The organism is Terrilactibacillus tamarindi, assembly GCF_009718825.1.
GTDB lineage: Bacteria > Bacillota > Bacilli > Bacillales > Sporolactobacillaceae > Terrilactibacillus > Terrilactibacillus tamarindi.
On the sequence record NZ_WNHB01000019.1, the window covers coordinates 1 to 57,671 of the forward strand.

Here is a 57,671-nt window from a genome sequence, read left to right on the forward strand (position 1 = left end):
GATTGAAAATTAGAAAATATAAGAGTTACCTTACTATCTTACTGTATATGACTCTATCCCTCGGAGCCTTTTCGTTATTATTATATCATTACGGTTTCTATATAATTATTGGATCAATAAATATAGTGTCCTTTTATTTTTATATAGTTTTTGCTGTCTCTTTGCTTTTTATAGTATTTTTACGAAATCAAAAGACGCTTGTTAAGTTTCTATATTATTCTTTTTTGATTGTTATTTTCTTAGTTGCTTTTCTATTTTGGCAAGTTAAATATGAATCTTTCAAAATAGATGATCCTCAATTAGAGAAAAATTATGTCATTGAAAACCTAACTACAATTTACTTTAGACCAGGTGATCTTCATATAAGAGTATATAAAGAAGTATTTCCTTTTGTTTATAAAATTAAAGAAAAAGATATTAATACAAAAGGAGAAACATCAATTTACAATTCTGTTCTGAACAAAGACTATGATATTAAAAATAATCACATTTACATTGATCAAGCTGAGATACCTGTAAAATAATAGGTAAGAGAGGAAAATATCCTCTTTTTTTATTACCCATTCTCTCTATTATTTCTTTGAATACTGATGCAATGTCTTTTCCACGATCTTCACTCCAGCTATAACTCGTATCTCCGACGTATTTCTGAACCAGTTATCGTGGTGTCATAAAAATTGAAGCCCTTTGAGACGAACTATTTAGATAGTAATTGTTAAATTCTGTTTTTATATCAACTTTGTGACCACTTGCCAATATAACTTCGGATATATTGTAACCATCTAGGTCCTCAAGAAGGTCAAACTTAGAAAAACTGAGATTTATCTATTTCTTGACCTACTCATGAAGACATTGGTATTTGACGATAAGTTAGCTAAGGTTTTGTCAAAAGAAGGTTTTACTTTAAGAAAAATTGATGAGTTTGATCTTGATTTGAATTAAATAAATTCAATTTGTGAAAAATCATTTACTTTTAACGCCCTGGATTATTATCTGGGGTTATTATATTTTAAATGTTAAGTATTTAACATGAGATAAGAAATGATATAATAAACTCAAGAAAATTGAATTTTGATGCAGTTCATACATAGAGCAAAAGTGGTCGTATGAGATGGTACTCCTGTTCTAATTTCGAGCGTTGGTGAGACTTTACAAAATCAAACGATTCATTCTTATAGCGTTGAGTGATTAATTCGGTAAAGTTAAAGAAAGGAAACGTGTATGAAAGTATTAGTTATGACACTAAAGAAACGAATTGAAAGATTTTCTGATTTCTCAATTATCCCCAAAGATTGGCAACTTGTTTTTGCAGAATTTGAGACAGATACACAAAGATTGTTGGAACTAGGGGGCGATGCAGACGTTATTTTTGTCGATGCCATGCAGCCCGTTAAGAAAGAATTGATTGACGCGATGCCTAATTTAAAAATGATTCACTCTGAAGGCGTTGGTTTTGATTGGATCGATGTTGAGGCCGCTACTAACAAAGGGGTATTTGTTTGCAATAATGCAGCAGCGAACAGCAAGGCGGTTGCAGAACAAGCAATTTTACTCATGCTAGCTGTTTTACGGCGGACAGTTGAAGGCGATAGGATGGTGCGGGACGCAAGACAGATCGAAGCCAAGAGCAATTGGAGTTTAGAGGGGATTAGAGAACTTTGGAATTGCCACGTTGGCATCATTGGTATGGGGGCTATTGGACAAGAGACAGCCAAACGCTTAAAGGGATTTGAAAGCAAGGTCAGTTATTATAGTAGAAGTCCACTTCCTAAAGAATTAGAAACAGAACTGAGTGTTGATTACTTGCCTTTGGAAGAGATTTTAAAGGAATGTGATATTATCAGTCTTCATTTACCGTCTAATGATAAAACGAAGAATTTTATGAATTTAAATCGCTTTCGCATGATGAAAAAGTCTTCTATTCTCATTAACACAGCGCGCGGAGAAGTGGTTAATCAACATGATTTAATGGTTGCCTTAAAAGAAGGTCTTATATCGGGAGCTGGTCTGGATACGATTTCGCCAGAACCGGTACGACCTGACAACCTTCTTTTGCAGTTACCTACAGAGATAAAAGATAAAATTACGTTTTCACCTCATATAGGCGGAGTCACTGAACAAGCCTTTGTCCAGATGCATCGGTTTGTATGGGAAAATATTAGACGAGTTGAACAAGGAGAAAGACCTAAAAATATTGTAAACGGATAACATAAGGAAGGAAGATAAATGTGATTGCAGAAGAATATAAGAAAATGTTAGGACAAAAATCAGTCATAAGAGAGATAGCTGAATATGGTTCAGAAAGAGCCAAAGATATCGGGTATGAAAATGTATTTGATTATAGTTTAGGGAACCCGTCAGTTCCTGTCCCTCAGGAATTTACGACTAAATTAGTGGAACTTGCGACAAGCAGTGAGCCAGGAGCCATTCATGGATACAGCCCAAGCCTTGGTATTGAATCTGTGAGGGAAAAAGTGGCTCAGTCATTAAGTAGACGTTTTGACATGAATTATAAAAAAGAGCATATTTTTATGGCATCTGGAGCTGCCGGAGCTCTTGCCCATGCACTTAGAGCCGTGACAACCAAAGGTGATGAGGTCGTTACCTTTGCTCCATTTTTTCCGGAATACACGCCCTATGTTAATAAATCAGGAGCGATTTTAAGAGTTGTGCCAGCGAAAACGGATGATTTTCAAATTAATTTTGCTGAATTCGAAAAAATGGTAACACCAAAAGTCATGGCTGTACTCATCAATACACCTAACAATCCATCGGGAGTTGTATACTCTACTGAAACAATCAAAAAGTTGGCATCATTTTTGCAGGAAAAAGAACGTGAATTTGGACATGAGATCTTCCTTATCTCCGATGAACCATATCGAGAAATTGTATTTGAAAATGTTGATGCACCTTTTGTTGCCAAATATTATCCTAATACGATAACATGTTATTCTTTCAGTAAATCCTTATCTCTTGCTGGCGAAAGAATCGGCTATATTGCTGTGAATCCAGAATGTAAAGAGGCGGAACTGATCATTAATATGTGCGGGCAAATATCAAGGGGAATCGGTCACAATTGTCCACCGTCGATCATTCAATTGGCAGTGGCTGAAGTTATTGATATGACGGCGGATTTATCCGTCTATGAAACGAACATGACTATTTTATACAATGAACTCACAAATCTTGGATTTACCTGTGCTAAGCCGGGAGGAACTTTCTATATGTTTCCGAAAGCATTAGAAGAGGATGCCGTCGCTTTTTGTAAAAGGGCTTTGAAGTATGATTTATTATTAGTACCGGCAGATAGTTTTGGCTGCCCTGGATACTTCAGAATGGCGTACTGCATCCCAACGGAAAAGGTCAAACGCTCACTTGTGGCCTTTAGAAAATTGGCTAAAGACTATCAATTAGAATGTAAGTCATGAAGTTTCTTTAATTAAATAATGATATTTTAAAAAACTGCCATCAGCAATATACCACTTTGATGGCAGTTTTATTTTTTTCTAGTTTATTATATGAGGTTCATATTCCCTTAAGTAGTGAAGTCAACTTTAGGTAAAATGTGCAGGTGAAAGGCCCTCACTTTTAACCTGCCACTTGTTTATTTTGGACTTCTTTCTCGGTTAATTTAAAGAAAGCTATAGATCCAATAAAAGAGGTAATAAATAAGATTGCTCCCATTGGGACAGCAGTTGATTCATCAATTCCAACGAAAGGAGAAACAATGGATCCAATCAATAACGGAAACATGCCTAATAAAGCACTTGCACTTCCAGCTTGGTTGGCTTGATTTTCCATTGCCAAAGAAAACGTACTTGTTGTAATCATTCCCATTGTCGTCATATAGATGAAAATTAATATGACAAGAGAAGCGAGTGGGCCTCTGATGATGGTCATGATGAGAAGTAATGCCGTAGCACTTACAGCTACAATAACGGCAATTTTGAGCAAGTTTTTTACATGAATGACTCGACTAAAACGTCCGATAATATAACTCCCTGTAATAATGGCGAGACCATTAATACCAAATAAAACACTATAGACTTGCGGTGAAACATGATAGATGCCTTGGTATACAAAAGGCGTTCCGGATACATAAGCAAAACTCCCTCCGTGTATGAACCCGACAATCAGGACGTAACCGATAAATGAACGATCCTTCAACAAGTAGCCCATCGTACGAATAGAATGTCCAATCGAACTCGGTAATCTTTTCTCCTTTGGTAATGTTTCCTTTAACCAGATAGCCGCAATAAAAATAATAATAAGTCCAATGACACTTAAAAAGAAAAAAATAGTATGCCAGTTTCCAAAGGGTAAAAGGAGGATGGCTCCGCCAGTCATTGGGGCAATCATTGGTGCAGCTGCATTTATGATCATTAATAAGGCAAAGAATTCCGTAAGTGCTTTGCCGCTAAACACGTCACGAACAATTGCACGAGATAAGACAAGCCCTGCTGAAGCCGTTAATCCTTGTAAAAATCGAGCAAGTACTAATGACGTGATATTTGGCGAAAGAGCACAGAAAAGTGAAGCTAGTGAAAATAAGAAAATGGAGATGAGTAAGGGTTTCTTTCGACCCTTTGTATCACTAATCGGACCAACGATGATTTGTCCGATCGCAAAACCAATCAAACAAGCGGTTAAACTCAGTTGAACAAATGAAGCACGAGCTCCCATGCTACTCGCAATATCTGGAAAACTCGGTAAATACATATCAATATTAAGTGACCCTAATATTCCAAGCATGCTGAGAAGAAAAACCAACCCTATACGCTCTTTTCCTGTTGGATTATGTCGCATATCTGATAAACACCTTCCTACCTATTCTTGTCTTCGATATTATTCAGTCTATGGCAGATGATACAGTCTGTCTACTAGTTAATTTTATTTAATGACGGTATCGGGCAGTAAGACCCCCTCAAGATTCTGAGTATTCAAGAAGATAGGTGGGGGGATCAACTGCCCGTAAAGGTCCGATTGGTTCAGCTAACCATCAGTGGGGGATGAAGAAAACCCCCACTGATGGAGTTATTTAATGACGGTATGCTAACTTTTTATTTTTTAAAAATACTCATTATTTTGTTCAATGACCGATGGCTCTATATAATTCATTTGAAAAAACTTTAAAGCTTTGGGCGCCTATCTAGACTTTTATCCCGCCTTAACGGGGCAGTAAGACCCCTTCAAGATTTTGAGTATTCAAGAAGATAGGTGGGGGATCAACTGCCCGTAAAGGTCCGATTGGTTCAGCTAACCATCAGTGGGGGATGAAGAAAACCCCCACTGATGGAAGTTTCACTTTATTCTTCTACTTTATGAATTAGCACATAGTGTGCCAACATCTCATTCTTTTAAAGAATATGGATGAGAAGATATTTTGCTTGAAATAATAAAAGGAACAGAGTAAAATCTCTATTATGGATAAAAGATATCCACTATCTATATTGAAAGGAGGGGGACCTTTGAAGTTGACTTCTGGTGTTGAACAGGCAGCCTGCATTATCGTCATGCTTTCCACTCAAGCAGCTGATATACCAGTCACAAGTGATGTCATTAGCGAAAGGCTAGGCGTCTCTCCTTCTTATCTTAAAAAAATCATGCGAAAGCTGGTTGTTGGCGGATTAATTAAATCAGTTCCCGGAGTCAATGGAGGATTTATCTTGGCAAAAACACCTGCGAGCATCCCAATTATTGATCTCGTTGATGCCATTGAAGGTAATGAACCTATTTTTCAATCTACGGGATTGGTTAGGAAAGCCTTTGGTGATATTGATGTGGCGGAAAAAGGAGTTTTAAAGTTTGAAAACATCGTGAATGAAGCTCAAGAAGCCTTTCGTGCGAAACTTTCAAACATGACAGTTGAGAAGTTTTTACAAGAGACCATTGATACGAATGAGATACAGGTGAAAGACTGGAATCAAATATCTGATGAAGATAATGATTAATTTTTTTATGAAAGAAGTGAGAAGAAACAAGTATGAATATGTTGACAAAAGAGTGGAAGAAAATTTTTCACAATACATGGACGATGATCATCCTCTCTGCTCTCTTAATTATTCCCATTCTCTATGCGGGGGTTTTTCTGAAAGCCATGTGGGATCCCTATGGAAAAACGGATAAATTACCTGTTGCGGTTGTTAATGAAGATCAAACGGCAACTTATAAGGGCAAGAACTTAAAAATCGGTCAAGAACTTGTCGATAAGCTCAAGAAAAATGATGCTCTTGATTGGTCATTTACAACAAAAGCTAAAGCGATGAAAGGGCTTGAGGATGGCACGTACTATATGGTCGTTGAAATTCCGAAAAACTTTTCAAAAGATGCCTCCACGGTCCTGGATAAAAATCCTCACAAGATGAAATTGAACTATTATTCGAATCCTGGTCAAAACTATATTGCTGGTAAAGTCACAGATTCTGCAGCTAAAGATATTAATCGAGAAATTGCGGAAAATGTGACACAAGAATATGCCGAGAGTGTCTTTGACCAGCTGAAAGATATTGGAGATGGAATGGAGAAAGCATCTAACGGGGCTGGAGATTTAGATCATGGCGCTAAAAAATTAAATAAGGGTAGTAAGACCCTTTCCGATAATCTTAAGACATTAGTAAATAGTACGCTTACATTCGAGAATGGAGCTAAGTCAGCAAGTAACGGGGCTAAACAATTGAGTGTCGGAGTAAGTCAGTTGTTTACTGGTAGTCAAGCATTAAATAAGGGAGCCTCTGATTTAAATAATGGTATTCGGCAGTATACATCAGGTGTAGGTCAATTAAATAATGGATCAATGGCCCTGCACTCAGGTCTCGTCGATGCTCAGGCAGGATCTAACCAATTAAACACAGGTTTGAATCAGCTTAATAGTCAAGCAAGCGGGTTAACTGATCCAACTTCAGGAATACCTAAATTGGCGCAAGGGCAAAGCGATTTAAACGAGGGAATTAAACGTTTAAATACAGGAAGCCAGCAGTTAGAAGCTGGTTTGAAGAAGCTATCGACAAGTCTCCCATCTCAGGATAATATGAACCAATTAACAAACGGATTATCACAGATAAAAGATGGGTTAAATTCATTAAATCAGAATGTATCATCAACAAATGGACCTCTTTCAGGTTCGATGAAGTCCATTCAATCTGATATGACAAGTATTGCAGGAGCTCTTCAAGATTTATCGACGCATTCGAATGATACGGCAACCGCAACAGTTAATGATGTTAAGAATACAGAAACATTTAAACATCTCACACCTGATCAACAAAAAGAGATATTAGGTGCCATGCAAAATGGACTGAAAGAAGGTTCATCCGAGCAAGCGGAAATCATGAAAACCATGAGTGATAAATTAACTGATTTATCATCACAGCTTAAGCAATTGCAAACGGCTTCTGAAAGCTTAAGTAAACTACCAAATGCCGTAAAAGCATTAAATGACGGGGCAAATCTTGTTATACCAAAGGCTAATCAAGCTCTAAATGGTTACACAACAGTTCAATCCGTCCTTAATCAACAAATCATTCCTGGTGCTGAAAGCCTAACTTCAGGATTAGCAGATGCCGAGACAGGAAGCACACAACTTGTAAATGGTGTCAATCAGTTAAATGAAAAAGCACCGTTACTTGTAAATGGCGTGAATCAATTAACGGTAGGTAGTAACCAATTAAATCAAGGGTTAGGTCAACTTGTAAATGGATCGAATCAGCTTGTTTCGGGATCAAAAGAACTTGATAGCAAATCAGGTCAATTAACAAGCGGATCGGCGCAATTAGCAAATGGATTAGGGCAACTTACCAGTAAGCTACCTACAATGCAAAATGGCGCATCCAAACTTGCAAGTGGTGTAAACAAGTTAGCAGATGGATCTAGCCAATTACATCATGGCTCAACTCAGTTATCTGACGGTTCAACTAAACTAACGAATGGTCTTGGCGACTTGGAAAATGGAGCAGAAGACCTCTCTAGTCAACTTGGAGATGGAGCTCATAAGATTAACGATACAAAAACAGATCAAGATACGTATAAAATGTTTGCTAATCCAACCCAATTAAAAAATCTAGAATTATCAAAGGTTAATAACTATGGACATGGCTTAGCACCTTATATGATGTCTGTTGCTCTTTTTGTAGGCGCACTCGTCTTTGGCGTCATGTTCCCAATTAGTGAACCAAGTATGAAACCAACATCAGGATTTGCATGGTGGCTCAGTAAGTTTTCTGTTCTTGCCTTTGCTTCACTTGCCCAATCCATTATCTTAGTTGTCATTATGGTTTGGGGAGTCGGACTCGATCCATTGAGCATACCGAAGCTTTTCCTTTTAGCGTTTATTATTTCGCTTAGCTTTATGTCACTTATTATGTTCTTCTGCATAACATTTGGAAATGTTGGACGGTTTATCTCGATGGTTTTACTTGTTTTGCAACTTGGTGGTTCAGCGGGAACGTTTCCAATTCAATTATCGAATGGATTTTTCCAAGCGATTTATCCGTATCTGCCAATGACATATTCCATTAAGGGTTACCGAGAAGTTATTTCAATAGGAGGTAGCATGTGGCCAGCAGCGTTTGTATTACTTGGTATTTTTGTTGTCTTCCATGTGTTAACGGTTGTTTACCTCACATTTAAGACAAAAAGTAATGTTAGCAAAAGTATTAAACAAGAAGAAGCCATGTAACGAAGAATTATCTTAAACGAGTACTACTTAAAAAGAGTTAGTGCTCGTTTTTATTTTGAATTTAATAAACAAGAACAAACCTATAATCCCGTTCGAAACACAAACACCAAGCATCGAAAACCATTTCATGATAAAAAGGAAAACATGACATCTCATCCCACTAAGTTAGAATGAGATTGTCATGTTTTTTGTTATAACCCATTCATAATGTGAAAGATCGGAATCAGGATGGAGCTAAATAAAGAAAGCAAGAGGATTCCTATGAAAACGAGGGTTGCGGGTTGAACGATGGCAAGCCATGTCTGAGTCATCTCTTCTAATTTTCTCAGGAGAGTATCACTATAGAGCATTAAAGTAGACCCCAATCTCCCGTTATTTTGACCATGCCTGATGACTTCAATAAATTCACGTAAATAATAAGATCGTTCAGCTAGAATATGGTCTAGTTTTTCCCCTTTGATGATGGCTTGTCTGATATGCAATGCCTCTTGATAGGAAAAGGCTGTCATGTGTTGCTTTGTCATGGTGTCTAAGGCTTGATTGATGGATAAACCTGATCGCAGGAGACTGCCAAGATGGAAAGCGAAAGCTCGTGTGAAATAAAGTTTGATATAACGAGACAGAAGGGGAATTTGACTCATCACGCTAATCTTTTTAATAATCGGGATTTTTTTAAAATAGATAAAACAAACGCTCCCACATAAGGTAATGACCAAAATACCAATCCCAATAGATACCATATTGTGATTAAGAGACAACACGATTCTCGTTACTAAAGGAAGTTCGAGATTCAAGGAATGATAGAGTTTCATGAAATTTGGGATTAAGAAGGTACTTATAATAAAAATCATGATGATAAACATCCAAATTAAAAATAGAGGATATCGAAGAAGCTTACGTAATTTGGACCGATGCTCTTCACGTTTCAACATTAATTGACCACTCTCAATAAATCCATGAGCCAATTCACCACTTTGTTCAGAAAAGTAGAGGGTGATGCAACATTCATTAGGAAATTTCATGACAGTTAATACTTCGGTTAATGTTTCACCTTCAGAAAGCAAACGAAGCATCGTCGTCATTTTTTCTTGAATGATGTTTTTCTGATGCAAAGATTGTAATTGAATAGCATCTTGAAGAGTATAGCCTTGAAGGAGAGATTCACCCATACGAATAAGAAATGTACCTTGAGAACGTCTATCCCATTTACGGTTGAACATAACGCCTTATCTGTCCTTTCGGGGCTTCTTGAGGAATGTAACCAGCTGCAATTCCTTGGAGAATAAAATCTTCAATGGTTTTGTATGAACGAGAATGTTGACGAGAACCATGAGTTAACGTGTCGTGAAGAGGAATGCCAACTAAAATTTCAAAAATGCCTGTTTGTTTTGGTTGGTGGCGATGGGGACATTGTTTTGTACAGGAGGCTCCACATGTAGGACATTGTATTCTCACTAAGCGCTGAGAAATAACGCCTACTAAAGTTTCTTTTAGGTCAAACGTGGGAATGCCAAGTTCAGTTAACCGCTGCACAGTTCCGGGTGCATCGAAGGCATGAACAGTGCTAAGAACGAGGTGTCCTGTTAGTGCGGCTCTGACGGCAATCTTAGCTGTTTCGATATCTCGAATTTCACCTATCATCAGGATATCCGGGTCATGTCTGAGGAGGGCTCTAAAACCATCAGCATATGAGAAATTAGCTTTTTCATTGATTTGCATTTGTACAAAGGCATCATTTGGCCGCTCGATAGGGTCTTCAAGTGTAATAATTCTAGCATTATATCGCTTCTTTGCTGCTTGAAGGAGAGTATACAAGGTCGTTGTCTTGCCTGAACCTGTTGGACCGGAGACGAGTATAAGTCCACTTTCATATTTCAATAATGAAGATAGTTGATTTGTAGATTCTTGGAAAATAGAGAGATCGGAAATTCGAATGGATTGTTTCTGGGGTTGCAGGCGAATGACGAGACTTTCTTGATAAGGCGTTGGTAAAGTGGATAATCTTAAGTGGACTTCTTGATGGGAGACTTTAGAGATCATGGCACCACTTTGGGGACGACGTTTTTCACCAATATCCATACCTGCAAGAAATTTAAAATGTGAGATCATCCTTTCTGCTTGTTCAATGGGAATCATGTCTAATTCATATAGATAGCCATGAATTCGGAGTTCAATTAAAACATCGTGTTTACGTGGAAGGAAGTGGATATCAGAGGCTTCGGTCTCAATGGCATGTTTAAGGATTTGCTGACTTTTTAATTCAATTTCACTTATTTCACGCAATAAATCACCCTCTTTCACTAATTTAATATCTATATTCCACAAAAGAATGATTAGTCCTTCTTTTTTAAAATAAAAATTCCAAATACGATTTGGCATTTGGAATTTTAATACACATCTTGCTTAGTAAAAATAGCAAAGGAAAAAATAATGGATATGACGAGCCAAATGAGTAGGACAATAAGGGAAAACCCAAGAGTCATTCCTGTAATTGGCGGGTTTGTGCCATGTATATAATGGGTTAATTGTAAATTCAACATAAACAAATATTTTGCTGAATGCCATGAAGATACCATGTTCACTAAGATAGCGCCGGCAATCAGCGAAGCAAGCATGATGCCCATAACGGCGGCCGTGCTTCGGATCAATACGGAAAGTAGTAAAGTTAGCGCACCTACTACAACACCTACAAACCAAGCTAGCCCATATTCAATCACGACATACTTCCAGAGAGGGATAGTATAAGCGCCTGTAGTATTAAGCGTGTTTCCATCGGCTTTAAAGCCTGTGATCATTGGAAGACTCCAGCCATTATATCCAAATATTAGCCCAGAAATGAGATATGAAAATAACGCCATACAAAACAGGATGAGAGATATGGATAGTAATAATGCAAAGTATTTACTCATTAATATCTTCCACCGCTTAACAGGTCTCGTTAAAAGTAATTTGATGGTACCATTACTATACTCCGATGAGACAAGATCACTTGCGATAACGAGAACTAATAAAGGTAGAAGTAAACTAATGGCATTTTCAATAAAGATGCGCATAAAAGTGGGGGCACCTGGAGCAGCGGGATCAATATTATGATCAAGATAATACTGTTGTTGGCTAACTTGTATCTTCAAGGTTTGCTTAAAGTCATTCGGGATATTTGTTGAATTAAGCCGATTTTGGGTATCAACAATTTTTTGCTGTAACTGAACGCGCCAATTGACATGTCCCATTTTTTCAATGAGCTCATTTGTTTGCTTATATTGTGCATAAGTAAAAAGGGAAACAAGAATAAAAATCATCACCATAATGACATATAAACGTTTTTTTCGGAGGAGTTTTAGTTGTTCGTTATAAATAAGATTAATCACTCTTTTTCCCTCCAGTAAGTTCAAGAAATAAATCTTCAAGTGCAGGTTTCATTTTTTTTATTTCGTTGACTTGAACACCCTTATTGACCAATTTTTTATTCCAAAGTGAAACATTCTCTTCACTATAAGGTGTAATCAAACCCTCTAAATGTTCTGTCACATCGGTTTCTTTTTGAAGAATTTCACGTGCTTTTGAGATGGGACTAACATTCCATATGACTTTCTCTTTAGTAGTCAAAAGTGAAGAAACCCTATCCGTCTTAATAACCTCGCCATTTGTCATAATGGCTACGCGATCACAAAGCAATTGGATTTCACTTAGTAGATGAGAGGAAACAAGCACGCTTAGTTGTGATTCTTTGGCTAATGAACGAATAAACTCACGCATTTCATGAATGCCGGCAGGATCTAGACCATTAGTTGGCTCATCTAAAATTAATAATTTAGGTCCAGAAAGCAAGGCTTGGGCGATTCCAAGGCGTTGTCGCATGCCAAGAGAATAGGTTTTGACACGATCATGAATACGAGACTCAAGTTTGACTAATTTTGTGACTTCCTCAATTCTCTTCTTATCGATGGAACGATCCATTCGGGCAAAATACTCGAGATTTTCCCGCCCGCTTAAATAATCGTATAGCTCAGGATTTTCAACGATACAACCAAGCTGCTGCATGGCTTTAGTGAATTGCGTTCGAATATTGTGCCCAGCTATGAAAATATCTCCAGATGTAGGCTTAATTAAACCGACAATCATACGGATCGTTGTTGTTTTACCAGCACCATTTGGTCCAAGAAAGCCAAAGACTTCACCGGGGAAAACATCAAAAGAAACGCCCTTGATGATGTCTTTTCGACCCATACGCTTGTATAAATTCCGAACTGTAAGAGCGGGTTGTAAAGTCATTATTTTCCCTCCTCATGAAAGACAATAAGAGATACGACACGTTCAGCAATTAATTGATACCCTTTCGTATTAGGATGAAATTTATCGCTGTATAAATAATCATTGACGTTCAGTTGAAAGAGGTCAAATGTTGGTACATAGATCATTTTTTTGTAATCCCTTGTTAAATTGGCGTTATCAACATTCCATTTGGAGACCATTTTTGACGTTAATTTGGATTGCTCTAGGTCGATGAATGGGTTGTATAAACCAATATGAAATACAGTGGCATGTGAGTTTAATGAACGAAGTGTGGAATAAACGTGTTTGGCATTAACAAGATAGCGTTTTTCAATCGAATTGAAATAGGACATATTTAAATGATCTAAGGCAGCTCCACCTTGAAAGAGATCATTTGCGCCAGTTGATATAAGAATAATGTCTGCTTGCCTTAATTGCCGTCTGACTTCGGGCTGCTTCAATTGTTTTAGAAGCTCAGAGGAAGTTTGTCCGCCAATAGCATGATTGGTGACTTGGATCTTTTTTTTAGATTTTTTGATTAGCATATCTTTTAAATCGCCAACGTAACCCTTTCCCTTGTCATCACCAATCCCTCGAGTCAACGAATCTCCTAATGCGACGATATGTACAGTGTTCGAAGAGTTTTTCTTTTCCTCGCTATTTACGTGATCCACTCTTTTATTTGACTGAATGGTGTCATGTTTATCAAAGACAGCCCAAAATAGACCTAAAAAACAAATGAATGCGGATAGGATGGATATACTTGTGAAGATTAGGATTATTTTTTTATTCATAAATAGGATCAATCCTTATTAGAGGTTAGCGAAATTCAATTCTGAAATTTTCATTTGATTCTATCGTACACTTTTTTTATGAAAAATGCCCATCTTGTGAGTGGTAATGTCAAGGTTAATAAGATATATACCCATGATCATAAATTTATAAAAGTATCACGATCTCATAAAATTTAAGTGAGACCGTGATGATTGAATTATTAGCTGAAGGCTGAATCATGTAGATAAAATAGGCCGCCGTTAATAAATTGGACATGAATTTTTGGTTCATATTGAGATTTGAGTGCTTCTTTCTCTGAATGATAAGTCTCTGGTTTTTCTTCTTCATCATAGAATTGGTCTAATAAATGAAGATCATGCTCCCAACGCCGAATGGCATCACTCGCCCAATCATGAGTTTCCCCTTTCAACATTGTAACTAAGTAAGATTCTATACGTCTAATACCACTAAGGGGGCGTATGAGTGGCTGCAGAGTATAACAATAATCGGGTATTTTCGGTGTTAAAGGTAGACTCTCAAGCAAAGACTGAAATTGATCAATCAATGTACCATTGATGAGTTGTAATCCAAGAGAAAGAATCCGGTCTTTCTTCACGTCACATTGGTAGCTTACTTTTATGTTAAGTCCTAGCCATGGTTTGAGAGCAATGGACTTATTTTCTAAGGCCGGTACGATATGAAAAAGGCGAATAAAAGGCGCTAACTGTTGTGCAGATTGAAAAATTTGATGTAATCGCGGTGATCCAAAATGGATAAACTCACCGTCACCCTCATCCTTTGGATCTGTTTTGAAAGTCAAAACAGCTGTTTCAGGTTGCTGATTTATTTTTTCCATGTAATGCCAATAAAAGGGTCGATTCATCAATAGCTTATCTAAATCTACGGTTAGTTTTACTTTTAATTGTGAGTGGTGGTTTTCGAGAATCTCACAGTTGTTTGATTTAAAATACTTATACAGATAGTCATGAATCGCCGCTTGCTTCATTATGCATCTCTTCTTTCAATAAATCTTTTTCTGAATTAATCACACTAGATATATTGTCTAATTTGATCTGAATTTCTCCTGCCGATTCGGACTCTTCAAAAATAGTCTGTACTTGTTTATCTAGGTCACGTAAATTCAATCGCGTGAGAATGTCATCCAATTCACCAATCACATTTTCAAAAAGGTGGATCTTATTATATAAAAGTTTTAAAATGTGATCTTCAATGGTGCCTTTTGTCGCGAAATTATAAATATGAACATCGTTTTTTTGACCTAAACGGTGAATACGACCGATTCGTTGTTCGATCCTCATCGGATTCCAAGGAAGATCGTAATTGATGATATGGTTACAAAACTGAAGATTAAGACCCTCGCCACCTGCTTCAGTTGCGATAAGCACTTGGGCATTGTTTTGGAAAAGAGTCCGCATCCAATCCTTTTTACTCCGTTTAAACCCTCCACGAAACGGAACAGATGAAATTCCATTCTGCTGCAAAAACCATTGAAGATAAAGCTGTGTTGCTCGATACTCTGTGAAAATAATAACTTTATCATTAATTTTTTTGATGAGTTCGAGAGCTTTATTTGCTTTAGCCTGACTTTGGATGGCATTAATTTTGTCAAACAAAGGATCTATAATCTCATTAACTGCCGGGTTGTCAAATTTTTTTCTCATATGATTTAAGGTCACATAAACAGCCTCTCGACTGGAGCATGCTTCTCGTTGCAAGGTAATGAGTGAGAATCCTTTAATATTAAGCTTGTTTCTTAGTGTGAAGAGGGAGTCATATAGATCACGTTCTTGATCTGATAAAGGAATTTCGATAGATTCAATAACGCGTTTTGGCCAATCTAATCCAGTGTCTTCTCGCCTGTTTCTAACCATCACTTGATTAACCAACGCTTTTAATCTTTCTTCATTTTTTACCTTTGTTTTTCCATCTCGATAGTGCTTTGTGAAGGCTTCAGCACTTCCAAGATAACCAGGCTTAAGCAATGACACTAAGTAGAAGATTTCACTTAAGCGATTTTGGATAGGCGTTGCCGTGAGTAAAAGGCAAAATTTCTTTTTTAACGATTGGACAAATTCATAGTTTTTTGTTTTTGAATTTTTTAATTTATGAGCTTCATCAATAATAATAAAATCATAATCTTGCTTTAAAATAAGACTGCGATGAGGTTCGCGTTTGGCTGTGTCAATGGATGAAATAACCACATCACATTGTTCCCAGACATACGATTTCCTTTGAGGAACCGCAGGAATGTAAAATTTACTATTTAATTCGGTTGCCCATTGTAGGACAAGAGAAGCAGGAACTAGAATAAGGATTTTTTTCGCTAATCCACGAATCATGTATTCTTTGATGATTAAACCAGCTTCGATCGTTTTACCTAACCCTACTTCATCGGCAAGGATCGCTTTGCCATGCATCTTTTCAATGACCGTCTGGGCTGTTTCTATTTGATGGGGTAAAAACGTGACATGCGGCAAATGTTCTGGTGCCATTAGACCTTCAAAAGTTGGAATTCGTTTTTCTTCTTCTGCATGAAAAGCAAGTTTATAAACTTCCCAATTTGCCCAAGGTCCATCTGAGTCTATTCGGGAAATAAATTCGTCTTGCCAAGAATGATCAAAAATGATTTCAGGATCCATCGAATGTTTCCCTCCAAATGCACTTATTTTGGCTTATACAACCATTAGAGGATAAAGCTAGTAATATAAAAAAGAAAAAGTCAATAATTTGTCATTTTATTAGAAAAAATGTTGCCAGTAACAATCATGTGATGATAGGATATATATGTTAGTATGAACAAAAGTTATTTATCGTATTACAAGAGGCTTAAAAACTTGAAATCATGGAACAATACAATTAAATGTTTAGGCGAATGATAATAAGGGGAGAGACTGCAGATATTGCAGCGCCGAAGGAGCAAGCAACTAAATTTGTGAATCTCTCAGGCAAAAAGACTCTTATTAGACGCACCTCTGGAGAGAGCTTTATTTTGAAGCCACCAAAGGGGATACCAGTTCTTTTAGTTACTTTTAGGAATTGGCAAACTTTCAGGTATAAGGACAGGGGGACACGGTCAAAGGTGTCTCTCTGTCCTTTTTTGTACTTTAAGCAAGTATTAGGTCTCTGTCTGTGCTTTATAGGCCTCGCAATCGGCAAGTTTTCTTTAACGTTTGTAATACAACAATAATAAGAATAATAGTCTGAAAAATCTGCCACACAGAAGACGGTCAATTTTCTACAAAGTTCGACTATTGAAAAGGAGCGAGGATATGGTTGGGGGAAAAAGAACACCACTCTATGAGATTTATAAACAATCAGGGGCTAAGTTAATCGATTTCGGGGGATGGGATTTACCCGTTCAATTCTCAAGCATTAAACAAGAGCATGAAGCTGTGCGTACTAAAGCTGGGCTTTTTGATGTCTCCCATATGGGGGAAGTCTTAGTAACAGGGAGAGATTCAGAAGCTTATTTACAATATATGATGACAAATGATATTTCAAACATAAACGTAGGGGAAGCCTTGTATACGGCCATGTGCTATGAAGATGGTGGAACAGTTGATGATTTACTTGTGTATAAAAAAGGAGAAAGTGAATTTCTACTTGTTGTTAATGCTTCTAACACTGATAAAGATTTTGAATGGCTCAGGGAACATGTCAAAGAAGATAGTGATGTTAAACTAACCAACTGTTCATCTGAAATAGCACAACTTGCGCTGCAAGGACCGCTTGCGGAATCGATTTTACAACAAGTGACATCTGAACCTCTTAATGAAATGAAAGGTTTTACTTTTAAAGACAATGTTCTCGTTAATGGCGTCCCATCGTTAGTGTCAAGGACGGGTTATACTGCGGAAGATGGCTTCGAAATTTATTGTCCATCTGATCAAGCTGAAGAGATTTGGACAAAATTACTCGATGTTGGTCAGAATGTGGGTTTGGTGCCATGTGGTTTAGGTGCAAGGGATACCCTTCGATTCGAAGGAAAACTCGCTCTTTATGGCCAAGAATTAAGCCGAACGATCTCTCCAATCGAAGCCGGTATTGGTTTTGCTGTAAAAGTTAATAAAACCGTGCCATTTATTGGTCAAGGTAGTCTTAAAAAACAAAGAGAAGAAGGACCAGATCGTAAACTTGTTGGAATTGAAATGATTGATAAAGGGATTCCACGTTCTCACTATGCTATTTTTGTTGACGAAAAACAGGTAGGAGAAGTGACAACAGGTACCCAATCACCGACATTAAAGAAAAATTTAGGATTGGCTCTTATTCATACTGAATTTGCAAAATTGGGTCAACAAGTTGAAGTAGAGATCCGTGGGAAAAAACGCTTAGCCAAAGTCATTAAGACACCATTTTATAAAAAAGGAAACAAATAAGGGGGATATTCATGACTACATTTCGTTACTTGCCAATGACTGAACAAGATCGAAAGGAAATGCTTGAGGAGATTGGAATAACTTCAGAAGAAGCGCTCTTCTCAGACGTTCCAGAAAAAGTTCGTTTTAAAGGGACATTAAACGTTGAAAGAGCCTTATCTGAACCTGAACTTATACAAGAAATGACACGATTAGCGAAAAAGAATGTGAACCTTAAAGATACCCCTTCCTTTTTAGGTGCTGGTGTCTATGACCACTATATTCCTTCCGTTGTGGATAGTATTATTTCTAGATCTGAATTTTACACAGCTTATACTCCGTATCAACCCGAAATTTCACAAGGTGAACTGCAAGCTATTTTTGAATTTCAAACGATGATTAGTGAGTTAACAGCCATGGAAGTGGCTAACTCTTCCATGTACGATGGACCAACAGCTTTGGCAGAAGCCGCTCTTCTTAGTTGTTCTTCCGCTCGTAAACAAAAGATCATTGTTTCTTGTGCTGTTCATCCAGAAAGTCGTCTTGTTTTACAAACTTACGCCAAAGGACAACACCTTGAGGTTGTCGAGATTCCAACAAAGGATGGTACGACAGATCTTGAGCAATTGAAAGAGGCGATTGATCAGGATACGGCCTCAGTTATCGTCCAATACCCAAATTTCTTTGGCCAAATCGAACCATTGAAAGAAATTGAAGCTTTAACACGACAAGCTAAAAAGGCACACTTCGTTGTTTCATGTAATCCGCTCTCATTAGGTTTATTAACACCTCCTGGTGAATTTGGTGCTGATATTGTCGTAGGCGATTGTCAACCACTTGGTATTTCGCAATCATTTGGTGGACCTCATTGTGGCTATTTTGCTACAACCAAAAAATTAATGCGAAAAATCCCAGGTCGCTTAGTAGGTGAGACAGTTGACGAAGATGGGAAACGTGGGTATGTGTTGACGCTTCAAGCTCGTGAACAACACATTAGACGTGACAAAGCGACGTCAAATATCTGTTCAAACCAAGCGTTAAATGCCCTAGCTTCTTCTGTAGCCATGACAGCCCTTGGCAAAAAAGGCATTCGTGATATCGCTAACCAAAACATCCAGAAAGCACACTACGCTAAAGATCAATTGCAAAAAAAGGGTGTTACGGTGCTTACGAAGGACTCCTTCTTTAATGAATTTGTTGTAGATGTCAAACAACCTGTTAAAGATGTGAATCAAAAACTTCTTGAACACGGATTTATTGGTGGTTACGAACTTGGACGAGAGGATGAAACTAGGAAAAATCAGATGTTAATTGCGGTGACAGAACAACGGACAAAAACTCAAATTGATCAATTTGCAACCCTATTAGGAGGACTAATTCATGAATAATAATGAGCAAGCACTCATCTTTGAATGTTCTAAAGAAGGACGGATTGGCTACAGTCTTCCTATTAGTGATGTTCCTAATGTCAATCTAACCGAATTTCTTGATTCTGACTATATTCGAACTAGTGAGCCGGAACTTCCTGAAGTGTCCGAATTACAAATCGTTCGTCATTATACGGCCCTATCAAAACGAAATTTCGGCGTTGATTCAGGCTTTTATCCACTAGGGTCTTGTACGATGAAATATAATCCAAAAGTCAATGAAGTTTTAGCACGACTTGATGGGTTTAGTCATATCCATCCTTATCAAGATGAGTCGACGGTTCAAGGGGCTATGGAAATGCTGTACCGTTTGCAGACCAATCTTGCCGAAATAACAGGTATGGATGAAGTGACTTTACAACCAGCAGCCGGTGCCCATGGTGAATGGACAGGACTGATGATTATTCGGGCTTTTCATGAAGCAAATGGTGATTTCAAACGGACAAAGGTGATCATTCCTGACTCAGCACACGGAACTAACCCAGCTTCCGCTTCCGTCGCTGGTTTTGAAGCAGTGACCGTTAAATCTAATGAAAAAGGTTTAGTGGATTTAGATGATTTAAGACGTGTTGTCGATGATACAACAGCAGCCTTGATGTTAACGAATCCAAACACTTTAGGATTATTTGAAGAGCACATTTCAGAAATAGCTGAAATCGTACATGAAGCGGGTGGCCGCGTTTACTACGATGGAGCAAACATGAACGCGATCATGGGTATAACAAGACCTGGAGATATGGGCTTTGATGTTGTTCACTTAAATCTTCACAAAACCTTTACTGGTCCTCACGGAGGCGGTGGTCCTGGATCAGGTCCTGTTGGCGTAAAGGCAGAATTAGCTCGATTTTTACCAAAACCGGTTCTTGTGAAAAAGGATGACCACTATACATTTGATTACGATCGTCCCGATTCAATCGGCCGCGTAAAACCTTACTATGGAAACTTTGGGATAAATGTGCGTGCTTATAGCTATATCCGCACGATGGGTCCTGAAGGGCTAGCTCAAGTATCAAAAAATGCTGTTTTAAACGCAAACTATTTAATGAAACGTTTAGCACCATATTATGATGTCGCATTTCATCAATACTGTAAACATGAATTTGTTTTATCAGGAAGAAGACAAAAGAAACTCGGTGTTAGAACACTTGATATAGCAAAGAGGTTGCTTGACTATGGGTACCATCCACCAACCATTTATTTTCCTATGATTGTAGATGAATCGATGATGATTGAACCTACAGAAACAGAATCAAAAGAAACCCTTGATGAATTTGCTGATGCCCTTATTCAAATCGCAAAAGAAGTAGAGGAAACACCAGAAATCGTTCAAGACGCACCACACAATACGATTATTCGTCGACTTGATGAAACAAGAGCAGCACGGACGCCTGTTTTGAAATATAATGGAAAATAAATTATAGTTGAAAGCAGTTTTCATGTCCTTCTAGCGGTGGGATAGAGTTAAACGTAATATAAAAATAGAGACATCCATAGATGTCTCTATTTTTATAACGATGATAAATATGTTTTTTTAAAACACAAGCAGCGGATTTTATACCTAAAAAATAAAACAGACATCTCTTTTGGTATCTGTCTGTTTTATGATCTTTCTTTATTTGTGTTTTACTTTGCCTGTCCATTTTTTGAACCCGCCCTTTAGCTGGTAAAGTTCTTTCACACCCATTTTTCTTAGAACAGCTGCAGCTCTAGCGCTTCTAAATCCATTCGCACAATAGAGATAGACGGGTTTATCTTTTCTTATTTCTGTTTTACGCATTTTAAGTTGTGTCAGTGGGATGTTTCGGGCACCTAATATATGACCATTATCAAATTCATTTGGTTCTCTAACATCAATTAATTGTGCTTTTCGATAGCCGGAGCGAAATGAATCTTCATCAAGTGTTTTTAAATATCTGCGCTGCATAAGTGATCGAGCCACCGTATAGATAATAAACGCGAGTATTGCGACTAGCAGAATCGTCCAATCGAATTTCATTTAAATTTCTCCTTTTATATATGTCTCTAGTCACATTATAACTTTTTTTAGTTTATTTTTAAATAGATAACAAAAAGGTCGGAAATGGGTTAAATTGGAAAATTACTTGTCTTTTAGTTCAATATAGTGTAATATCCAAATAGAACAAAACGGAGAAGTATAGGGGGAGACTGCATGTCACCTACACCAAGTATGGAGGACTACATCGAACGTATTTATTTACTTATACAGGATAAAGGTTATGCCAGAGTTTCAGATATTGCTGAAGCACTTGATGTCCATCCGTCATCAGTAACCAAAATGGTACAAAAACTGGACAAAGACCAATATCTTATATATGAGAAGTATAGGGGATTCATCTTAACACCGAAGGGAAAAGTCTTAGGAGAGCGTCTAGTTTATCGCCATGAGTTATTAGAAAAGTTCTTAAGAGTGATTGGTGTAAGTGAAGAAAAGATTTACGTTGATGTAGAGGGGATCGAACATCATTTAAGTTGGAATGCTATTGATCGAATAGGTGATCTAGTTCAATATTTCGATGAAGATAAGAATCGTTTAGCTGAGCTAGATGGATTAAGAAAAAAAAATGAAAATATTAACAATGGGTAATCAAGCCTATTATAAGGTCCAAGAGATGAGGTTCATTTCTTGGGCTTTTTTGGTCTATTCTTAAAAGCTTCTTACTACTATTAAAGAGGGAGGGGTGGTGATTATGAATATTGATATTGTTTTTTCCGGTGGTGGCGTAAAAGCCTTTGCTTTTGTAGGTGCACTGGATGTTCTTGACCAAGCTGGCTACCGCTATAAAAGAATAGCTGGAACGAGTGCAGGTTCCATTGTAGCTGCCCTTTTATCCGCTGGGTACACCAATACGGAAATCAAAGATCTAATGAAAGAAATGAATACGGAAACATTGCTCGATCGTAAAGTCCCCATATTTCGTTTTCCATTTGTTAAGTGGCTCAGACTTTATTGGCAAATGGGACTATATAGTGGTTCAAGTTTTGAAGAGTGGATAACTCAGCTTTTACTAAAAAAGGGTATTCGAACATTTGGAGATTTAGAAGAAGGGTCACTGAGAGTCATCGTTTCTGATATTACGCAAGGTAAAATGGTGATTTTACCTGATGATCTTCATCAATATGGAGTAGATCCTAGAATGTTTTCAGTAGCAAGAGCTGTACGTATGAGTTGTAGTCTTCCATTTCTATTTGAACCCATCTCCCTCTTTAATCAAAATGCTGAAAGGTGCTTAATCGTTGATGGGGGAATGCTAAGTAATTTTCCAGTCTGGTTATTCGATCAAGGAAATGAGAAACCAGATCGACCTTTTCTTGGTTTGCAACTCAGTCAAAAACCAGATCTATTACCAGCTAGAAAAATAAAAAATGGTGTGGATCTTCTTCAGGGAATATTCCAAACGATGCAAAGAGCACATGATACAAAATACATATCAAAATTTGCGGCATCAAATATTATTTTTATCCCTGTTAATCATATCAAAACGGCAGACTTTGATTTAACGAATAAGGACAGAGAAGAATTATTTAATTTAGGGAAAAAACAAGCACTTCAATTCCTAAAAAAATGGACATATTAAAAAAATCAGTTAATAATATAAAACAAAGAGGCAAGGCGTGGATTAAGGGGCATTTATACACAAAAAAAACTTGCCTTAGGCAAGTTTTTTTAAAAAAGCATCCGTTTTCTCTTTTTGTGTTTTTTTCCATTAATAACGGTTAAATGTCCATGGTCTTTAGCTTTGGTTAAATTTATATTTCTTTTTAAATGGGTATCGGAAGAGATGACTTTAAAATTATGCTGCAATGCACGACTAGATCGAGACCTACTTTGAATAAAATGGTTCTTTGAGCGATGACGTTGTTTTTTCTTTGATTGCTTTACTGCTTTTCGATAAGCCGTATATTCTGTTTTATTGGTACTTACTCCCATAAGACGTTTGATAAGGAACATACCAAGAAAAACAACTAAAACCATGATTAGAAGCTGACTAAACAAGGCCATAGGATGGTAAATCAAATTAATGAATAATCCAATTGCTGCAAGGCCGATGATGAACCAGAATATGAGGGGATACATGAGAGATTTCACGACAACTCACCTCCAAATTTTTATACAACATGGCTTTTATTAACCATTGATTTGGCTCCTTCTATCATTGCTTCACGTTTTATCATTTCTTCAAACGCTTGGATGGCGACTTCAACTTGATCTGTATCAGGTTCCTTTGTAGTAAGTAACTGCAACCATAAACCTGGGTAACCAAGCCATTTTAAGAAAGGAATACCTCTTACGCGATTGGTTAAACGTAAGACTTCATACGCAATACCTAAATCAAGAGGAATAAGCGCAATACGTGATACGAGTCGCAACCATAAAGGATCCGTTGGAACAAAGAAATAGAGAGCAACACTGATAAATGCAGAAAATAAGATAAAACTAGAACCGCATCGATAATGTAATCGCGAGGCATTCATAACATTTTCTACAGATAATGGTAAATCATTCTCGAAGGCATTAATCACTTTATGCTCGGCACCATGATATTGAAAAACACGTTTCATCATGGGAGTCAAAGAAACAAAATAAATATAACCTAGCAAAAAGGCAATCTTGAAAAAGCCTTCTAATATAATTTGACCAGAGTGATGACTTACAATGGGTGAAAAAAAGCTTGCTAGAAATGCAGGAACAAGTGTGAATACGAACTTTGCAAATAGAAAAGACAAAATCCCAAGTACAGCAATACCAATGACAAAGCCGAATGACTTTTTCTTCTCTTCACTTCGAGGCGTTTCGTTTGTCTGGTCAAACACTTCGGAAGAGAAATTCAAATGTTTGGTTCCAAGAGCACTTGATTCTAAGATAGCGACAATACCACGTAAGACAGGAACTTTTTTTAATCTATTTAGTAAAGGGTAGCTCTTTTTTTGACATTCAAAGAAGTCAATGGTACGATCTTGCCGTCTGACAGCGGTTACAGTGGTATATTTCCCACCCATCATCACACCTTCAATAACGGCTTGACCACCGTAGCCAGTTTGTTTATTTGCCATAAAAACACCAACCTTTTAATTACTCATCTCTTTTTTAAACAGTGAGTTATGGTATAAAAATGTTATTGACTATATGGTTCGTATCGACTGTAAAAATCAGGACCATATAATCATAAATTTTATCTCACTATCTATTTTACTAGAAAAGCAAGCAAACCACTAGGTTGAATAACCAACTTTTTTAAATGGATTTCCGACAAATATGGCTAGGATCTGCCTTCATACATAGAATCAAGTCTCAGATTAAGATCCAAAATTATTATTCCCGTATATATTAATTAATATACGTTAAATAATAAAAAATGCGAAAAAGAAAGCGCTTTATTTTCCATACTCTTATTATATTATATATGTTTACGAATTTGTATCTAATTTATGTTAAAAATAAAAAAAGTTATGGTTGCGGGGGAATACTGATGAAGAAGGAGGCTATTAAGAAAAAAGATGGATACATAAAGCTTCCGAATGATAAGTAAATAAAGGGGTTAAAGTGAAATAATACATAGGCTTCAGGATAAAAAAATCTCACGATAAATGAATTGATCAACTTATGGATATACTATTCCTTGAGTAATTAACCTCATTTTAAAATGGGAGGGTTTGACATGCCTGAAACCTCAAAAAAGGAAGACAAACAGGATAAATCATTGGGTCGTATTGCTGTTATAGGTTTTTTTGCAGGACTTATTTGGAGTTTAGTTGGATTCGTTGAGAGGTATCTTAACTTTTCAAAAGTGGGACCTTCATTGATTCTTAAACCATGGGCACTTGGCGATTGGAAAAATCATTTATTAGGCGAATTTATTGGTATATTGGTTATTTGCCTTCTATCGATAGTTTTAGCCCTTTTATATAAGGTCACTTTGGCTAAAATTAAATCGATCTGGATGAGTGTGCTTTTTGGATTTTTCCTATGGGTTCTCGTTTTCTACGTATTCCAACCATGGATACCGGGTTTAGAGACAGTACGAGAACTGGGGAGGAATACAATAACAACGACGTTATGCTTATACATTTTGTATGGGTTGTTTCTAGGTTATTCCGTTTCTTTTGATGTTGATTCGAGTAAAGATTCAAAAGCCTATTCAAATAAATGATGCTATGCTAAAATATAATAGGAGAGTCTTAATCTACATACGTTCAAAAGGAGTTTAATTATGCATCACTTTCTAGTCATTAATGGACCCAATTTGAATGCATTAGGACAGCGTGAACCGACGATTTATGGCACTAATACATTAGACTCTTTAGAGAACGAGGTAAAGACTTTTGGAAAAGAACGAGGTTGTCATGTAACATGCGTACAATCCAATTATGAAGGAAAAATTATAGACTGGATTCACGATGCACCCAAACAGTATCAAGGCATTGTCTTAAATCCAGCCGCTTTCACACATTACAGTATCGCTATTCGTGATGCTCTTTCCAGTATTGATTTACCTGTTATCGAGGTGCATATATCAAACGTGCATCAAAGAGAAGCTTTTCGTCATAAATCCGTGACGGCACCTGTCGTTATCGGTCAAATTGTTGGTTTAGGCTTTAAGGGTTACACTTACGCACTTGATTACCTATTAAAGACGGTTCAAAAAGAGGATAAAAACATTTAGAGATAAAATAAGTTCATCAAACTTTGTCTCTAAATAAAAGCAAAGTTTACTCCCCTGAACTTTTGAACAAGTAGTAAAAAAATTATCATCATTAGATGTCCAGTTAGGCGTTACGGGCTTTTGTAGGAGGAAAAATATGATATCAGTAAATGATTTTCGTACAGGATTAACCATTGAAGTGGATGGTGGAATTTGGTCTGTTATTGAATTCCAACATGTTAAACCCGGTAAAGGAGCAGCGTTCGTACGCTCTAAATTAAGAAATCTTAGGACTGGTGCCATTCAAGAAAAAACGTTCCGTGGTGGAGAAAAAGTTGGCCGTGCCCACATTGATAACCGTAAAATGCAGTACCTATATGCAAGTGGTGATACCCATGCGTTTATGGATCTCGAAAGCTATGAACAAATTGAACTTGATGCTTCTCAAATTACTGAACAATTAAAGTTTTTAAAAGAAAATATGGAAGTGAATATCCAATCATATCAAGGTGAAACACTTGGTGTAGAACTTCCAAATACAGTCGTTCTTGAAGTAGTTGAAACTGAACCAGGAATTAAAGGAGATACAGCCTCAGGTGGTTCAAAACCTGCTACACTAGAAACGGGCTATGTTGTTAACGTTCCTTTCTTTGTTAATCAAGGAGATCAACTTATCATAGATACCCGTTCTGGAGACTATGTATCAAGAGCATAACTAGTTTCACTTTATCTCATACGAATAAAGAGAGCTTTCTTGATCAAAATTAAATCGTATACAAAACTGTCTCTATTTTGAGTTAATATTGTAAGAATATGTCACTAACACCATATAGACTAAAGATGATCTTCATTTGAGGATCGTCTTTTTTTTATGCATAGATAAAGGGTAGGCTTGCATATATTTGATTGAGATGACTAGGCTGACAAATCCTTATGCCTTACTCATTCGATTTTAGGAAATTAAAGGATGGGTGTTATGAAAGAAGTTCTTAGAATACTACCACAATCAATTCAGCAAATTTTTTTGAAACTGCCAGAAAAAGAGATACAGCATATTGAAGAAATACGCTGTCGAATCGGACAACCATTAGAACTTGTCACTTCGGATAACTATGATCTTCGAGCATCACGTCAATTTCCGGTTTTTAATGAGAAAGAAGCAGAGGACATGCTTCAAAAACTAAGTAACTATTCTCTATATACACTTGAAGAAGAACTAAAAAGAGGTTACATCACGATTCAAGGTGGACATCGAGTCGGATTATCAGGAAGAGTCATAACAGAACAAGGACATGTGAGACGTATTCGAGATGTAAGTTCTTTTAATATTAGAATTGCTCGAGAGATAATCGGTGTTGCTACACCGCTCATCCCATATCTGAATAACAATGAAAAAAGATGGCAAAGCACATTAATCATTGGGTCACCACGAACAGGTAAGACCACATTATTAAGAGACCTGGCACGGATCATAAGTGAAGGTAGTCAAGAAAGAAGCATCCCTCCAAGAAAAGTTGGGATTATTGACGAAAGATCAGAAATTGCTGGATGTATCAGAGGAATTCCTCAAAATCAATTAGGTTCTCATGTTGATGTGTTAGACGCATGTCCAAAAGCTGAGGGTATGATGATGATGATACGATCAATGAGTCCTCATGTCCTCATTGTCGATGAGATAGGACGCAAGGAAGATAGTGAAGCGTTGATTGAGGCTATGAATGCAGGAGTATCTGTGTTAGCAACTATCCATGCAAATGGTTTTGAACAGGTTTCAAGGCGCCCAATGATGAAGTCATTATTACGAGAAAAAGTATTTGACCGTTTTATTGAAGTAACCAGTTGCCCGAAAAGAAAACAGACACACATGGGTCGTATCAGAGATATTCGTGATGCAAACGGCTTATCATTACTACATGTCAAGGAGTTTTAAAGATGTTAAAACCTATTGGTGCCATTCTTATCATACTAACAACGACGTGGATGGGTTTCATTGTGTCCAAGCAATATAGTGATCGTCCAAAACAATTAAGACAATTCCGCTCAGCCTTACAATCATTAGAAGCCGAAATTGTGTATGGTTTAACCCCTATACAAGTAGCAGCAGAACATCTGGCTACTCAATTACCTAAGCCGTTATCCTTTTTTTTTAAAACATTATCGGATGCTTTAGTTGATTCTAAAGATAATTTACAAAAAGTATGGGAAAATTCAATCCACTCATTTTGGCCAAGCACCGCACTAAAGAAAAATGAGAAGGAAATTTTATTACAATTTGGAGCCACTCTTGGAAAACAAGATAGCGAAAATCAAAAAAAACAAATTCAATTAACACTAGCACATCTTGAACGTGAAGAGAACGAAGCTCGCGTGGCTCAATCAAAATATGAAAAAATGTCTAAAAGTCTTGGGTTTTTAAGTGGAATCCTCATTGTTTTATTGCTGATTTAGGAGAGATAGATGATGTCTTTCTGACTCAAATAGGAGGTGCTAAGATGTCTCTGGATGTTAATACCATTTTCCAAATTGCAGGTATTGGAATTATTGTCGCTATGATTCAGACCGTTCTTAAACAAATGGGAAAAGATGATTGGGCACAATGGGTCACACTGATTGGTTTTGTCGTTATTTTGTATATGGTTGCGACGCTTATTAATGATCTTTTTGAAAAAATAAGAGAAGTTTTTCTCTTTCAATAAAAGAAACCTTTTATGATGATCGGGCTTTAAAAGAATCTATTTGTCTCCTCACTTCTCATATAGCCCTTATCGATTAGAGGTGGGAGTTCATTCAATGCGAGATCCAAGAAAAGGAGGGCTTGACCATTGATATTCTCCAAATAGTGGGTTTAGGTTTAGTTGCGACTTTTATTGTTCTTATTTTAAAAGAGCAGAAGCCGAGCCTTGCTTTCTTATTGTCCATCTTTGTTGGAGCCCTTATTTTTCTTTATTTAATAGATCAAATCAAACTTGTCATGGACATGCTTATAGAAATTGCGTCATCCGCACATCTAAACAACGTCTACGTTGAAACTATTTTAAAAATTATTGGAATAGCTTACATCGCGGAATTTGGTGCGCAAATTACAAGGGATGCTGGTGAAGGCGCTTTAGCGTCAAAAATTGAGCTTGCTGGAAAAGTTCTTATTCTTGTTTTAGCTATTCCAATTATGAAGGCGGTCATACAGACCATAATTGGTTTGATTTCGCAATGATGAAAGGGGAAAACTTATGCTAGATAAAAGGGCGACTAAAATATGGAATTTGACTGTTGTTCTATTTATAGCCTTGTTTATTATGCTTTGTTCTCCAGACGTTGCTTATGGCCAAACTTCTGAGCAAAATTGGGTTGATAAACAATTTAATTCTATGGATCTCTCCCAAATAGAGGATTATTGGCAAAAGATCACACAAGAGTATGATGGTTTCTTGCCAGAAAGCCAGAAGGTCGATTTTAAAAGTCTAATAACATCGGACAAACAAGGTGTGCTTCATGATTGGATGATCGGTTTAATAAAATATTTGTTTCATGAATTGTTAGTGAACGGAAAATTACTTGGTACATTGCTTTTATTGTCTGTTTTTTCAATGATACTTCAAACGCTTCAGAGCGCATTTGATCATCAATCTGTTTCAAAAGTAGCCTACGGGGTTGTTTATCTCGTGCTATTAATTTTGCTACTTAATAGTTTTAAGGTTGCGATAACTTATGCTTCAGATGCAATTGAAAATATGAGCCATTTTTTATTGGCACTTATGCCCATGTTATTAGGGTTAACTGCTGCAACTGGAGGCGTTACATCCGTCGCCTTTTTTCATCCTTTAGTCATATTACTAATTAATACGAACGGGTGGTTAATTGCGAAATTTGTCCTGCCTCTTTTATTTCTATCGGCACTTGTTTCAATCGTAAGTACGTTAACTGAGCAATACAAATTAACTAAACTGGCTTCACTATTAAAGAATATCGCCATCGGAACGTTAGCTGTTTTTTTTGCTGTTTTTTTAGGTGTTATGTCAGTTCAAGGGGCGGCAACTTCAATTACTGATGGTGTTCTAATGAAGTCTGCTAAATTTTTCACAGGGAATTTCATCCCAGTTATTGGACGAATGTTTACCGAGGCGACAGATACCGTTATCGGAGCGTCCGTTTTACTTAAGAACACCATAGGAATAGCAGGGTTAATCCTGCTAGTTTGTCTGATTGCGTTCCCAGCACTTAAAATTTTGTCCCTTGTCCTTATTTATAATATCGCAGCGGCCTTAATTCAACCTCTTGGAGGAGGCCCCATTATTGAGAGCTTAAGTATAATGGCTAAGAGTATGATCTATGTTCTCGCCTCTCTTGTCATCGTCTCTTTAATGTTTTTTCTGGCTTTAACCATCATTATAGCATCTGGGAATCTTTCACTCATGGTGAGATAAGGAGGGAGAAGCATGTCCTATCTAATTAATTGGTTAACACACGTGATTTTTATCGTTTTCTTTGCCATTATTCTTGACATGCTACTGCCAGCTAAAGCCTTTCAAAAATATGTTAAACTCGTCATCGGTTTAGTGATTATTGTATCCCTCCTCGATCCACTGCTTAAAATTCTACACGTCGATATGGATCAAGCGATATTAAAAGCTAGCATGACTAATGACACGTCTCAAACAAAAAATTTAATAAATACAAATAAAAGTGAAATAGAAAGTGAACAAGCTGCATATATTCATAACACGCTGGTTAACAAGATGAAGAATTATGTAAAGGAGGCGTTAGTTGACCGTTATGGTTTAGAGATTAAGCAACTAAAGGTCAAAACAAGCGATGACACACAAAACACACTGACTGTTGACCAAGTGGCTGTTGTTGTTGGACAAACAGATCCAAGAGATGATATGAAAGACACCAAAGATGAGATTAAACCTGTTGATCATATACAGGTCGACATTTCAAACTCACATAGCACGTCTGAAAACAAAATTGAAGCTCAAGAACATGCAGAGATAAAAAAGGTACGCCAATTTTTGGCTAAGGAATGGGGCATCGATGAAAAAGTGATACAGATTCAAAAGGAAGGAGGAGAATAAGTGTCTTTGATACAGTGGATAAAAGATCAATTGTTTAAGAAACAAACGGATAACTCCCAAAAAAAACATCTAAATAAGCAAACTTTATTATTACTAGGTATCTTAGGTATATCATTCATGCTGATCAGTCATTTTTTTACATCGTCTTCTGGGACAGACAGTCAAGACTCTTTGCCTACGGTTACTCATCCGAAGTCTTTGTCGACGAATCAACTTCAGTCAGCAAAAGAAAAGCTTGGAACGAGTAAATTCTCCTCCATGAGCAAGTATGAATCGTATTATAATCAACGCTTAGCTCGTATCTTAGAACAAGTAACAGGCGTATCAAAAGTTTCTGTCATGGTCACCTTTAGTTCAACAGAAAAAAATATCTATCAAGATAACGTCAAAACCCAGACGAATCAAACCGAGGAACAAGATCGAAATGGCGGGACAAGAACTGTCAACGAAAAAAATGAGGATAGCGAAGTGGTTGTTATTGACAATAATAGCCAGAAAACACCTGTCGTCGTTGGTAAAGAGCAACCCGAAGTTAGAGGGGTTCTTGTAGTGGCAGAAGGGGCTAATAACCCTACATTGAAGTCTTGGATTATGCAAGCTGTAAGTACGGTGCTTGACGTACCTAACTATAAAGTACAAGTATTACCCAAACGTTAAGGAGGAGAATGAATGGTGCTAAAAAAACAAACAGTATGGTTATTAACAATGTTAAGTTTAATTATTGTATTATCGGTTTATTATATGACGTCTCCTGGTAAACCAGCTTCAACAGCACTTGATACAAGTAGTCAAGTAGATGAAGCACAAAATAAAAAAGACGTCATAACAACAACAGCAACAGACGATAAAATGGCCGAGTACAGGATTAAACATGCTGATGCACAAAGTAAACTTGAAAAAGAATATCAAGGCGTGATTGATTCAGATAAGAGTTCCACACAAGCTGTTAGTAAGGCCTATGATAAATTAGAGTCATTAAAAACTGTGGCAAGCAATGAAAAACTACTTGAAGATGTGATTAAATCGAAAGGCTATTCTGATGCTGTTGTCATGGCAGACGGGGAAAGTGTACAGGTCGTCGTAGCAACAAAAAGTCTTTCAAATAAACAAGCGAATACGATTATGAAATTAGCAAATGAATATTTAGGAGCAGATAAATTAGTCAAAGTAGATTATGAGCTTACAAAAAAGTAAAATAACGATGATAAGCAAAAGTGAATTTTAAATTTTATATTAGAGAAGTTTTTTCTTTTAAAATCGGATAAAATAAAGGCTAGTGAGTTTATCACTAGTCTTTATTTTGATTTTCTAAGAATGAAAGTTTTTTTAGATATTCAAAGTAGAAAAAACATGATACATATACATTAGTGGACTGTACCTAAGATAGGGCTTGTGATATGATCTTAAAAGCAATCATCCTATATCCTATGATATAATGGTATAAAAGATGGACAAGATAAAAAGGAGTGCTAATAGTGTTAAAAATAGAGGATATTCGCGAATTAATAAAGGTGATTGATGATTCTTCAATTAATGAATTTGAATATGAAGAAGAAGGCACAAAAATCTCCCTTAGAAAACAAATTGAAGGTGCCACTCAAGTTGTTCAAGTACCTTCTCAATCGGTACCTGCTTTAAATCCAGTACATACCGAACCGTCTACTCAAGAGATCGAGAATACGGCTTCTACTTCACAAGTCGAAGACACTGTAGATCAAGCTAAGTTACATACAATCGAATCACCTATGGTTGGAACCTTCTATGCCTCATCTAATCCAGATTCAGAAGCATTTGTGCAAAAAGGATCAAAAGTCAACAAAGACACGGTGGTTTGTATCGTAGAAGCCATGAAACTATTTAATGAAATTGAGGCAGATGTAAAAGGCGAAATCGTTGACGTTCTCGTAGAAAACGGACAACTTGTTGAATTTGGTCAACCACTCTTTGTGGTTAAAGAAGATTAGAGGTTGATATCATGATAAAAAAATTATTGATCGCTAACCGAGGAGAAATTGCCGTCCGAATTATTCGTGCTGCAAAAGAACTTAATATAGAAACAGTCGCCGTCTATTCACAAGCAGACAAAGATGCCCTGCACGTTCAACTGGCGGATGAAGCCTATTGTATTGGACCTTATCCAGCAAAAGACAGCTATCTAAATTTCACTAATATCATGAGTGTTGCGACTTCAACAGGTGTAGATGCTATCCATCCAGGGTATGGATTCTTAGCCGAGAATGCCGACTTCGCTGAAATATGTCGAGAATGTAACATTATATTTGTTGGTCCTTCACCTGAGGCAATTAACAAAATGGGGATTAAAGATGTTGCAAGAAGTACAATGAAAGAAGCGGGAGTCCCTGTTGTTCCAGGTTCTGAAGGTATTATACAAACAATTGAAGAAGCAATTAGCGTTGCGGATACCATTGGTTATCCTGTTATAATTAAAGCAACGGCCGGTGGTGGAGGTAAAGGAATTCGTATTGCTAGAGATGAAGAGGAATTGAAAAAAGGGATCGCAATTACACAAACCGAAGCTGAAAAAGCGTTCGGAAACCCTGGTGTCTATATCGAAAAATATATTGAAGATTTTAGACATGTAGAAATACAAGTCCTTGCTGATAATTTTGGTCACGTGATTCATTTAGGTGAAAGGGATTGTTCTATACAACGAAGGCTTCAAAAACTTGTTGAGGAAAGTCCGTCACCAGCTCTCGATGAAGACAAACGTCAGGAAATGGGAAATGCGGCGGTTAAAGCGGCTGCAGCTGTACAATATTCCGGTGCCGGAACAATTGAGTTTATTTATGCAGCAGACGGGAATTTTTATTTCATGGAAATGAATACACGTATTCAAGTTGAACACCCAGTAACGGAGTATGTAACGGGTGTCGATTTAATCAAAGAACAGCTTTTAGTTGCTTCTGGTAAACCATTATCCTATAAGCAAGAAGACATCAAAATGACAGGTCATGCCATCGAATGCCGAATTAATGCCGAAAATCCTGATAAAAACTTTATGCCATCATCTGGACGTGTTGAAACCTATCTACCACCAGGTGGACCAGGTGTCCGTATTGATTCTGCCGTTTACCAAGGTTATGTCATCCCACCGTACTATGATTCAATGGTTGCTAAAATCATTACGTATGGTAATACTCGTCAGGAAGCGATTAATACAATGAAACGAGCCCTAAATGAATACGTTATTGAGGGGATATTCACAACGATTCCGTTTCATTTACGACTGTTAAATCACCCTGTTTTCGTTCGTGGAGATGTTAATACGAAATTCCTTGAAAAATATCCATTAACAGAAAAGAATTAATTATGGAGGTGACTGAAGTGGAAGACAATCATAAACAAACATTTGAAACAAATGAACTTGGGCAAGATTTAGGTAATGTCGAAATCTCACCTGAAGTCATCGAGGTTATTGCAAGTCTAGCTGCGACTGAAGTGATAGGTGTTGCATCCATGCATGGTGGATTTGCCAATGGGGTCGTTGAAAAAATTTCAAGACGCAATTACGGTAAAGGCGTCAAAGTTGAATTAACGGATGAAGGTATTTTAATAGATGTTCAACTGCATATGAATTATGGTGTATCGATTCCTGAAGTTGCTGAAAAAGTTCAAAAGAATATCTTAGATACATTAACCGTTATGACTGGATTAGATGTATTAGCTATTCATGTTCATGTTGTTGGCATTGAATTCGGAGAGACTAATAAGAAAGACAATGATTAGGAATAATGAATAAAAAGAGCGTGTTTAAGAAAGAAAGTCTTTCACTTCTTTTTTGAATCGCCTAAAAATCAAAGGGAAACCCCTTTGATTTTTATTTGGAGATTCTGTTATGTATGCTATTATTTTAGGTGTATGGCAGGATCAAGAAGGGAGTTATCTAATGAATCGCAGGCAAGCTAGGGAGAAAGCGGTCCAAGCTTTATTCCAAATTACAGTCGGCCAGACCGACGCTGAGGAAGCTATCCACAATGTCCAAGAAATGGATAAAGGGAGTCAATTGAATCCTCTATTTGAACTACTCGTTCATCAAACCATTCATCACATGCCAGACATCGATGAACAGATAAAAAAACATTTAATCAACTGGCAATTCGATCGAATAGCCAATATTGATAAAACAATCTTACGGTTAGGGACATGTGAGTTGCTTTATTTAGACGACATTCCAACTTCTGTAAGTTTGAATGAGGCTGTTGAGTTGGCCAAACTTTTTGGAGATGAGAAAACAAGAAAATTTGTCAATGGTATTTTGTCTCAGATAGCGGTTGATCTAAAGAAAAATTAATAGACCAATAACATAGTGATTGAAGGGAGAATTTTTAAATGGTAAAGCTCATTGATGGAAAAGCCATTGCGGCTTCAAAGAGAAAAGAAATGAAATTAAAGGTTGACGAACTTAAAGGCAAAGGGGTTAACCCTGGACTCGCCGTTTTATTAATTGGAAATCATCCAGCTTCCATTTCCTATGTCAAAGGAAAAATTCGTGACTGTGAAGAAGTGGGGATTCATTCAGAATTGTTAAGATATCCTGATACGATTTCTGAAGACGAGCTTCTTTCAGAAATTGAGAAATTAAATCAAAATGAATCGATCCATGGGATTCTTGTTCAACTTCCATTACCAAAACAAATATCTGAAAGAAAGGTCATTGAAACGATTGCACCTGAGAAAGATGTTGATGGGTTTCATCCTTTAAATTTAGGGAAAATGCTAACTGGACAAGACACATTCTTGCCATGTACACCATTTGGTATTATCGAAATGTTGAAATCCGAAAACATTGAGATTGCTGGAAAACACGTTGTCATTGTTGGAAGAAGTAATATCGTCGGAAAACCAGCTGGTCAACTGTTCTTAAATTTAGATGCTACGGTAACCTATTGCCATTCAAAAACACCTTCTTTATCAGAACATACAAAGCAGGCTGACATCCTTGTTGTTGCAGTCGGAAGAGAGAATCTTATTGGCGCTGATGATGTGAAAAAAGGCGCAGTAGTTATTGACGTTGGCATGAACCGAAATGACAAAGGAAAACTTGTAGGCGATGTATCTTTTGATAGTGTCAAAGAGATTGCAGGATACATAACTCCCGTACCGGGTGGCGTGGGACCTATGACAAGAACCATGTTACTTGAAAATACAATCAAATCAGCCCTAATGGAAATTGGCGGCAAATAGAATGTCCGAAGATCGGTACATCAGCATAACGGCCCTGACGCGCTATTTAAAAAGAAAGTTAGAATCAGATCGGCATTTGCAAGACGTTTGGCTCCGCGGAGAAATTTCTAACTTTAAAGTCCATTCTAGAGGTCATATGTATTTGACGTTAAAGGATAATGGGGCAAGGATTCAGTCAGTCATGTTTGCTGGGTATAACAAAAATTTGCTTTTTGAACCTGAAGATGGCATGAAAGTTCTTGTCAGAGGTGAGATTGCTGTATACGAGCCTTATGGACAATACCAGTTATATATTAAGGATATGCAGCAAGATGGAGTTGGAAGACTTCATCTTGCTTTTGAAGCACTGAAGAAAAAACTTGAAGCTCAAGGCTTTTTTTCACCCCTTCAAAAGAAGGCACTGCCACAAGTTCCTTATGAGGTTGGTGTTATTACTTCGCCTACAGGCGCTGCGGTCCGTGATATTTATACAACTTTAAAGAGACGCTTTCCTGCTGTTAGAATTACACTATTTCCAGTTCTGGTACAAGGTGACTCAGCTTCAAAGTCAATTGTTCAAGCTATAAAACAAGCCAATAAAGAGACTTATCTTGATGTCCTCATTGTAGGTCGGGGCGGAGGCTCAATCGAGGATCTTTGGCCATTTAATGAAGAAATTGTCGCACAAGCCATATATGAATCTAAATTGCCAATCATATCGGCTGTTGGCCATGAGACGGATTTTACCATTAGTGACTTTGTTGCAGATCTGAGAGCGGCTACCCCCACAGCTGCTGCAGAACTTGCTGTACCTAATCATAAAGAATTAAAGGCACGTATAATGGATCAATCCAATCGATTATACTATTTAGTGAAACAAAAGGTTAATCGTGCAGAAGAACGTTTAGACCGTTTAAAGAGGGCCTATGCATTTAAATATCCTTCACAGCTCTTACGTCAAAAGGAGCAGGAATTGGATATGGCTATATCACAGTTAACAAAAGCGATAGAGCGTAAATACCAATCAAGCGTCGACCAGAGTCAACATGTTCATGCACTATTGTTAAAACATGATCCGAAAAGTGTTGTTGATCAATCTAAAAAAACGGCGAGTGCTCTGCAAGCCCGTTTGCAACGATCTATTCAACTCCGTTATCAAGAAAAAACATCGGCGTATAAACATGTTGTAGGACAACTCCATGCACTTAGCCCTTTGCAGATTATGGCTAGAGGTTATTCGCTATCCTACACGGAGCAAGGGAATCTAATCAAATCTGTAAAAGATGTTCAACCCGGAGATCCATTGAAGGTAAAATTGACTGATGGCTCGATAGATTGTCAAATTTGGGGGATTGAGGAGGGAAAAATAGATGAGTGAGGTTAATGAAGAAAAAACAGCACCTCAAGAATCGACTATTCTAAGTTTTGAGGAAGGAATGGCGAAATTAGAAACCATTGTTACACGTTTAGAAGAAAACGATGTCCCTTTAGAAAAAGCCATTGATCTTTTTCAAGAAGGGGTTGAATTGTCTAAACAATGTCAGGAACGTTTAAAAAAAGTTGAACAAAAAATGGATCAACTAATTGAACAGAATGGAGAAGTTAAGACATTCTCAATCCAGGAGGACGACGGGTTGTGACAGACAATTTAATGGCTTTTTTAGGTGAGAAGAAAAAGGTCTTAGATACTCAATTAACAAAAGCTATTGAGAAACTTCATGCGCCTCAGAAATTAAAAGAGGCGATGAACTACTCACTTTCAGCTGGCGGGAAAAGGCTTCGTCCGATTCTTCTCCTTTCAACAATTGAAGCGATAGGGGAGCAAGAGAGTTTAGGCATGGGTACAGCCATAGCACTTGAGATGATCCATACTTATTCTTTAATTCATGATGATTTGCCAGCTATGGATAATGATGATTTAAGACGAGGAAGACCAACCAACCATAAAGTTTTTGGAGAAGCCACAGCTATCTTAGCAGGAGATGCGTTATTAACTTATGCTTTTGAATGCTTAATCATGAATTCAGAGCAACTTTCTGAAACATTGAAGCTTAACCTTACGAGTAAACTAGCTAGAGCAGCGGGTCCTGAAGGAATGGTTGGTGGACAACAAGAGGATCTAAACGCGGAAGGTAAGGAACTTTCTATAGATCAACTGAAAGCCATACACCATTTAAAAACCGGACGTTTATTGACATTTGCAATTGAAGCAGGAGCTTTAATTGGTGGGGCAAGTACAAAAGAATTGAATGAACTCAAGCGATTTGCTGAACACCTTGGCCTTGCCTTTCAAATTCGTGATGACATTCTTGACATTGAAGGTACTGAAGATGAAATTGGAAAGCCTGTTGGAAGTGATGAAGCAAATAATAAGAGTACGTATCCAAAACTTCTAAGCTTACAAGGTGCTAAAGATACGTTAAATGATCACATTGATCAAGCACTGACTATTCTTGAATCATTAAATCTCAAATCTTCTCGTCTGAAACAACTGACTCATTATATTTTAGATAGAACAAACTAGTGAAACTAAAAAAGGGAGATCTTTCCCCCTGATTATCAGTAAACCAATCATGTGATACGGCTGGTCATCCGTACTATAATGTTGTTCAACTTTTTTCTTAACGTTAGGTGTAAGAAAATACTGCCTCAAAGAGCTAAGGACAAACATTATTGAAGTTTCACATATTTCTAAATCATGCCTATATAGCCATGTTCATTGAGTCAATGGTTAGGATATGTTATAATCATAGTTGTAAAAATGGGTGGTGCAGTATTCTAGTCATGCGACTATATCTGAGGGCGGGGCTAAAAATCCGCCAAAGGGCACATCGATGAAGTTCCTGGTTTCGGCTTAGGGCGCCCAGCCTTGGGTCGTTTCTGGGAGTAAAGAACGTAGGGCGATCCGCAACGGCATGTGGGCGATGACCCTGCGTTCGTGGAGACGCATATAGTTTATATGTGGGAAAACCTGCTAATGACCCTCACCTCAATTGACTGAGTGGGTCCATAGCAGCGTAGCCTGCCTTGAGTGGGGGCCGAGGGGATTATAACAGTTAAGTAGTTTAACATTTGTTTGGCCGACAGTTGACTACTATGTTATATGAAATCGACTCTGCAAAAGAGGATAGGATATGGCTATCAGCGTGTTTGAGGAAAACTCCTAGACTGTTGTAATCACATTTAAAAAGGATTATAGTGCGGACTAAGTGGTGATCCAGTTTAACGATTGGTGACAACGTTAGTAAGGTTTTAAATGGGAACGGCTAGAACGGCGACGCTCTAGTAACCTTACGGGAAAACCTACTGGACCTAAGCCGCAACGTTTACTTTTTAAATGACCATCCAATTTACATATGTTATTAAATTCGACTTGTTCAAAAGTCGTCTATTTATTTTAAGTGGTTATCATTTAGAAAGAGCCATCATTTACGTTATAAAAAGTATAAAAGTAACATCGTTTTTGAACTCTTCTTTTAACTTGATCTGCTTACTTCATAATAGTCAGTCACCTATTTGAACATGAACACTAATTAGGGGATAAATATGAAAGTTGATATAAAAAAGTCGTTGAAATTTTCATCAAGTATTGCCGTTATCACCCTGGTGTTAGCGGCTATTTTTACAATTGTATCTAACGCGCTACTAAGCGGCGTTAATGCTATCGTTGGTACACTTATTGTTTTGGGAATTGTCCTAATTGGTATTGCTTTTGATATCGTAGGTGTCGCTTCCACAGCCGCAAAAGAAATCCCCTTACATGCCATGGCATCTGAACGTGTACATGGTGCTAAACATGCTGTTTATATCGCAAGAAATGCTGACCGTGTGTCAACATTTTGTAATGATGTGATTGGCGATATTTCGGGTATAGTAAGTGGGACAGCTTCTGCTATTGTTGTCATTGAAATGGTCTCCCATTTTGTTTCACATGAAGATGGGAGTGGCTTACAAAATGTCATTTCAGTTTTATTCACAAGTGTTGTTGCAGGCATTACTGTTTTTGGGAAAGCCTTAGCTAAAACTTATGCGATTAGCCATGCAACAAAGATTGTTTTTCGTGTGGGTATATTATGTTATATAATTGAAGAGCAACTACATATTCCCATCTTGAAACATAAACGCAAAAACAAAAATGGTCTTAATAATAAAGCCGAAAAGGCCAAATAAGGTGAGTGAGTTCGGGTGGATTTAACGTCGATTAAAGATCCTATATTTCTAAAAGATATGACGATACCAGAATTAGAGCAGCTTGCTCAAGAAATACGACAATTTTTAATTGAACAATTATCAGTGACAGGTGGGCATTTAGCTCCCAACTTAGGTGTGGTTGAGCTCACTCTTGCATTGCATAAAGTTTTCAATAGTCCAAAAGATAAATTGATTTGGGATGTTGGTCATCAATCTTATGTACATAAGATTTTAACGGGTCGTACAGCACAGTTTGACACGTTAAGGCAATATAAAGGCCTAAGTGGATTTCCAAAAAGAAATGAAAGCGAACATGATGTTTGGGAAACAGGTCATAGTTCAACGTCATTATCTGCGGCAATGGGAATGGCCATAGCTAGAGATTTGAAAAAAGAGAATGATTTCATTATTCCTATTATTGGAGACGGTGCATTAACGGGCGGGATGGCTCTCGAGGCATTAAATCATATCGGTCACGAGAAAAAAGATATGATCATCATCTTGAATGATAATGAAATGTCGATAGCGCCTAATGTAGGAGCTCTTCATAATATGCTTGGCCGTATTCGAACAGCTGGAAAGTATCGGAAAGCGAAAGAAGATATCGAGTATTTAATGAAGAAGATCCCGACATTCGGCAATCGGATTGCAACGATCGCCGAACGAATGAAAGATCGATTAAAGTATCTACTCGTATCTGGACTCTTTTTTGAGGAATTGGGTATTACGTATCTTGGCCCGGTTGATGGCCATAATATGACTGCTTTAATGGAAAATATGTCTTATGCGAAAAAACGAAAAGGCCCTGTATTAATTCATGTACTCACTCAAAAAGGGAAAGGTTATAAACCTGCTGAGTCAGACGTCATTGGCACTTGGCACGGAACCGGCCCATATAAAATTGAGTCTGGAGATTTTATTAAACCAGTTGAGGCTCCGCCTTCATACAGTGGCGTTGTTTGCGACACACTTCAAAAGTTGGCGAGAAAAGATGATCGTATTGTCGTTGTTTCTCCGGCGATGGTAGTTGGATCCAAACTCGTTCCTTTTGCAAAAGAATTTCCGGATCGATTGTTTGATGTAGGAATTGCTGAGCAACATGCAGCTACTGTTGCCGCCGGACTTGCGACACAAGGAATGAAACCCGTACTTTCAATTTATTCGACATTCATGCAACGTGCCTATGATCAAATTGTTCATGATATTTGCAGACAAAAACTAAATGTTGTACTTGCTGTAGACCGAGCGGGTTTAGTCGGTGCTGATGGTGAAACACATCAAGGTGTTTTTGATGTGAACTTTCTTCGAAGCTTACCAAACATTGTCATTATGATGGGAAAAGATGAAAATGAATGTCAAAATTTAATATACACAGCGATGCAGTATCATGATGGCCCGATAGCGATTCGTTATCCACGTGGCAATGGTTATGGTGTTCCAATGGATCAAACATTAAAAGAGATTCCTTTAGGATCATGGGAAGTCGTTAAAGATGGAACTGATCTTGCCATTCTTTCCTTCGGTCCACTACTACATGATGCATTAGATGCCGCAAGACAATTGAAATTAGAAGGTATCCACGCTAAGGTGATTAATGCTCGTTCTATTAAACCGTTAGATCGGGATATGTTAGAGGATTTATCTGAACAGAACATTCCTATATTAACGGTAGAAGAATGTGCCTTAGAAGGTGGTTTTGGTAGCAGTGTCCTTGAATACTTACATGATCAGGGAAATCACGATCATTTAGTTGACCGAATGGGAATTCCAGATCGTTTTATTGAACATGGTAGTGTCAAAGAACTCTTGCATGAGATTGGATTGACACCAGAACATATCTATTTACGTGCAAAACATCTTTTATCAAAACATCACTCGCCGACACGCAGGCAGAGAGCTTAATAAAGGAGCAACGATGAAAGAACGTGTAGATGTCTTATTAGTGAAAAAAGGATTATTTGACTCAAGAGAAAAAGCTCAACGTGCTGTCATGGCAGGCATGGTTTATTCAGAAAATCAACGAATGGATAAACCAGGAAGTAAAATAGATAGCGAAACGGAGCTTCATATTAAGGGAAAGGTGCTTCCATATGTCGGTCGAGGTGGACTTAAATTGGAGAAAGCGTTAAAAGTCTTCCCTATTTCGGTAAAAGATAAAATCATGTTAGATATAGGGGCATCGACAGGAGGATTTACGGATTGTGCCCTTCAAAATGGTGCAAAACAGGTGTACGCTTTAGACGTTGGATATAATCAGCTAGCCTGGAAGCTAAGGCAAGATGAACGAGTTGTTGTCATGGAAAGGACAAACTTTCGTTATTGCACTCGAGATGATTTTGATAAGGGTATACCAGAGTTTGCTACCATTGATGTATCATTTATCTCGTTAACGAAAATATTACCGACTCTTTCGACAATCTTGAATGAAAATGGTGATGTTGTCGCCTTGATAAAACCACAATTCGAAGCAGGTAAAGAAGATATTGGAAAGAAAGGGATTGTTAGAGATTCCAGAATTCATAAATCTGTCTTAAAAGACATTTTATCTTTTAGTGAATCTCTAGGATATCGCGTTGAGCAGGTTAGTTTCTCACCTATCACAGGTGGTGATGGCAATATTGAATTTTTATCTCATCTCATTTGGAATCCTAAACAAGTCGTTAAAATGGAAAATATGGAAGAGGTTATAAACCAAGTCGTCACTCAAGCCCATGAAGAACTAAAAAAATAACAAATGATTAAACGACTTTTCCTTTTTATGGGAGAAGTTTTTTTATGGTAAAAAAACATATGTTCGATCTATCATGATAAAAACGTTGACGATTTTGTCCTTTCATACTAAAATAAGAACAAAGGTTCGTTATCATTGGAGGGCATTATGTTATTAGAATTACATATAGAAAACTTTGCAATCATTGAGAAATTGGTCGTTTCTTTTGAAGAGGGCTTAACGGTTTTTACGGGTGAGACAGGAGCAGGTAAATCGATTATTATTGATGCCATTGGTTTATTAGCTGGTGGAAGAGGTTCTTCAGAATATGTACGCCATGGGACTAAAAAAGCTGAAATTGAGGCTTTATTCGAAATCGATGCCGACCATGTTGTTTTATCCACATTAGAACAACTTGGTATTGATCCGAATGATCATATGCTTATTCTAAATAGGCAAATATCTAACCAAGGTAAAAGTATTTGCCGTGTGAATGGAAAACTGGTGACTCTTTCGAACTTAAAAGACATCGGACATAAATTAATCGACATCCATGGACAACACGAACATCAATCATTATTAAATCAAGACCGTCATATGGCTTTGTTAGATCAATTTGGTGGATCCAAATTAGCTAAAGTTAAATCTGATTACCAACTGCTTTATAGACATGTTTCAGAGTTATATAAAGAAATGATGAAATTCAATCAGGATGAACAAAAATTAGCTCAGCGATTAGACTTATTAACGTATCAAATCAATGAGATTAATGATGCAAAACTTCAAATTGGTGAAGAGGAGGCCTTAATTGAAGAAAAAAGAAAATTGATGAATTATGAAAAGGTTTTTCAAGCTCTTCAAAGTAGTTACGAATCATTAAATGGAGAACAAAAAGCACTAGATTGGTTAAGACAGACCATGAATCATCTTGAAACCATTCAATCACTTGATCAGGATCTTCACCGATTTTATGAGGCTGTATCCAATAGTTATTATCTTTTGGAAGAAAATGCGTCGTCACTCAGGGATTATTTTGATCAAATGGAATATCAACCAGAACGATTAAATCAAATTGAAGCTAGACTGAATGAAATTCATTTATTAAAGCGAAAATATGGGCAAAATATTCACGAAATATTAGCTTATTATACCCGCATTAAACAAGAATGGGAAGATCTTTCAAACCATGACCATAAAATGGAAGAGTTAACAAAGGATTTTAATGACCATCTTCTGCAATTAAGTGATAAAGGAAACATATTAACTAAATACCGTAAACGAACGGCTAATCAGCTAAATAAAGCCATTAATCGAGAATTAAAAGATCTTTACATGGAAAATGCGACTTTTGAGGTCTTAATTGAGCAGCCGTTACGTTTAGAAAATTTTTCTGATTTTCAAAAAGACGGCATAGATAAAGTCACGTTTCTCATTACAACCAACCCTGGAGAACCGCTGAAGCCTTTGGCTAAAGTCGCTTCAGGTGGCGAATTATCTCGTGTTATGCTTGCCATTAAATCTAATTTTAAAGAGGTCATGGGAGTCACTTCTATCATTTTTGATGAAGTGGATACGGGAGTAAGTGGCCGTGTTGCCCAAGCCATGGCTGAAAAAATTTATCAACTTTCAAAAGCATCCCAAGTGTTCTGTATCACCCACTTACCACAAGTCGCAGCGATGGCAGATCATCATCTTTATATTTCAAAGGATGTTTCCCATAATAAAAGAACGAAAACGCAAGTTCATTCATTAGATCAAGAACAAAAAGTCCGTGAAATTGGCAGAATGATTTCTGGAGTCGAGATGACAGATTTGACAAAACAGCATGCAGAGGAACTGTTATCTCTCGCAAGCCAGATGAAGAACCTTTAATTAAACATTTTTCGGGAACTTTTGTTAGTAATAATTCTTCTCTTCTCAGGCAACCTTAATAAATGTCACAATGAAAAAAATTAAGGTGTGGGTTAGGAGCGAGGAGAGAAATCATGAATAAGTCGACATGGATTATGCGAATCGCTGGTTTTATTCTCCTTGGCTTCATATTTGGCCTAGGATGGTTTTATTCTAACGATCAAGAATTGATTAGACACGATAATCAAGTGACTATAGATGCTGTTTCAACGACCAATCATGTTAGGTTTAATAAACAATCGAATGTTTTACCAATGGTTGGTGACTTCTCACAGAAAAATAATGAAATTGTTAATGCGCAGGAAAACGAGAAATCGAAAGATATATCACAAATACGTCTAATACCTGGTGGAGAATCTATAGGGGTAAAATTAAATACATTAGGTGTCTTAGTCGTTGGATATCACCTTGTCGATAGTGAAAATGGTGAAAAATCACCAGGAGAGAAAGCCGATATTCGTGTAGGCGATATTATTACAAAAATAAATGGGAAAAAAATGAAAAATATCATCGATGTACAGAATACAATTTCAAATTTAAACAGGGAGCAAAAATTAAACTTAAGTGTTATTAGACAAAATAAGCATTTAGTTAAAACATTAAAGCCTGTTCAAGATAAAATGGATCATCGATATCGGTTAGGTTTGTATATACGTGATTCAGCTTCCGGTATTGGAACCTTAACCTTCTATGAGCCGACATCTGGTAAATATGGAGCTTTAGGTCATATTATTTCCGATGTGGATACGAGACAACCGATTGTCGTTGATAAAGGTCAAATTGTTAAATCAACTGTTAACGCCATTGATAAAGGGCAAAATGGGAACCCAGGTGAAAAAATCGCATCATTTTCGGATGAACCCAGAAACATTGGAAATATATCTAAAAATACACCATTTGGAGTCTATGGGACATTAAACAAACGACTAACTAATCATATTATGGACCAAGGCTTGCCACTTGCGCTGCCTAATGAAGTTAAAGAAGGACCGGCAAAAATTCTTACTGTCCTAAAAGGAAATAAGGTTGAAGCATTTGATATAAAAATTGTTAGTTCTGTTCCGCAAAAATTCCCTGCTATTAAAGGGTTAGTTATTAAGATTACCGATCCCAGATTATTATCAAAAACAGGTGGAATTATTCAAGGAATGAGTGGTAGCCCGATTATTCAAAATAATAAGATTATTGGTGCTGTCACACATGTATTTGTAAATGATCCAACTTCGGGATACGGAGTTCATATCGAATGGATGTTACGAGAAGCCGGAATAAAATTTACAGCACAGCATCATCATAAAACATCAAAAGCCGTGAGTTGATCTCAAGGCTTTTGATGTCTTTTTTCTTCAGCATTCTATATATATTCTTTAATTCCTCCAAATATTTTTCGACATTCGACAAGTTTATGGTGTAGAATATTGTAAAATTTAAAAGAAATAAGTTGAGAAACAGAGAATACACAAAAATAGTATACATAATTAAAAAAAGATAAAAAAGGGATACATTTTTTCGTGTCGAAAACATATAGTGGGAAGAAAAGATATGAGGAGGAACGAAATTTGAAGAAAATAAAAGTTTGTTTGACTGACGATAATCAAGAACTTATAAAAATGATTCAAGAATACCTAAGGGCACAAGATGACATGGAAGTTGTAGCCACAGCCTTTAATGGTCAAGAATGTCTACAAAAAATTCGCGAGGCAAACCCAGATGTTCTGGTTTTAGATATAATTATGCCACATTTAGACGGTCTTGGCGTGCTTGAACAAATTCGATTAAATAATGATTTACCTAAACCTAATGTCATTATGCTAACAGCGTTTGGTCAAGAGGACGTCACAAAAAAAGCAGTTGATTTAGGAGCCTCTTATTTCATTTTAAAACCTTTTGATATGGAGAACCTTGTCAATAATATCCGCCTTGTTGCAGGAAAAAACGTTTCGCATTCTATAGGTCAATCATCAAATTCTCTTGTCTCATCTTCACCAAGACATAGAACGCAAAATTTAGACGCAAGTATTACGAATATCATCCATGAAATTGGTGTACCGGCACATATTAAAGGTTACATGTATTTAAGAGAAGCCATTTCAATGGTATACAATGATATTGAATTGCTAGGATCAATCACAAAAGTCCTTTATCCGGATATCGCCAAAAAATTCAAAACAACATCAAGCAGGGTCGAAAGAGCAATCCGTCATGCCATAGAAGTCGCTTGGAGTAGAGGCAATATCGAATCCATATCATCTTTATTTGGTTACACTGTCTCCATGTCCAAAGCTAAACCGACAAACTCCGAGTTCATCGCCATGGTGGCAGATAAGCTTAGGATAGAAAATAAAGCGGGATAAGGACTTATGAAGTTAAGTGTATCAATGGGTTTGGGAGTTTGGAATAAATTAACTCTTACACGAATAAGGCGATAAATACCGTTTTTAATGCGATAAATTTAAATATAGTGTGGTATGTATGACCACCCTTCTTTGGTTCATTCCAAGAAGGGTGGTTTTTTATGTTTTATGGATAATTCAATGATTTTTTTAGATAAATTTATGCTTTATTGCACAAGTAAAAATTTATCTGTCAAAACAATGCGAAGTTACGATCAAACCATTCGATTATTTTTGCGTTACATGAAAGAAGAAAAATCTGTTAATGACGTCAAAAAGATCAAAACAGATGACATAAAGGAATATATCAACTTTGTTCGAGAACGTGGCAAGTATACGGTTTTTAGCGACCCTAATACAGTAAAAACTAATCGACCATATAACCGTCAAGATTATCAGAAAAAAGTAAGCGAAACAACACTAGCCAATTATGTTCGCAATATTAAAGTATTTTTTAATTTTTTGTTTTCTGAAAGAGAAATTAAGAAAAATCCAGTTGATGGTATTCCTAATATTAAACCACAAAGGAAAATGAAGCCATTATTAACTGAAAATGAGTTACACATGTTGTTTCGTGCCTTCGATACATCTACATTTCATGGTTATCGAGATTGGATAATCACTCGTTTAATTCTTGATACTGGATGTCGTGTTGGAGAGTGTTTATCAATCATGCTGACGGACATTAACCTAAAAAATAATGCTATTTTATTACGATATACAAAAAACAAAAAGGAACGTTATGTATATTTCAGTTTTAAGATGGGGCGTAATTTAAAAAGTTGGATGCAATATATGGAAAGATATTCCGATGGACATTATTTATTTCCATCTATTAGGGGAAACAAGATGGATATTCGAAATTATGAAACATCTTTAAGGAAAGCGGGGGAAAGTGTGGGGTTAAAAGTTGCTCCTCACCAACTAAGAAATAATTTTGCTAAATATTACCTTTTAAATGGCGGTGATTTTGCAACGCTTTCACGCTTGCTCGGACATTCGTCTATTGAAGTAACAAAAAATGCATATCTGGATTTTACAGATAAAGAAATCGGTAAAAAGTATCAGCAACATAGCCCATTAAACAATTTAGATATTTAAAAAAGGGATAAAAGGAGAAACCAATATGATCGAAAATTTAGCCGAATCACTTAAACAAACACTGTCTATCATTGATGGTTGGACAATAGGACGCCTTGTTGTGGTTGATGATAAAGCATATCTCGACTTAGATTGTGGTGAGAGTGTCACGCTTAATGACTCTTTTTACATTCAAGTACGACACGATAATGGCTATCATGCTATCACAGTTAATCAAACCATCAATACTAAGGATTCTTTTGGATGGTGTCTGTTTGCAGGATTAGACGCACGTATCAAATGTAAAAAGGTGGCTTAATAAAGGCATGAAAAAAGGACTAGAGGTGTAAGCGCACCTTCTAGCCCCAAAATAAGCATAATTAACCAGTAATTTTATTATACATCAATTTCAAAAAAATGAAAAGGGTGTATGCTTATTTAGTCATGCCTATTTAACCGAACAAGCGTTCTTAAATAGGAGATAATGAAGATGAGAAAACATACGATAATCGAACACGATACATTTAAAAAAATAATATCATTCAATCCCATTGTAGATGACAACGAGCATGAAAAACGCAACGCATTAAAAATGGATATGCTTAATTCCATCATTAATGCCATAGGATTCGACAAATGGCAACGAATGAAACAAGAAACTAAATCCGCACTCGAGTATTTGTGTTTTTTATCTATTGAACGTGGATTTGTATGGTGTAGCCCAGAACACACAGGAGAGCGCTACAACGTTAATTCAGCAACAGTTAGACGTTATGTATCCTTCCTACAAAAACATGGCGTAGTAAGCCGTCTATGGCGTTCAAGCACTAAGCATAATGGGCGTGGTTGTATGGTCGTATTCTTTCATGTTCATCCTTACTTCGAGAAATATTGGGAAAATCAACTTTTTTTAGATACTAAAATCAATTCAAATGTAAAAGCAGAAACTAGCGACAAACCTAGTAATATCAACGAAAATGATAGTTTTCCAGATTCTACCTCAAGCAAACCAGATATTAAAGATTTAAAAAATAAAAAAACGTATACTAAGGGATTTATTAGCGACAATGTCAATCGTGATTTTGTTGATCTCTATTCACAATATTTCCCATTAGATGGAAAAATATACGAGTATTACAAGGCAATTAAACAAATTGCATATAAAAATTGTCGTGAGAATGAAATGGGTACAGTTTGGGACGTTGCTACACACTCATTTAAACAACTCATAGGAAAAGTGAAGCATGGATGGAATATTAACAGACCAATTAAAAAACCAGTGGCTTACTTTGTGTCGATTTTAAAAGCAAAATTTGATGAATTATACTTTAGTGAGTTAGATCAAATGGACATACAAGCAAAATGTGATGATCTATTTAAGCCGTTGTTTTAATAAGTCCAAAGTTGAAAGGGTTGAATGGGCAAAAAGGTTGGAGCAAATTGAAAGGGTGAAGGCAAAGGAAAGACAGGGGTATTTTGACCTCACACAATCGCCATATAACAACGATATTTAATTTTAGGTGTAATTGGTCTATGAGTATGTAAAATCGCTATGTGGCTAAATATGGGTGTACGGAATTTAGTGTTCCGAAATATGGAAGGAAAAGACCCCAAAAAAGGGGTTGACGTTATTCTAAATACATGTTATATTTAAGTGTGGGTAAAAAAATCATTGGAGTGACCCATCTTAACATTACTACCCTAGTATAAAGGAGTTGATATATGGTTGTCAAGGGGTAGGGTGATAAAAAATAAAAAAAGGGAGAAGAAAATGCATGGTAGAAAAACAAAACAGTGTAAATTTTAAAGAGATTATTCAACAAATGGGGAATGGGGAAAATGAAGCATTTTCGTTGTTGTATGTGTATCATGATAAACCTGTTAAATTTGTGCAAAGGGATTATTACACAAATGAAGTACAAGGTAATAGTTATTTACAACGAGATTTTGAGTTTACGGTGGCAGCGGTCAATCGTAAATATCACTATTGTTTAAAATACTTTAAAACTAAACTAGATCGGCAAGACATCAACGAATTGTTTATCAATGGATTGTATGAATTTGTCTCCATCCAAATAGATAACAATGAATTAGAGGATAAAACAAACGGTCAATTACTTAAATGGTTTAACATTTTTATCGAAAAATACATATTGAAACACATTGAAAACATATACGGTAAAGTCAAAAAAAATAAAGAAACTGGCGAATTAACAAAAGAAATCACATTAATGAGTGATGCTTTAAGTTACAAGCAATATGAGTATGATGGTATCGAGCCGTATGGTTGTTACTCTAAAAAGTCATTCGAGGAATGGGTTAAGGAAGAATACTCCATCGGTTTTGGAAAATTTATTGAGCAAGTCATTGACGACAAAGAGATTAAAGAGTTGCTTACACCGTTGCAATACAAGGTTTATTGTAAATTGGTTGATAAATATTCAATTGACAATCAAAAACAATATGGTTACTCGCATATTGCAAGAGAATTAGGCATATCAGAATCAAGAGTAAGACAAATTGAGAATGAGGATATAGCAACAAAAATACATAAATTATATGACCTTTGGAAAGCAACTAAATGTCCAAAAGACACACCGTTATCACATGAGATAAGAGATTTCTTTAAGATGTATAACAACATGATAGAATATTCGGATGATTTAGATTTGAAATTTAACATGATTATATCTTGGTTAAAGATGATGATTAGCAAAATCAAAGAACAAAATTCATTCGAGTGGTTTCAAAAAAACAAACCAGAAAAAGGATTGAATATCATTGATCTGATTAGTGATAACTCGGAATTTAGTGAAATCATACATAACTTAAACAATAAATTGCATAGTAAAACATACATAAAATTAATAAAAATACTTAACGATGAAGAAATTGAAATAAGAAAAGAAACAAAAGAAACTATTGTCAAAAAGGTTGAAGGCATTTTATTTACCTACCTCCAAACTCTCGACAAAGATGTTAAACGTGTTAAAAAGTATGTAGCCACATACTCAAAAAATCAAAAATCCATTGATTATAGTAACAAAAAAGATTTAGCACCACAACATTTTAATAAGAAAAATACCATTTAATTTAGTAAGTCACAAAAAAGTAAGAAAAAGGGGTACGAAAAAAATACTATATAGGTGTAAAGGATACAAATATCTTTTACACTTCTTTGTTTTTCTTCCATTTTCTCCAATAAATTCTCACCGATTTACTGATCGTTTTCTAAACGGTCGATACTTGCTATTTAATTCCTTTTCTTTTTTTATTCATGTTTAAAAACTCCTAAAATTTGTCTCAAACGTATGACAAGTGCGTTTGATTCTCTTTTTTAGCGTTTAAATTTAGGGTGTACAACTTTATTTAAGCGCTAAAACATGGGGATTAATAACTCGGCCAAGTTTATATTTTCTCATGGTCAATTCTACTATGCAAAGTGGGAACTGTGGTGAATCTCTTTTTAGCGGTTTCTGTGAAACCACAGAAGATGGAACTAAAAACCGTCAGAGCATTTCTATTCTTTGGGAGAGGGATAGAGTGCTATTTTTTTACCTTCCTATTCATTTTCGTGAATTAAAATTCCTCTTTTATCTTAATAACCTCGCTTTATTTCCTCGCTACACATACAACCAAAATACATAAAAAGGAGTGATCTATTTGGATTTTACCGAAGAGCAACAACAGGCGATTAATGAGCAATTAGAGCAAGCCAAAACACAATGGGAAACAGACGTTTTAAGCCCCTTACAGACCAAATTAGAGGATTTAAAAACCAAAGTACCCAAAGCACCATCTCAAGAAGAATTGGCCTTACAAGCCAAAGAGCAAGCGTTATTTTCCAAACAAATTAATCTTACTCTAAAAGAGAATGGATTAGGCGCTTTTGATGGTCTGATTGAAGCAAAAGACGAAAAAGACCTTGATCAAAAGGTTAAACAACTTTCTAAAGTCATTAATGAGTTAAAAATCTCTCAATCCTACATACCAAAGGATAAAGGAGATACAGACCCCTATGCTAAATTTGAAAAAAATAAAGATACCAAAGGCATGATTAATGCCAAACTATCAAAACTTTTTGGTAAATGAAGTTAAGGAAGTCCTTAACTTTTTACATAATAATACAATTTTAAAGGAGAAATGCACATATGTTTAAATCAGATACGTTCACACCATCGGAAAAAATTTCTTTATCTAGGGAAATCGCTTTAATTGGAGTGGAACAAACTCCACTCACTTCCATGTTAATGGCGCAAGGCAAACTAGAAAAAGCATTATCAACGGTCTACACTTGGAAAGAAAAAACCATTGATAGCACAGATGATTTATCAGCGGTTGAGGGTTCAGATGACCTTGTTTTGGCTGAAAGTGCCAAACGTGAATTATCTAACGTCTTGGAAATCTTTAAAAAAGGTGCTTCAATTAGCGGAACGGCTAGCGCCATGAAATCCAATCAATTTAGCGAAGAAATCAATGATCGCTTGCTTGAAGTTAAGATTAACATTGAAAACAAACTTATCAATGGTGTTAAAAATGATGGTTCAGTTTCACCGTTTAAACGTCAATTAAGTGGTTTAATTGAGTTTGCAGACGCATCTAATGCTATTGGTGGGGCAGTCACAAAACAAAATGTCAAAGATATGGCACGTAAACTTTGGGATCAAAAACTTGTGGGTGGCAATGTCTTTGCTTTTGTCAATGCTGACATCAAAGAGCAAATTGATGCCCTTTATGAAGGTAACGTAACGTACAATGCACCAGTTGACACATTTGGTGTGTTAGCACAAAACATTATCACCAACTATGGCACAATTAAATTAGTCCTTTCACGCCATGTACCGGCAGATAAAGCGGTATTTTTTAATGATGCTTACGTAGGTCTTGCTAACCTACGTGATGCTCACTTTGAGCCACTCGCTAAAACTGGCGATAGCACAAAAGGTCAGATTGTCGCAGAAACTACCCTTAAAGTTGCTTCACCAAAAGCGGTAGGCGTATTTACATTAGCATAATACATACTATCAAGTGATTCCTCAACCTAGAGGAGTCACTTTTTATTATTTTATAATCATTCACTTTTGTGAATAAAAGGAGAATCAAGTCAAATGACCACAAAGGATGATTACATTGTAAAAAGATATTTAAACAAAATCAAAATCAAAGAGATTGCTAAATACATACAATGTGACCCCTCGCTAATCTCAAAGTATGAGCATGGCAAGGCAAACATGGACAAACAAAAAATTATTAAATATAAAGAATATATAGACCAAAAGATAAGGAGTTGTAAGGATGAATAAAGGGTTTAGCCACTTCTTTTACTAGCCATATTAGTTAATTTACCAATTAATTAAAATTAGGACGAGTAAAAGGAGTGGCGTTATTTTATTATAACGCTAAATAGATTTATATTAAGTTTTATAAGTTTTATAAAAGAAGTGGGAAATTCTTGAATCCCATAAAATGAAAAAAGAATATAAAGATAAATGCCCCTCATGGGCGCAAGATACGATGTTAGAGCATTGTTTAATACTTGGTGATGATAGTGACAGTTTATTGAGTTGTAACCTATTAGAGTACATCACAGGCGGTATGTGGAGGATTAATTGGTTTTATGACTTTGAGACAATCTATTGCCACAAAAAAACTGGATTACCTAGTATTGGCGTGGATATGGCTTTTATCAAAAACATTAAAACGTTTGACAATCACGTATCAAGGATGAACAAGCGTAGCGATTACAATAAACAATGTTTAAATCCAAATTTACTGGCGGGTGTAACGCTATCCAATTACACACAAAAGTATGCCATGAGTACCCTATTACTCATCATGAGTTATTACGATGTACCCCTTCCCAAATCACAACTAGGAAAAGAGTTATTGCTATGTATAGATGTAGCATTTAAAGGTCACTATTATGATATGTTTAAAAATATCCACCATGAATGGCTAGATCGTTTGGGATATGCTGAATTGATTGATGTATTAAACGAGCGCAATCCTCAATATTTTTATAACCTCATCACCTCATATCACCTCAATGACAAGGTTTATATCCAAGATGGACAATTACATACTGATATAGATTTAAACGCCATATCAAGGCATATCGGCTTCCCTGTATGGCTTCCGAATGATACTTTTAATAAAGTGCAACGGTTTAAACGTTGCGGACAATCCAGTTGTGATGATTTACCACCAAGAGAGGATATTATATCCCTCGCCTACACCTCAAAAAAATACATATCGTATACGTATGCAAGGAGAGATTGAATTGAATAAAGAGTTTTTCTTTTGTTATGACTTCAAACTAAAAAAACATCTAGCAAACAAAAAATTTAAACACGTTACACATGCACGCAATATTAATAGTGGTCGTGAGTTTTGGTTGTATGTGATAAATAGCGAATTAAACAAAGCAATTTTAGAGTTTAAAGAAATGAAAAATCATGCCTAAAAAGGCATCTTAATAACACGATAGAAATATTATGCCCAAAATGGCATTGTGTTGTTGAAAAATCATGCCGATTATGGCATAATAAAGATACACACTATGAAATAGGTTGCCGAAAAGGGCATGATTTTTCTATGTATACAGAAGATACTTAGTATTACAGAAAATACTTACTTACATACATAGGAAATGACCTGTCGGTCGGTGAGTGTGTGGGTGTAAAATTAATTTAATCAATGAAAGAAGGAATCCGTATATGTCGATAGATGTCTCACCAAAGTTTCAATTATATAATGTTTTAGCAGAGGAAAATTCTAATTATCATCTTAATGTAGAGGAATTGTATTTATATTCTTTATTAAACACCTTGAGGACTAGGCAAAAAGTGTCAATTGCTAGTATTGATTTACTGCATGGATACTCTCCAGTTAAATTTTTTAGTCGTGATAAGGAAGCCAAACAAAGGATTAAAAAAATATTAATTTCGCTAAAAGAAAAAAAGGTTATCGACTCCCCAATCGACAACACTTTAGATAATAAGTCAGTATTTACCGTTAAATTTCCACTTGACTTAAAAGATGAATCTATTGGTAAAGGTGTTAAAGGATTCGAACAAATATTTATTCAAACATTTCTTAACATGCCTTCATTTGAAACTTTCTATGTATATTTTACCATAAAACGCTTTGATAAACTAGGTGGTTTTAGGTGTGATTTTGAGCGTTGGGGCAATATTTTAAATATAACCTCAAGAACGGCTCAAAAGAAAATAGAAAACGCTCTTCAAGAAGGATATATCTATAAAAATAGTGGAGAATATAAAGCCAAAGAAAATGGTGAGCAAAAGAAACAAGAACCCAATATCTATAAAACCACACCATTTGAAAGTAAAGAAAAAACAAGTACAACAAAGAAAAAAGAACAACCTTACAAAATGGATGATGACGTTAAAAAAATGTTAGATGAGGAAGATGGAGTGATTGAGGGCAACTGGTGGGACATGTCAGCAAATTTAACGCTTGATGACTTTGATCTCTATCTTACGACAGATAACATTAAATTAAAAATGCAAGCGGAGAAACGAATAAAAATGATTTCAAAAAGTGAAAAAGGTGAATCATTTATTAGATCAATGCTTGCACAAGCAAAGGAAAATATAGAGAAAGAAAAACGAGAAAAGGAACAAATGAAATTTAATAAACTTAATAATTATATTTTGTTGGATGATGGTAAGATGATCGAAAATAAAGATCTCACTTCCATTGACATTGATAAAATTGACACAATTTATATTAAAGACCAAGTTAATCATGCAATATACGGAAAGAAAATTTATGATAGATTTTCAATTAAGGACGTACATGGTAATTATGTTAATACAGATAAGCAAGCGATTGAATATGCAATTAACGAGTATATAAAAATTGCTAAAGAAAAAGATGTCACGCTTGAAGAATTTGACCAAATTGAAGATGATGTTTTAATGAAATTTTATAAAGATAAATCAATTCCCCAACAACAACCTAAGAAAAATTACGATAATCCATTTTAAGCCACTAAAATAAGTGGCTCTTTTTATACACAAAATACGATTCCCAAAGGAGAAATGTAATCCATGACTAAATTATTTTCCATGATTTTTACACTGGCATTTTTTTCTTTAGCCGTTTTTTATGTGTATACAATTGTCAATCAACTGATTATACACCCCATTTTATTACTTTTATACATTGTAATAATTGTAATTATATTCAAGAAGAAAGTATACAAAACTTCTGATAAATAGAACAAACATTCCCTCCCCTCCTCTCCCCTACCGATCTAAAAACCTATGAAATTAGCATTTTATTAAACTATTAAGAGTGGGGAAGGGGAGGGACATAGTTATCAATTAAAATTTTAATTATCAATTGCAAGAAAGGAATAAATTTACAATGAAAAAAGAAATCAATATTTACGAAGCATTAAAAAATATACCTCAAAAACATCAAATTTGGTTTAAATATTTATTTCCGGATTTAACATTCAACGGTGGACAATTTGATTTTGAAAAAGTAAAGAATCAAACAGGAATAAAAACCGAATTTCCCATTAGAAGGTGGCAGAGTAGCGATGAGTACAAAAATCTTGTCGCTCTTTATTTATCATCAAAAAGTGCTAATGACTTGATAAAAGTTTATAAGATTGTCCAAGAAAAAGCCATTACTGGTGATGACAAGGCGGTTAAATTATTTTTATCCGTTAGTAAAGAGATTGATTTGCATAAAAAAGTTGCATTAAAAGCATTTACAAATTTAGATCAAGAACAATCAGATGAGGGCGAGGATGGACTAGAGTTGTAAGGTCACCCGTTATCGTTACCCAAAGGCGGGTAACCATTAAAAACCTTGTGGGTAACGTAAAATAGACCATTTTAAGGGTGTGAATATCGAGGGTAACGCTGAAAAAATCGGTGTTATTTTCGGTATTTTTTTATGTCAAA

At 36.3% G+C, this 57,671-nt stretch carries 57 protein-coding genes and 1 riboswitch; of the genes, 46 read left to right on the forward strand and 11 right to left on the reverse strand.

Annotation, left to right across the window (positions count from 1 at the left end; all coding sequences use genetic code 11):
• The 3 genes from GMB86_RS15830 to GMB86_RS11620 all read left to right on the forward strand — a co-directional run.
• Nucleotides 1-524 (forward strand): hypothetical protein (locus GMB86_RS15830; protein ID WP_230459099.1); only part of this gene is annotated, 524 nt, incomplete at its 5' end.
• A gap of 697 nt (nucleotides 525-1,221) precedes the next feature.
• Entirely contained in the window at nucleotides 1,222-2,208 is a 987-nt protein-coding gene (locus GMB86_RS11615; RefSeq protein ID WP_155220138.1) for a 2-hydroxyacid dehydrogenase, read from the forward strand.
• 20 nt (nucleotides 2,209-2,228) lie between these two features.
• Entirely contained in the window at nucleotides 2,229-3,428 is a 1,200-nt protein-coding gene (locus GMB86_RS11620) for a pyridoxal phosphate-dependent aminotransferase (RefSeq protein WP_329602902.1), read from the forward strand.
• 160 nt (nucleotides 3,429-3,588) lie between these two features.
• Here GMB86_RS11620 and GMB86_RS11625 read toward each other — a convergent pair whose 3' ends face one another.
• Nucleotides 3,589-4,806, reverse strand: a complete 1,218-nt coding sequence (locus GMB86_RS11625) for a Bcr/CflA family efflux MFS transporter (RefSeq protein WP_155220140.1) — start codon at nucleotides 4,804-4,806, stop codon at nucleotides 3,589-3,591.
• Nucleotides 4,807-5,468: 662 nt separating this feature from the next.
• Between GMB86_RS11625 and GMB86_RS11630 the strand changes: the two genes are divergently transcribed.
• Together GMB86_RS11630 and GMB86_RS11635 are read left to right on the forward strand one after the other, a co-directional pair.
• The gene (locus GMB86_RS11630; protein WP_196220214.1) at nucleotides 5,469-5,951 is read left to right on the forward strand and encodes an RrF2 family transcriptional regulator; all 483 of its coding nucleotides are present in this window, start codon (nucleotides 5,469-5,471) and stop codon (nucleotides 5,949-5,951) included.
• 32 nt (nucleotides 5,952-5,983) lie between these two features.
• On the forward strand, nucleotides 5,984-8,674 hold the full coding sequence (locus GMB86_RS11635; protein WP_155220144.1) for a YhgE/Pip domain-containing protein: 2,691 nt from the start codon (nucleotides 5,984-5,986) through the stop codon (nucleotides 8,672-8,674).
• Nucleotides 8,675-8,865: 191 nt separating this feature from the next.
• Here GMB86_RS11635 and comGB read toward each other — a convergent pair whose 3' ends face one another.
• The 7 genes from comGB to GMB86_RS11670 all read right to left on the reverse strand — a co-directional run bounded on the left by comGB (nucleotide 8,866) and on the right by GMB86_RS11670 (nucleotide 16,380).
• Entirely contained in the window at nucleotides 8,866-9,894 is a 1,029-nt protein-coding gene (comGB, locus tag GMB86_RS11640) for a competence type IV pilus assembly protein ComGB (RefSeq protein WP_155220146.1), read from the reverse strand.
• The gene (comGA, locus tag GMB86_RS11645) at nucleotides 9,881-10,957 is read right to left on the reverse strand and encodes a competence type IV pilus ATPase ComGA (protein ID WP_230459100.1); all 1,077 of its coding nucleotides are present in this window, start codon (nucleotides 10,955-10,957) and stop codon (nucleotides 9,881-9,883) included. The genes comGB and comGA overlap by 14 nt, the downstream gene beginning before the upstream one ends.
• Before the next feature lie 104 nt (nucleotides 10,958-11,061).
• Entirely contained in the window at nucleotides 11,062-12,042 is a 981-nt protein-coding gene (locus GMB86_RS11650) for an ABC transporter permease (protein ID WP_329602903.1), read from the reverse strand.
• A complete protein-coding gene (locus GMB86_RS11655) occupies nucleotides 12,035-12,946 on the reverse strand; it encodes an ABC transporter ATP-binding protein (protein WP_155220150.1) in 912 nt (303 codons plus the stop codon). The genes GMB86_RS11650 and GMB86_RS11655 overlap by 8 nt, the downstream gene beginning before the upstream one ends.
• Nucleotides 12,946-13,740: a GDSL-type esterase/lipase family protein gene (locus GMB86_RS11660; protein ID WP_155220152.1), complete on the reverse strand. Its 795-nt coding sequence runs from the start codon at nucleotides 13,738-13,740 to the stop codon at nucleotides 12,946-12,948. The genes GMB86_RS11655 and GMB86_RS11660 overlap by 1 nt, the downstream gene beginning before the upstream one ends.
• Nucleotides 13,741-13,940: 200 nt before the next feature.
• On the reverse strand, nucleotides 13,941-14,726 hold the full coding sequence (locus GMB86_RS11665) for a YqhG family protein (RefSeq protein ID WP_155220154.1): 786 nt from the start codon (nucleotides 14,724-14,726) through the stop codon (nucleotides 13,941-13,943).
• Complete coding sequence (locus GMB86_RS11670) at nucleotides 14,704-16,380, reverse strand: DEAD/DEAH box helicase (protein WP_155220156.1); 1,677 nt, start codon at nucleotides 16,378-16,380, stop codon at nucleotides 14,704-14,706. The genes GMB86_RS11665 and GMB86_RS11670 overlap by 23 nt, the downstream gene beginning before the upstream one ends.
• Before the next feature lie 233 nt (nucleotides 16,381-16,613).
• Nucleotides 16,614-16,708, forward strand: a riboswitch (glycine riboswitch).
• Between the two features lie 302 nt (nucleotides 16,709-17,010).
• Between GMB86_RS11670 and gcvT the strand changes: the two genes are divergently transcribed.
• The 3 genes from gcvT to gcvPB are packed head-to-tail and all read left to right on the forward strand — an operon-like array spanning nucleotide 17,011 to nucleotide 20,940.
• Complete coding sequence (gene gcvT / locus GMB86_RS11675; RefSeq protein ID WP_155220158.1) at nucleotides 17,011-18,120, forward strand: glycine cleavage system aminomethyltransferase GcvT; 1,110 nt, start codon at nucleotides 17,011-17,013, stop codon at nucleotides 18,118-18,120.
• Between the two features lie 11 nt (nucleotides 18,121-18,131).
• The gene (gcvPA, locus tag GMB86_RS11680; protein ID WP_155220160.1) at nucleotides 18,132-19,487 is read left to right on the forward strand and encodes an aminomethyl-transferring glycine dehydrogenase subunit GcvPA; all 1,356 of its coding nucleotides are present in this window, start codon (nucleotides 18,132-18,134) and stop codon (nucleotides 19,485-19,487) included.
• Nucleotides 19,480-20,940, forward strand: a complete 1,461-nt coding sequence (gene gcvPB / locus GMB86_RS11685) for an aminomethyl-transferring glycine dehydrogenase subunit GcvPB (protein ID WP_155220162.1) — start codon at nucleotides 19,480-19,482, stop codon at nucleotides 20,938-20,940. Before gcvPA ends, gcvPB begins: the two co-directional genes overlap by 8 nt.
• 198 nt (nucleotides 20,941-21,138) lie before the next feature.
• Here gcvPB and GMB86_RS11690 read toward each other — a convergent pair whose 3' ends face one another.
• Nucleotides 21,139-21,522 carry a rhodanese-like domain-containing protein gene (locus GMB86_RS11690; RefSeq protein WP_155220164.1) on the reverse strand — a complete coding sequence of 128 codons (384 nt, stop codon included), beginning with the start codon at nucleotides 21,520-21,522 and terminating at the stop codon, nucleotides 21,139-21,141.
• A 174-nt stretch (nucleotides 21,523-21,696) separates the two neighbouring features.
• Between GMB86_RS11690 and mntR the strand changes: the two genes are divergently transcribed.
• Nucleotides 21,697-22,131, forward strand: coding sequence for a transcriptional regulator MntR (gene mntR, locus GMB86_RS11695; protein ID WP_155220166.1), 435 nt, complete (start codon nucleotides 21,697-21,699; stop codon nucleotides 22,129-22,131).
• Between the two features lie 103 nt (nucleotides 22,132-22,234).
• A complete protein-coding gene (locus GMB86_RS11700; protein WP_155220168.1) occupies nucleotides 22,235-23,122 on the forward strand; it encodes a patatin-like phospholipase family protein in 888 nt (295 codons plus the stop codon).
• Nucleotides 23,123-23,211: 89 nt separating this feature from the next.
• Here the strand turns inward: GMB86_RS11700 and GMB86_RS11705 are convergent, their stop codons facing one another.
• Both GMB86_RS11705 and GMB86_RS11710 read right to left on the reverse strand, forming a co-directional pair.
• Nucleotides 23,212-23,634 (reverse strand): SA1362 family protein, encoded by a 423-nt coding sequence (locus tag GMB86_RS11705; RefSeq protein WP_155220170.1) that lies wholly within the window; start codon nucleotides 23,632-23,634, stop codon nucleotides 23,212-23,214.
• 20 nt (nucleotides 23,635-23,654) lie between these two features.
• A complete protein-coding gene (locus GMB86_RS11710; RefSeq protein ID WP_155220172.1) occupies nucleotides 23,655-24,599 on the reverse strand; it encodes a DUF1385 domain-containing protein in 945 nt (314 codons plus the stop codon).
• Between the two features lie 605 nt (nucleotides 24,600-25,204).
• Here GMB86_RS11710 and GMB86_RS11715 point away from each other — a divergent pair.
• The 36 genes from GMB86_RS11715 (at nucleotide 25,205) to GMB86_RS11890 (ending at nucleotide 57,531) form a co-directional block, all read left to right on the forward strand.
• Nucleotides 25,205-25,696 (forward strand): YqhR family membrane protein, encoded by a 492-nt coding sequence (locus tag GMB86_RS11715; RefSeq protein ID WP_155220175.1) that lies wholly within the window; start codon nucleotides 25,205-25,207, stop codon nucleotides 25,694-25,696.
• A 60-nt stretch (nucleotides 25,697-25,756) separates the two neighbouring features.
• Nucleotides 25,757-26,209 (forward strand): type II 3-dehydroquinate dehydratase, encoded by a 453-nt coding sequence (gene aroQ / locus GMB86_RS11720; protein WP_155220177.1) that lies wholly within the window; start codon nucleotides 25,757-25,759, stop codon nucleotides 26,207-26,209.
• 136 nt (nucleotides 26,210-26,345) lie between these two features.
• A complete protein-coding gene (efp, locus tag GMB86_RS11725) occupies nucleotides 26,346-26,903 on the forward strand; it encodes an elongation factor P (RefSeq protein ID WP_155220179.1) in 558 nt (185 codons plus the stop codon).
• 261 nt (nucleotides 26,904-27,164) lie between these two features.
• A complete protein-coding gene (gene spoIIIAA / locus GMB86_RS11730) occupies nucleotides 27,165-28,118 on the forward strand; it encodes a stage III sporulation protein AA (RefSeq protein WP_155220181.1) in 954 nt (317 codons plus the stop codon).
• 2 nt (nucleotides 28,119-28,120) lie between these two features.
• The gene (gene spoIIIAB / locus GMB86_RS11735) at nucleotides 28,121-28,636 is read left to right on the forward strand and encodes a stage III sporulation protein SpoIIIAB (protein WP_155220183.1); all 516 of its coding nucleotides are present in this window, start codon (nucleotides 28,121-28,123) and stop codon (nucleotides 28,634-28,636) included.
• Between the two features lie 44 nt (nucleotides 28,637-28,680).
• Entirely contained in the window at nucleotides 28,681-28,884 is a 204-nt protein-coding gene (gene spoIIIAC, locus GMB86_RS11740) for a stage III sporulation protein AC (RefSeq protein ID WP_155220185.1), read from the forward strand.
• A gap of 119 nt (nucleotides 28,885-29,003) precedes the next feature.
• A complete protein-coding gene (gene spoIIIAD / locus GMB86_RS11745) occupies nucleotides 29,004-29,399 on the forward strand; it encodes a stage III sporulation protein AD (RefSeq protein WP_155220186.1) in 396 nt (131 codons plus the stop codon).
• 16 nt (nucleotides 29,400-29,415) lie between these two features.
• Nucleotides 29,416-30,609 carry a stage III sporulation protein AE gene (spoIIIAE, locus tag GMB86_RS11750; protein WP_155220188.1) on the forward strand — a complete coding sequence of 398 codons (1,194 nt, stop codon included), beginning with the start codon at nucleotides 29,416-29,418 and terminating at the stop codon, nucleotides 30,607-30,609.
• Between the two features lie 12 nt (nucleotides 30,610-30,621).
• Nucleotides 30,622-31,260 carry a stage III sporulation protein AF gene (gene spoIIIAF / locus GMB86_RS11755; protein ID WP_155220190.1) on the forward strand — a complete coding sequence of 213 codons (639 nt, stop codon included), beginning with the start codon at nucleotides 30,622-30,624 and terminating at the stop codon, nucleotides 31,258-31,260.
• Nucleotides 31,261-31,917, forward strand: coding sequence for a stage III sporulation protein AG (gene spoIIIAG / locus GMB86_RS11760; RefSeq protein WP_155220192.1), 657 nt, complete (start codon nucleotides 31,261-31,263; stop codon nucleotides 31,915-31,917).
• A gap of 12 nt (nucleotides 31,918-31,929) precedes the next feature.
• Nucleotides 31,930-32,454: a SpoIIIAH-like family protein gene (locus tag GMB86_RS11765; RefSeq protein WP_155220194.1), complete on the forward strand. Its 525-nt coding sequence runs from the start codon at nucleotides 31,930-31,932 to the stop codon at nucleotides 32,452-32,454.
• Nucleotides 32,455-32,735: 281 nt separating this feature from the next.
• Nucleotides 32,736-33,224, forward strand: a complete 489-nt coding sequence (gene accB / locus GMB86_RS11770) for an acetyl-CoA carboxylase biotin carboxyl carrier protein (RefSeq protein WP_329602904.1) — start codon at nucleotides 32,736-32,738, stop codon at nucleotides 33,222-33,224.
• A gap of 11 nt (nucleotides 33,225-33,235) precedes the next feature.
• Nucleotides 33,236-34,588, forward strand: coding sequence for an acetyl-CoA carboxylase biotin carboxylase subunit (accC, locus tag GMB86_RS11775; RefSeq protein ID WP_155220196.1), 1,353 nt, complete (start codon nucleotides 33,236-33,238; stop codon nucleotides 34,586-34,588).
• Nucleotides 34,589-34,605: 17 nt separating this feature from the next.
• Nucleotides 34,606-35,007, forward strand: a complete 402-nt coding sequence (locus GMB86_RS11780; protein ID WP_329602905.1) for an Asp23/Gls24 family envelope stress response protein — start codon at nucleotides 34,606-34,608, stop codon at nucleotides 35,005-35,007.
• Nucleotides 35,008-35,167: 160 nt separating this feature from the next.
• Nucleotides 35,168-35,572, forward strand: coding sequence for a transcription antitermination factor NusB (nusB, locus tag GMB86_RS11785; protein WP_155220268.1), 405 nt, complete (start codon nucleotides 35,168-35,170; stop codon nucleotides 35,570-35,572).
• A gap of 38 nt (nucleotides 35,573-35,610) precedes the next feature.
• Nucleotides 35,611-36,465 carry a bifunctional methylenetetrahydrofolate dehydrogenase/methenyltetrahydrofolate cyclohydrolase FolD gene (folD, locus tag GMB86_RS11790; RefSeq protein ID WP_155220200.1) on the forward strand — a complete coding sequence of 285 codons (855 nt, stop codon included), beginning with the start codon at nucleotides 35,611-35,613 and terminating at the stop codon, nucleotides 36,463-36,465.
• Nucleotide 36,466: 1 nt separating this feature from the next.
• On the forward strand, nucleotides 36,467-37,822 hold the full coding sequence (xseA, locus tag GMB86_RS11795) for an exodeoxyribonuclease VII large subunit (RefSeq protein ID WP_155220202.1): 1,356 nt from the start codon (nucleotides 36,467-36,469) through the stop codon (nucleotides 37,820-37,822).
• The gene (gene xseB / locus GMB86_RS11800) at nucleotides 37,815-38,084 is read left to right on the forward strand and encodes an exodeoxyribonuclease VII small subunit (protein WP_155220204.1); all 270 of its coding nucleotides are present in this window, start codon (nucleotides 37,815-37,817) and stop codon (nucleotides 38,082-38,084) included. Before xseA ends, xseB begins: the two co-directional genes overlap by 8 nt.
• Before the next feature lie 11 nt (nucleotides 38,085-38,095).
• A complete protein-coding gene (locus GMB86_RS11805) occupies nucleotides 38,096-38,968 on the forward strand; it encodes a polyprenyl synthetase family protein (protein ID WP_155220270.1) in 873 nt (290 codons plus the stop codon).
• Nucleotides 38,969-39,990: 1,022 nt separating this feature from the next.
• Nucleotides 39,991-40,614, forward strand: a complete 624-nt coding sequence (locus GMB86_RS11810; RefSeq protein ID WP_155220206.1) for a hypothetical protein — start codon at nucleotides 39,991-39,993, stop codon at nucleotides 40,612-40,614.
• A gap of 15 nt (nucleotides 40,615-40,629) precedes the next feature.
• Complete coding sequence (gene dxs, locus GMB86_RS11815; RefSeq protein ID WP_329602906.1) at nucleotides 40,630-42,537, forward strand: 1-deoxy-D-xylulose-5-phosphate synthase; 1,908 nt, start codon at nucleotides 40,630-40,632, stop codon at nucleotides 42,535-42,537.
• Nucleotides 42,538-42,550: 13 nt separating this feature from the next.
• Nucleotides 42,551-43,366: a TlyA family RNA methyltransferase gene (locus tag GMB86_RS11820; RefSeq protein WP_155220208.1), complete on the forward strand. Its 816-nt coding sequence runs from the start codon at nucleotides 42,551-42,553 to the stop codon at nucleotides 43,364-43,366.
• 147 nt (nucleotides 43,367-43,513) lie between these two features.
• Nucleotides 43,514-45,217, forward strand: coding sequence for a DNA repair protein RecN (gene recN / locus GMB86_RS11825; protein WP_155220210.1), 1,704 nt, complete (start codon nucleotides 43,514-43,516; stop codon nucleotides 45,215-45,217).
• A 113-nt stretch (nucleotides 45,218-45,330) separates the two neighbouring features.
• Nucleotides 45,331-46,575, forward strand: coding sequence for a SpoIVB peptidase (gene spoIVB / locus GMB86_RS11830; protein WP_155220212.1), 1,245 nt, complete (start codon nucleotides 45,331-45,333; stop codon nucleotides 46,573-46,575).
• A gap of 240 nt (nucleotides 46,576-46,815) precedes the next feature.
• Nucleotides 46,816-47,610 carry a sporulation transcription factor Spo0A gene (gene spo0A, locus GMB86_RS11835; protein WP_155220214.1) on the forward strand — a complete coding sequence of 265 codons (795 nt, stop codon included), beginning with the start codon at nucleotides 46,816-46,818 and terminating at the stop codon, nucleotides 47,608-47,610.
• A 168-nt stretch (nucleotides 47,611-47,778) separates the two neighbouring features.
• Entirely contained in the window at nucleotides 47,779-48,750 is a 972-nt protein-coding gene (locus GMB86_RS11840) for a tyrosine-type recombinase/integrase (protein WP_155220216.1), read from the forward strand.
• Nucleotides 48,751-48,775: 25 nt separating this feature from the next.
• Nucleotides 48,776-49,048 carry a hypothetical protein gene (locus GMB86_RS11845; RefSeq protein WP_155220218.1) on the forward strand — a complete coding sequence of 91 codons (273 nt, stop codon included), beginning with the start codon at nucleotides 48,776-48,778 and terminating at the stop codon, nucleotides 49,046-49,048.
• 171 nt (nucleotides 49,049-49,219) lie between these two features.
• Nucleotides 49,220-50,122: a hypothetical protein gene (locus GMB86_RS11850; RefSeq protein WP_155220220.1), complete on the forward strand. Its 903-nt coding sequence runs from the start codon at nucleotides 49,220-49,222 to the stop codon at nucleotides 50,120-50,122.
• A gap of 382 nt (nucleotides 50,123-50,504) precedes the next feature.
• Nucleotides 50,505-51,821, forward strand: a complete 1,317-nt coding sequence (locus GMB86_RS11855; protein WP_155220222.1) for a hypothetical protein — start codon at nucleotides 50,505-50,507, stop codon at nucleotides 51,819-51,821.
• A gap of 571 nt (nucleotides 51,822-52,392) precedes the next feature.
• Entirely contained in the window at nucleotides 52,393-52,821 is a 429-nt protein-coding gene (locus GMB86_RS11860; protein WP_155220224.1) for a hypothetical protein, read from the forward strand.
• Between the two features lie 59 nt (nucleotides 52,822-52,880).
• Nucleotides 52,881-53,744 carry an SU10 major capsid protein gene (locus tag GMB86_RS11865; protein WP_155220226.1) on the forward strand — a complete coding sequence of 288 codons (864 nt, stop codon included), beginning with the start codon at nucleotides 52,881-52,883 and terminating at the stop codon, nucleotides 53,742-53,744.
• Between the two features lie 93 nt (nucleotides 53,745-53,837).
• Nucleotides 53,838-54,032: a helix-turn-helix domain-containing protein gene (locus GMB86_RS11870; RefSeq protein ID WP_155220227.1), complete on the forward strand. Its 195-nt coding sequence runs from the start codon at nucleotides 53,838-53,840 to the stop codon at nucleotides 54,030-54,032.
• A 163-nt stretch (nucleotides 54,033-54,195) separates the two neighbouring features.
• Complete coding sequence (locus tag GMB86_RS11875) at nucleotides 54,196-55,008, forward strand: hypothetical protein (protein ID WP_155220229.1); 813 nt, start codon at nucleotides 54,196-54,198, stop codon at nucleotides 55,006-55,008.
• A 1-nt stretch (nucleotide 55,009) separates the two neighbouring features.
• The gene (locus GMB86_RS11880) at nucleotides 55,010-55,192 is read left to right on the forward strand and encodes a hypothetical protein (protein ID WP_155220231.1); all 183 of its coding nucleotides are present in this window, start codon (nucleotides 55,010-55,012) and stop codon (nucleotides 55,190-55,192) included.
• A gap of 253 nt (nucleotides 55,193-55,445) precedes the next feature.
• Complete coding sequence (locus GMB86_RS11885) at nucleotides 55,446-56,741, forward strand: hypothetical protein (RefSeq protein WP_155220233.1); 1,296 nt, start codon at nucleotides 55,446-55,448, stop codon at nucleotides 56,739-56,741.
• Between the two features lie 358 nt (nucleotides 56,742-57,099).
• A complete protein-coding gene (locus tag GMB86_RS11890; RefSeq protein ID WP_230459101.1) occupies nucleotides 57,100-57,531 on the forward strand; it encodes a hypothetical protein in 432 nt (143 codons plus the stop codon).
• Nucleotides 57,532-57,671 lie beyond the last annotated feature (140 nt).

What these genes read in the sequence shown, in the direction of transcription:
- xseB (WP_155220204.1), top strand. Translation starts at nt 37,815, where the DNA reads ATGAGTGAGGTTAATGAAGAAAAAACAGCACCTCAAGAATCGACTATT.
- recN (WP_155220210.1), top strand. Translation starts at nt 43,514, where the DNA reads ATGTTATTAGAATTACATATAGAAAACTTTGCAATCATTGAGAAATTG.
- GMB86_RS11660 (WP_155220152.1), bottom strand. Translation starts at nt 13,740, where the DNA reads ATGAATAAAAAAATAATCCTAATCTTCACAAGTATATCCATCCTATCC.
- GMB86_RS11665 (WP_155220154.1), bottom strand. Translation starts at nt 14,726, where the DNA reads ATGAAGCAAGCGGCGATTCATGACTATCTGTATAAGTATTTTAAATCA.
- accC (WP_155220196.1), top strand. Translation starts at nt 33,236, where the DNA reads ATGATAAAAAAATTATTGATCGCTAACCGAGGAGAAATTGCCGTCCGA.
- GMB86_RS11625 (WP_155220140.1), bottom strand. Translation starts at nt 4,806, where the DNA reads ATGCGACATAATCCAACAGGAAAAGAGCGTATAGGGTTGGTTTTTCTT.
- GMB86_RS11715 (WP_155220175.1), top strand. Translation starts at nt 25,205, where the DNA reads ATGCCTGAAACCTCAAAAAAGGAAGACAAACAGGATAAATCATTGGGT.
- spoIIIAF (WP_155220190.1), top strand. Translation starts at nt 30,622, where the DNA reads ATGTCCTATCTAATTAATTGGTTAACACACGTGATTTTTATCGTTTTC.
- GMB86_RS11635 (WP_155220144.1), top strand. Translation starts at nt 5,984, where the DNA reads ATGAATATGTTGACAAAAGAGTGGAAGAAAATTTTTCACAATACATGG.
- gcvPB (WP_155220162.1), top strand. Translation starts at nt 19,480, where the DNA reads ATGAATAATAATGAGCAAGCACTCATCTTTGAATGTTCTAAAGAAGGA.
- GMB86_RS11870 (WP_155220227.1), top strand. Translation starts at nt 53,838, where the DNA reads ATGACCACAAAGGATGATTACATTGTAAAAAGATATTTAAACAAAATC.
- aroQ (WP_155220177.1), top strand. Translation starts at nt 25,757, where the DNA reads ATGCATCACTTTCTAGTCATTAATGGACCCAATTTGAATGCATTAGGA.
- GMB86_RS11855 (WP_155220222.1), top strand. Translation starts at nt 50,505, where the DNA reads ATGGTAGAAAAACAAAACAGTGTAAATTTTAAAGAGATTATTCAACAA.
- spoIIIAC (WP_155220185.1), top strand. Translation starts at nt 28,681, where the DNA reads ATGTCTCTGGATGTTAATACCATTTTCCAAATTGCAGGTATTGGAATT.
- GMB86_RS11765 (WP_155220194.1), top strand. Translation starts at nt 31,930, where the DNA reads ATGGTGCTAAAAAAACAAACAGTATGGTTATTAACAATGTTAAGTTTA.
- GMB86_RS11820 (WP_155220208.1), top strand. Translation starts at nt 42,551, where the DNA reads ATGAAAGAACGTGTAGATGTCTTATTAGTGAAAAAAGGATTATTTGAC.
- GMB86_RS11655 (WP_155220150.1), bottom strand. Translation starts at nt 12,946, where the DNA reads ATGACTTTACAACCCGCTCTTACAGTTCGGAATTTATACAAGCGTATG.
- nusB (WP_155220268.1), top strand. Translation starts at nt 35,168, where the DNA reads ATGAATCGCAGGCAAGCTAGGGAGAAAGCGGTCCAAGCTTTATTCCAA.
- xseA (WP_155220202.1), top strand. Translation starts at nt 36,467, where the DNA reads ATGTCCGAAGATCGGTACATCAGCATAACGGCCCTGACGCGCTATTTA.
- spoIIIAA (WP_155220181.1), top strand. Translation starts at nt 27,165, where the DNA reads ATGAAAGAAGTTCTTAGAATACTACCACAATCAATTCAGCAAATTTTT.
- folD (WP_155220200.1), top strand. Translation starts at nt 35,611, where the DNA reads ATGGTAAAGCTCATTGATGGAAAAGCCATTGCGGCTTCAAAGAGAAAA.
- GMB86_RS11850 (WP_155220220.1), top strand. Translation starts at nt 49,220, where the DNA reads ATGAGAAAACATACGATAATCGAACACGATACATTTAAAAAAATAATA.
- GMB86_RS11865 (WP_155220226.1), top strand. Translation starts at nt 52,881, where the DNA reads ATGTTTAAATCAGATACGTTCACACCATCGGAAAAAATTTCTTTATCT.
- GMB86_RS11710 (WP_155220172.1), bottom strand. Translation starts at nt 24,599, where the DNA reads ATGGCAAATAAACAAACTGGCTACGGTGGTCAAGCCGTTATTGAAGGT.
- GMB86_RS11840 (WP_155220216.1), top strand. Translation starts at nt 47,779, where the DNA reads ATGGATAATTCAATGATTTTTTTAGATAAATTTATGCTTTATTGCACA.
- gcvT (WP_155220158.1), top strand. Translation starts at nt 17,011, where the DNA reads ATGGTTGGGGGAAAAAGAACACCACTCTATGAGATTTATAAACAATCA.
- efp (WP_155220179.1), top strand. Translation starts at nt 26,346, where the DNA reads ATGATATCAGTAAATGATTTTCGTACAGGATTAACCATTGAAGTGGAT.
- GMB86_RS11805 (WP_155220270.1), top strand. Translation starts at nt 38,096, where the DNA reads ATGGCTTTTTTAGGTGAGAAGAAAAAGGTCTTAGATACTCAATTAACA.
- GMB86_RS11885 (WP_155220233.1), top strand. Translation starts at nt 55,446, where the DNA reads ATGTCGATAGATGTCTCACCAAAGTTTCAATTATATAATGTTTTAGCA.
- gcvPA (WP_155220160.1), top strand. Translation starts at nt 18,132, where the DNA reads ATGACTACATTTCGTTACTTGCCAATGACTGAACAAGATCGAAAGGAA.
- GMB86_RS11700 (WP_155220168.1), top strand. Translation starts at nt 22,235, where the DNA reads ATGAATATTGATATTGTTTTTTCCGGTGGTGGCGTAAAAGCCTTTGCT.
- GMB86_RS11615 (WP_155220138.1), top strand. Translation starts at nt 1,222, where the DNA reads ATGAAAGTATTAGTTATGACACTAAAGAAACGAATTGAAAGATTTTCT.
- GMB86_RS11810 (WP_155220206.1), top strand. Translation starts at nt 39,991, where the DNA reads ATGAAAGTTGATATAAAAAAGTCGTTGAAATTTTCATCAAGTATTGCC.
- GMB86_RS11875 (WP_155220229.1), top strand. Translation starts at nt 54,196, where the DNA reads ATGAAAAAAGAATATAAAGATAAATGCCCCTCATGGGCGCAAGATACG.
- spoIIIAB (WP_155220183.1), top strand. Translation starts at nt 28,121, where the DNA reads ATGTTAAAACCTATTGGTGCCATTCTTATCATACTAACAACGACGTGG.
- GMB86_RS11670 (WP_155220156.1), bottom strand. Translation starts at nt 16,380, where the DNA reads ATGGATCCTGAAATCATTTTTGATCATTCTTGGCAAGACGAATTTATT.
- mntR (WP_155220166.1), top strand. Translation starts at nt 21,697, where the DNA reads ATGTCACCTACACCAAGTATGGAGGACTACATCGAACGTATTTATTTA.
- spoIVB (WP_155220212.1), top strand. Translation starts at nt 45,331, where the DNA reads ATGAATAAGTCGACATGGATTATGCGAATCGCTGGTTTTATTCTCCTT.
- spoIIIAE (WP_155220188.1), top strand. Translation starts at nt 29,416, where the DNA reads ATGCTAGATAAAAGGGCGACTAAAATATGGAATTTGACTGTTGTTCTA.
- GMB86_RS11690 (WP_155220164.1), bottom strand. Translation starts at nt 21,522, where the DNA reads ATGAAATTCGATTGGACGATTCTGCTAGTCGCAATACTCGCGTTTATT.
- GMB86_RS11845 (WP_155220218.1), top strand. Translation starts at nt 48,776, where the DNA reads ATGATCGAAAATTTAGCCGAATCACTTAAACAAACACTGTCTATCATT.
- comGB (WP_155220146.1), bottom strand. Translation starts at nt 9,894, where the DNA reads ATGTTCAACCGTAAATGGGATAGACGTTCTCAAGGTACATTTCTTATT.